At 65.4% G+C, this 56,338-nt stretch carries 54 protein-coding genes (1 of these 54 cut by a window edge); 21 read left to right on the top strand and 33 right to left on the bottom strand.

Annotated features, from left to right (window positions below; all coding sequences use genetic code 11):
* Positions 1-376: 376 nt before the first annotated feature.
* A complete protein-coding gene (locus AB4118_RS00530; protein ID WP_441487888.1) occupies positions 377-1,117 on the top strand; it encodes a bestrophin-like domain in 741 nt (246 codons plus the stop codon).
* A 27-nt stretch (positions 1,118-1,144) separates the two neighbouring features.
* Here the strand turns inward: AB4118_RS00530 and AB4118_RS00525 are convergent, their stop codons facing one another.
* Both AB4118_RS00525 and AB4118_RS00520 read right to left on the bottom strand, forming a co-directional pair.
* Positions 1,145-1,819 carry a Crp/Fnr family transcriptional regulator gene (locus AB4118_RS00525; protein WP_441487887.1) on the bottom strand — a complete coding sequence of 225 codons (675 nt, stop codon included), beginning with the start codon at positions 1,817-1,819 and terminating at the stop codon, positions 1,145-1,147.
* Positions 1,820-1,938: 119 nt separating this feature from the next.
* Positions 1,939-3,216 carry an MFS transporter gene (locus AB4118_RS00520; protein WP_441487886.1) on the bottom strand — a complete coding sequence of 426 codons (1,278 nt, stop codon included), beginning with the start codon at positions 3,214-3,216 and terminating at the stop codon, positions 1,939-1,941.
* A 105-nt stretch (positions 3,217-3,321) separates the two neighbouring features.
* On the opposite strand from AB4118_RS00520, the gene AB4118_RS00515 reads away from it, so the two are divergent.
* Complete coding sequence (locus AB4118_RS00515) at positions 3,322-3,798, top strand: winged helix-turn-helix transcriptional regulator (protein WP_441487885.1); 477 nt, start codon at positions 3,322-3,324, stop codon at positions 3,796-3,798.
* 39 nt (positions 3,799-3,837) lie between these two features.
* On the opposite strand, the gene AB4118_RS00510 is transcribed toward AB4118_RS00515, so the two are convergent.
* Positions 3,838-4,431 carry a LysE family translocator gene (locus AB4118_RS00510; protein ID WP_441487884.1) on the bottom strand — a complete coding sequence of 198 codons (594 nt, stop codon included), beginning with the start codon at positions 4,429-4,431 and terminating at the stop codon, positions 3,838-3,840.
* A gap of 126 nt (positions 4,432-4,557) precedes the next feature.
* Positions 4,558-8,115: an indolepyruvate ferredoxin oxidoreductase family protein gene (locus tag AB4118_RS00505; protein WP_441487883.1), complete on the bottom strand. Its 3,558-nt coding sequence runs from the start codon at positions 8,113-8,115 to the stop codon at positions 4,558-4,560.
* Positions 8,116-8,371: 256 nt separating this feature from the next.
* Between AB4118_RS00505 and AB4118_RS00500 the strand changes: the two genes are divergently transcribed.
* The gene (locus tag AB4118_RS00500; RefSeq protein ID WP_441487882.1) at positions 8,372-9,022 is read left to right on the top strand and encodes a DUF1007 family protein; all 651 of its coding nucleotides are present in this window, start codon (positions 8,372-8,374) and stop codon (positions 9,020-9,022) included.
* Entirely contained in the window at positions 9,013-10,032 is a 1,020-nt protein-coding gene (locus AB4118_RS00495) for a nickel/cobalt transporter (protein ID WP_441487881.1), read from the top strand. The genes AB4118_RS00500 and AB4118_RS00495 overlap by 10 nt, the downstream gene beginning before the upstream one ends.
* A gap of 44 nt (positions 10,033-10,076) precedes the next feature.
* Here the strand turns inward: AB4118_RS00495 and AB4118_RS00490 are convergent, their stop codons facing one another.
* The 6 genes from AB4118_RS00490 to AB4118_RS00465 form a co-directional block, all read right to left on the bottom strand.
* Positions 10,077-11,018, bottom strand: coding sequence for a DUF6454 family protein (locus AB4118_RS00490; RefSeq protein ID WP_441487880.1), 942 nt, complete (start codon positions 11,016-11,018; stop codon positions 10,077-10,079).
* A 130-nt stretch (positions 11,019-11,148) separates the two neighbouring features.
* Positions 11,149-11,538 carry a nitrile hydratase accessory protein gene (locus AB4118_RS00485; RefSeq protein ID WP_441487879.1) on the bottom strand — a complete coding sequence of 130 codons (390 nt, stop codon included), beginning with the start codon at positions 11,536-11,538 and terminating at the stop codon, positions 11,149-11,151.
* The gene (nthB, locus tag AB4118_RS00480; protein WP_441487878.1) at positions 11,525-12,184 is read right to left on the bottom strand and encodes a nitrile hydratase subunit beta; all 660 of its coding nucleotides are present in this window, start codon (positions 12,182-12,184) and stop codon (positions 11,525-11,527) included. The genes AB4118_RS00485 and nthB overlap by 14 nt, the downstream gene beginning before the upstream one ends.
* Positions 12,181-12,810 (bottom strand): nitrile hydratase subunit alpha, encoded by a 630-nt coding sequence (nthA, locus tag AB4118_RS00475; RefSeq protein ID WP_441487877.1) that lies wholly within the window; start codon positions 12,808-12,810, stop codon positions 12,181-12,183. The genes nthB and nthA overlap by 4 nt, the downstream gene beginning before the upstream one ends.
* Positions 12,811-12,820: 10 nt before the next feature.
* A complete protein-coding gene (locus tag AB4118_RS00470) occupies positions 12,821-14,017 on the bottom strand; it encodes an amidase (RefSeq protein WP_441487876.1) in 1,197 nt (398 codons plus the stop codon).
* Positions 14,018-14,022: 5 nt separating this feature from the next.
* On the bottom strand, positions 14,023-15,612 hold the full coding sequence (locus AB4118_RS00465) for a gamma-glutamyltransferase family protein (RefSeq protein WP_441487875.1): 1,590 nt from the start codon (positions 15,610-15,612) through the stop codon (positions 14,023-14,025).
* A 113-nt stretch (positions 15,613-15,725) separates the two neighbouring features.
* Between AB4118_RS00465 and AB4118_RS00460 the strand changes: the two genes are divergently transcribed.
* Positions 15,726-15,965 (top strand): hypothetical protein, encoded by a 240-nt coding sequence (locus AB4118_RS00460; RefSeq protein ID WP_441487874.1) that lies wholly within the window; start codon positions 15,726-15,728, stop codon positions 15,963-15,965.
* Between the two features lie 16 nt (positions 15,966-15,981).
* Here the strand turns inward: AB4118_RS00460 and AB4118_RS00455 are convergent, their stop codons facing one another.
* From AB4118_RS00455 to AB4118_RS00445, 3 genes are all read right to left on the bottom strand, one after another.
* Complete coding sequence (locus AB4118_RS00455; RefSeq protein ID WP_441487873.1) at positions 15,982-16,347, bottom strand: DUF1850 domain-containing protein; 366 nt, start codon at positions 16,345-16,347, stop codon at positions 15,982-15,984.
* Positions 16,344-18,482, bottom strand: a complete 2,139-nt coding sequence (locus AB4118_RS00450) for a TRAP transporter permease (protein ID WP_441487872.1) — start codon at positions 18,480-18,482, stop codon at positions 16,344-16,346. Before AB4118_RS00450 ends, AB4118_RS00455 begins: the two co-directional genes overlap by 4 nt.
* Before the next feature lie 86 nt (positions 18,483-18,568).
* A complete protein-coding gene (locus AB4118_RS00445) occupies positions 18,569-19,537 on the bottom strand; it encodes a TAXI family TRAP transporter solute-binding subunit (RefSeq protein ID WP_441487871.1) in 969 nt (322 codons plus the stop codon).
* A 240-nt stretch (positions 19,538-19,777) separates the two neighbouring features.
* Between AB4118_RS00445 and AB4118_RS00440 the strand changes: the two genes are divergently transcribed.
* Positions 19,778-21,397 (top strand): OpgD/OpgG family glucan biosynthesis protein, encoded by a 1,620-nt coding sequence (locus AB4118_RS00440; RefSeq protein ID WP_441487870.1) that lies wholly within the window; start codon positions 19,778-19,780, stop codon positions 21,395-21,397.
* 12 nt (positions 21,398-21,409) lie between these two features.
* Here AB4118_RS00440 and AB4118_RS00435 read toward each other — a convergent pair whose 3' ends face one another.
* Positions 21,410-21,673, bottom strand: coding sequence for a hypothetical protein (locus AB4118_RS00435; RefSeq protein WP_141740062.1), 264 nt, complete (start codon positions 21,671-21,673; stop codon positions 21,410-21,412).
* A gap of 115 nt (positions 21,674-21,788) precedes the next feature.
* Between AB4118_RS00435 and AB4118_RS00430 the strand changes: the two genes are divergently transcribed.
* The 8 genes from AB4118_RS00430 to AB4118_RS00395 all read left to right on the top strand — a co-directional run bounded on the left by AB4118_RS00430 (position 21,789) and on the right by AB4118_RS00395 (position 27,395).
* The gene (locus AB4118_RS00430) at positions 21,789-21,938 is read left to right on the top strand and encodes a hypothetical protein (RefSeq protein ID WP_176733310.1); all 150 of its coding nucleotides are present in this window, start codon (positions 21,789-21,791) and stop codon (positions 21,936-21,938) included.
* 15 nt (positions 21,939-21,953) lie between these two features.
* Positions 21,954-22,688, top strand: coding sequence for a zinc ABC transporter ATP-binding protein AztA (aztA, locus tag AB4118_RS00425; protein ID WP_441487869.1), 735 nt, complete (start codon positions 21,954-21,956; stop codon positions 22,686-22,688).
* A gap of 24 nt (positions 22,689-22,712) precedes the next feature.
* Entirely contained in the window at positions 22,713-23,588 is an 876-nt protein-coding gene (locus AB4118_RS00420; RefSeq protein ID WP_441487868.1) for a metal ABC transporter permease, read from the top strand.
* 37 nt (positions 23,589-23,625) lie between these two features.
* The gene (locus AB4118_RS00415; RefSeq protein WP_441487867.1) at positions 23,626-24,567 is read left to right on the top strand and encodes a metal ABC transporter substrate-binding protein; all 942 of its coding nucleotides are present in this window, start codon (positions 23,626-23,628) and stop codon (positions 24,565-24,567) included.
* Between the two features lie 42 nt (positions 24,568-24,609).
* Positions 24,610-25,572, top strand: a complete 963-nt coding sequence (locus tag AB4118_RS00410) for a CobW family GTP-binding protein (RefSeq protein ID WP_069879062.1) — start codon at positions 24,610-24,612, stop codon at positions 25,570-25,572.
* A gap of 14 nt (positions 25,573-25,586) precedes the next feature.
* Complete coding sequence (locus AB4118_RS00405; protein ID WP_441487866.1) at positions 25,587-26,594, top strand: WD40 repeat domain-containing protein; 1,008 nt, start codon at positions 25,587-25,589, stop codon at positions 26,592-26,594.
* 3 nt (positions 26,595-26,597) lie between these two features.
* The gene (locus AB4118_RS00400) at positions 26,598-26,882 is read left to right on the top strand and encodes a hypothetical protein (protein ID WP_441487865.1); all 285 of its coding nucleotides are present in this window, start codon (positions 26,598-26,600) and stop codon (positions 26,880-26,882) included.
* Positions 26,883-26,966: 84 nt separating this feature from the next.
* The gene (locus AB4118_RS00395) at positions 26,967-27,395 is read left to right on the top strand and encodes a GNAT family acetyltransferase (protein WP_441487864.1); all 429 of its coding nucleotides are present in this window, start codon (positions 26,967-26,969) and stop codon (positions 27,393-27,395) included.
* Positions 27,396-27,414: 19 nt separating this feature from the next.
* Here the strand turns inward: AB4118_RS00395 and mutT are convergent, their stop codons facing one another.
* The 4 genes from mutT to AB4118_RS00375 all read right to left on the bottom strand — a co-directional run bounded on the left by mutT (position 27,415) and on the right by AB4118_RS00375 (position 31,180).
* Positions 27,415-27,819, bottom strand: coding sequence for an 8-oxo-dGTP diphosphatase MutT (gene mutT, locus AB4118_RS00390; RefSeq protein WP_069879059.1), 405 nt, complete (start codon positions 27,817-27,819; stop codon positions 27,415-27,417).
* Positions 27,820-27,991: 172 nt separating this feature from the next.
* Positions 27,992-28,918, bottom strand: coding sequence for a DMT family transporter (locus AB4118_RS00385; protein WP_441487863.1), 927 nt, complete (start codon positions 28,916-28,918; stop codon positions 27,992-27,994).
* Positions 28,899-30,149, bottom strand: coding sequence for a bifunctional glutamate N-acetyltransferase/amino-acid acetyltransferase ArgJ (argJ, locus tag AB4118_RS00380; protein ID WP_441487862.1), 1,251 nt, complete (start codon positions 30,147-30,149; stop codon positions 28,899-28,901). Before argJ ends, AB4118_RS00385 begins: the two co-directional genes overlap by 20 nt.
* Before the next feature lie 170 nt (positions 30,150-30,319).
* The gene (locus AB4118_RS00375; RefSeq protein WP_441487861.1) at positions 30,320-31,180 is read right to left on the bottom strand and encodes a peptidylprolyl isomerase; all 861 of its coding nucleotides are present in this window, start codon (positions 31,178-31,180) and stop codon (positions 30,320-30,322) included.
* A gap of 350 nt (positions 31,181-31,530) precedes the next feature.
* Between AB4118_RS00375 and secA the strand changes: the two genes are divergently transcribed.
* Positions 31,531-34,308: a preprotein translocase subunit SecA gene (gene secA / locus AB4118_RS00370; RefSeq protein ID WP_441487860.1), complete on the top strand. Its 2,778-nt coding sequence runs from the start codon at positions 31,531-31,533 to the stop codon at positions 34,306-34,308.
* Between the two features lie 87 nt (positions 34,309-34,395).
* Here secA and AB4118_RS00365 read toward each other — a convergent pair whose 3' ends face one another.
* The 4 genes from AB4118_RS00365 to AB4118_RS00350 all read right to left on the bottom strand — a co-directional run bounded on the left by AB4118_RS00365 (position 34,396) and on the right by AB4118_RS00350 (position 38,964).
* On the bottom strand, positions 34,396-35,319 hold the full coding sequence (locus tag AB4118_RS00365) for a TorF family putative porin (RefSeq protein WP_441487859.1): 924 nt from the start codon (positions 35,317-35,319) through the stop codon (positions 34,396-34,398).
* Positions 35,320-35,545: 226 nt separating this feature from the next.
* Positions 35,546-36,976, bottom strand: a complete 1,431-nt coding sequence (locus AB4118_RS00360; RefSeq protein WP_441487858.1) for a L,D-transpeptidase family protein — start codon at positions 36,974-36,976, stop codon at positions 35,546-35,548.
* Between the two features lie 168 nt (positions 36,977-37,144).
* Complete coding sequence (locus tag AB4118_RS00355) at positions 37,145-38,098, bottom strand: acetyl-CoA carboxylase carboxyltransferase subunit alpha (protein ID WP_441487857.1); 954 nt, start codon at positions 38,096-38,098, stop codon at positions 37,145-37,147.
* Between the two features lie 98 nt (positions 38,099-38,196).
* Positions 38,197-38,964 (bottom strand): class I SAM-dependent methyltransferase, encoded by a 768-nt coding sequence (locus AB4118_RS00350; RefSeq protein ID WP_441488330.1) that lies wholly within the window; start codon positions 38,962-38,964, stop codon positions 38,197-38,199.
* A 159-nt stretch (positions 38,965-39,123) separates the two neighbouring features.
* On the opposite strand from AB4118_RS00350, the gene gloB reads away from it, so the two are divergent.
* Genes gloB through AB4118_RS00335 form a run of 3 tightly spaced genes read left to right on the top strand, consistent with a single transcriptional unit; the run spans position 39,124 to position 41,117 of the window.
* Positions 39,124-39,888 carry a hydroxyacylglutathione hydrolase gene (gloB, locus tag AB4118_RS00345; RefSeq protein ID WP_441487856.1) on the top strand — a complete coding sequence of 255 codons (765 nt, stop codon included), beginning with the start codon at positions 39,124-39,126 and terminating at the stop codon, positions 39,886-39,888.
* 9 nt (positions 39,889-39,897) lie between these two features.
* Entirely contained in the window at positions 39,898-40,356 is a 459-nt protein-coding gene (locus tag AB4118_RS00340) for a cupin domain-containing protein (protein WP_441488329.1), read from the top strand.
* The gene (locus tag AB4118_RS00335) at positions 40,356-41,117 is read left to right on the top strand and encodes a GNAT family N-acetyltransferase (RefSeq protein WP_441487855.1); all 762 of its coding nucleotides are present in this window, start codon (positions 40,356-40,358) and stop codon (positions 41,115-41,117) included. The genes AB4118_RS00340 and AB4118_RS00335 overlap by 1 nt, the downstream gene beginning before the upstream one ends.
* Before the next feature lie 117 nt (positions 41,118-41,234).
* On the opposite strand, the gene AB4118_RS00330 is transcribed toward AB4118_RS00335, so the two are convergent.
* The 3 genes from AB4118_RS00330 to AB4118_RS00320 all read right to left on the bottom strand — a co-directional run bounded on the left by AB4118_RS00330 (position 41,235) and on the right by AB4118_RS00320 (position 45,112).
* Complete coding sequence (locus AB4118_RS00330; protein ID WP_441487854.1) at positions 41,235-43,214, bottom strand: potassium transporter Kup; 1,980 nt, start codon at positions 43,212-43,214, stop codon at positions 41,235-41,237.
* 106 nt (positions 43,215-43,320) lie between these two features.
* The gene (gene ispG / locus AB4118_RS00325) at positions 43,321-44,595 is read right to left on the bottom strand and encodes a flavodoxin-dependent (E)-4-hydroxy-3-methylbut-2-enyl-diphosphate synthase (protein ID WP_441487853.1); all 1,275 of its coding nucleotides are present in this window, start codon (positions 44,593-44,595) and stop codon (positions 43,321-43,323) included.
* Positions 44,588-45,112 carry a transcriptional repressor gene (locus tag AB4118_RS00320; RefSeq protein WP_441487852.1) on the bottom strand — a complete coding sequence of 175 codons (525 nt, stop codon included), beginning with the start codon at positions 45,110-45,112 and terminating at the stop codon, positions 44,588-44,590. Before AB4118_RS00320 ends, ispG begins: the two co-directional genes overlap by 8 nt.
* Positions 45,113-45,242: 130 nt before the next feature.
* Between AB4118_RS00320 and AB4118_RS00315 the strand changes: the two genes are divergently transcribed.
* Both AB4118_RS00315 and AB4118_RS00310 read left to right on the top strand, forming a co-directional pair.
* Positions 45,243-46,028 carry a 3-hydroxybutyrate dehydrogenase gene (locus tag AB4118_RS00315; RefSeq protein WP_441487851.1) on the top strand — a complete coding sequence of 262 codons (786 nt, stop codon included), beginning with the start codon at positions 45,243-45,245 and terminating at the stop codon, positions 46,026-46,028.
* A complete protein-coding gene (locus tag AB4118_RS00310) occupies positions 46,025-47,095 on the top strand; it encodes a patatin-like phospholipase family protein (RefSeq protein WP_441487850.1) in 1,071 nt (356 codons plus the stop codon). Before AB4118_RS00315 ends, AB4118_RS00310 begins: the two co-directional genes overlap by 4 nt.
* A 106-nt stretch (positions 47,096-47,201) precedes the next feature.
* Here AB4118_RS00310 and AB4118_RS00305 read toward each other — a convergent pair whose 3' ends face one another.
* From AB4118_RS00305 to AB4118_RS00275, 7 genes are all read right to left on the bottom strand, one after another.
* Positions 47,202-47,807 carry a class I SAM-dependent methyltransferase gene (locus AB4118_RS00305; protein ID WP_441488328.1) on the bottom strand — a complete coding sequence of 202 codons (606 nt, stop codon included), beginning with the start codon at positions 47,805-47,807 and terminating at the stop codon, positions 47,202-47,204.
* A 56-nt stretch (positions 47,808-47,863) separates the two neighbouring features.
* Positions 47,864-49,018, bottom strand: a complete 1,155-nt coding sequence (locus AB4118_RS00300; RefSeq protein ID WP_441487849.1) for a glycosyltransferase — start codon at positions 49,016-49,018, stop codon at positions 47,864-47,866.
* A gap of 112 nt (positions 49,019-49,130) precedes the next feature.
* Positions 49,131-50,345: an MFS transporter gene (locus AB4118_RS00295; RefSeq protein WP_441487848.1), complete on the bottom strand. Its 1,215-nt coding sequence runs from the start codon at positions 50,343-50,345 to the stop codon at positions 49,131-49,133.
* Between the two features lie 209 nt (positions 50,346-50,554).
* Positions 50,555-50,854, bottom strand: a complete 300-nt coding sequence (locus AB4118_RS00290) for a hypothetical protein (protein WP_441487847.1) — start codon at positions 50,852-50,854, stop codon at positions 50,555-50,557.
* A gap of 100 nt (positions 50,855-50,954) precedes the next feature.
* A complete protein-coding gene (locus AB4118_RS00285) occupies positions 50,955-52,211 on the bottom strand; it encodes a S8 family serine peptidase (RefSeq protein WP_441487846.1) in 1,257 nt (418 codons plus the stop codon).
* A gap of 562 nt (positions 52,212-52,773) precedes the next feature.
* The gene (locus AB4118_RS00280) at positions 52,774-53,457 is read right to left on the bottom strand and encodes an anti-sigma factor family protein (protein WP_441487845.1); all 684 of its coding nucleotides are present in this window, start codon (positions 53,455-53,457) and stop codon (positions 52,774-52,776) included.
* 45 nt (positions 53,458-53,502) lie between these two features.
* Positions 53,503-54,063 carry a sigma-70 family RNA polymerase sigma factor gene (locus tag AB4118_RS00275; RefSeq protein WP_441487844.1) on the bottom strand — a complete coding sequence of 187 codons (561 nt, stop codon included), beginning with the start codon at positions 54,061-54,063 and terminating at the stop codon, positions 53,503-53,505.
* 253 nt (positions 54,064-54,316) lie between these two features.
* Here AB4118_RS00275 and AB4118_RS00270 point away from each other — a divergent pair, with 253 nt between their 5' ends.
* A complete protein-coding gene (locus tag AB4118_RS00270) occupies positions 54,317-55,930 on the top strand; it encodes a gamma-glutamyltransferase (RefSeq protein ID WP_441487843.1) in 1,614 nt (537 codons plus the stop codon).
* Between the two features lie 21 nt (positions 55,931-55,951).
* Here the strand turns inward: AB4118_RS00270 and AB4118_RS00265 are convergent, their stop codons facing one another.
* Positions 55,952-56,338, bottom strand: partial view of an ABC transporter substrate-binding protein gene (locus tag AB4118_RS00265; RefSeq protein WP_441487842.1) — the end only. 1,143 nt of this gene lie beyond the right edge of the window; only the last 387 of its 1,530 coding nucleotides appear in the window; its start codon lies beyond the right edge, outside the window; its stop codon occupies positions 55,952-55,954.

Below are 56,338 nucleotides of genomic sequence, written 5' to 3'. Positions count from 1 at the left end.
ATTTCGGAAAGGTATCCGCCTGGCCGGCGGTTGCGCTTGGCACGGTTGCGTTCTCCCTGTCCGGCCGCCGTACATTGCAGCAGCCTTCTTTCCGGGCCGGTTCCGACCTCTTTGTTCATGCAAGCCTTGCAGGCCCGACACATCTTCGCAAGGAGGCACTTGACAGACAACTTGTTATTTGGTCGCTATTGTCCCGCCGAAGTGTGCGAGAGCGTGAATCCTTGCCGTTCTGGAGACTTCGGCAAGCCTGAATTCGGGACCTGCCAGATCCAGCCGGCCACTCCTATCCCTAGGAGTTGCGCGAATTGACTGAGCTGTCTTCTTCGATGTTCTGAAAAACGACACCGCAAGGCAGCCACCAACCAGGCGCCGCTCCATGGATCCTTACGTCATCGGCTGCATAGCCTTTTTGTGCGTGTTCGGCGCGGCCTTGATCGGGATGTTTTTGCGCGCACGCCTGCCGGAACATCACCTGAGTCCGGAGTCCCGGGACGCCATCAAGCTTGCGACGGCAGTCGTTGGAACGCTCTCGGCGCTCGCGCTTGGCCTCTTGATCGCCTCAGCGAAACGATCATTCGACGAGGCCGGGACGGGCTTGAGAACAACGGCGGCGCGCGTACTCCTGCTCGACCGCGTCATGGCGCAGTACGGCCAGGAGACGAGGGAAACGCGGGAAACGCTCCACAAGCTTCTCGAGATCAGGTTGAGCGATGCCGGCAGCGAACGGTCGCTCGACGACGGTCTGGATATCGAAACGGTCCAGGGGGCGCTGCGAAACCTGTCGCCGCAAACCGACTCCCAGCGCTGGCTCCAGGCGCGCGCCCTTCAACTCAGCGGACAGATTGCGGAGGCGCGATGGATGCGCGCCGAAACGGAAGTGGGAGGATTTCCCGGCGCATTCCTGGCCATCCTCGTGTTCTGGCTCGCCTTGCTCTTCGCCTCGTTCGGTCTGTTGGCCCCGGGCAATGGAACGGTTATGGCGACTTTGTTCGTCTGCGCCTTGTCGGTGACCGGAGCGCTGGTGCTGATCATCGACATGGACCATCCCTATCTCGGCTTCATCCGGATCTCGGACGCTCCCTTGAAACAGGCATTCGAACGCCTCGGCCGAGAGTGATCAGGCACACTGGAGTGTCTGCGTTCCCTAGCCGTCGTAACGCGCGAGCCGATCCAGATCGAGGACAGTCACCGCTCCGTGGCCGACCTCGAGCAGACCTAGGTCTGCAAGCTTAGCAAGCCCCTGATTGGCCATCTGCCGCGACATGCCGGCGAGCAGGCCGAGCTCTTCCTGCGAAATCGCGAGTGTCAGGCTCTGGCCGGGATACAGGATCGGGTTGAACAGCCAGGCAAGATTGCGGGCGAGACGGGCGGTCGAGTCCAGCATCCGCTCGGTCTCCGCCAGTGCGATGAACTGGCCGAGCCGCTCATTGAACTGATGGACGAGGAAGCGATTGAACGCCGCGCTGTGTTCGAACAGCCAGAGGAAGGTCGAGCGCCGCATCAGCGCGAGCTGGGTGTCGCGTAGCGCCACCAGATCATAGCGGCGCAGCTCAGCCTTGATCACCGTGCCCTCTCCGAACCAGGCCCCCGCACGCAGGCCGGCCAGTGTCGCGGATTTACCTTCCTTCGAGGTGGTGCTCATCTTCACCAGCCCCTCGGCGACACCGGTCCAGGACTCGAGCCGGTCGCCGACATGACAGATGTAGTTGCCCTTCCCGTAGGATTTCAGGCTGATTCCGCGTCGCGCTTCCTCAAATTCTTCCGGCTTCAGGTCGCGCGACCAGGCAGCGATGCGGCGCAGGTCTTCGGGAGAGATCAAGGCATGTTCACCGCGCGTTAGAACGGGCACGAGCCCGCAATGCCGACTCAGTATGCGGCGTCATGGACGGCCAACTCAAGCCCGGCGCACCAAGCGGGGTTTGGCACGGGCTCTTCGGGTCATTCGGCCCGGATCTCTGCGGGCTGGTGCCGGCGGGTCGCCGCCCAGAACAGCAGCGCCAACAGGCTGATCGAGGCTCCCAGCACGCAGACGCCAGTCCAGCCTGCGCGGGCATGGACCATGGTTGAGGCGATCGAGCCTAGCGCGCTGCCAATCGAATAGAACACCATATAGCCGCCGACGAGCCGGCTTCGGGCATCGGGCCGCACCGCGAAGATCATGGTCTGGTTGGTGATATGCACGGCCTGGATCGCGAGATCGAGCAGGACAACGCCGATAATCAGGTTCCAGAGCGATGCGCTCATCGAGGCGATCGGGACCCAGGACAGCACCAGCAGGCCCAGCGAAAGACCGGTGACGCGCTGACCGAATCCTCGGTCCGCGAGCGATCCGGCACGGGCGGCAGCAAGTGCCCCCGCCAGCCCGACGAGACCGAACATCCCGATCTCGGTATGGGACAGGGAGAAAGGTGCGGCGCTGAGCGGCAGGACCAGCGACGTCCAGAACACGCTGAAACTGGCAAAGATCAACAAGGCGAGCACGGCGCGTACTCGCAGGATCGGCTCCCCAACGAACAGGCCCACCACAGACGCGAGTAACTCCGGATAGGAGATCCTCGCCGCGGCGCGCTCATGCTTCGGCAGCACCCGGAACAGCAGGAAGGCCATCAGCACGGAGAGCACCGCCGACGCCAGATAGACCAGGCGCCAGCCCCCGATATCGGCGAGCACTCCCGAAGCGAACCGCGCCAGGAGAATGCCGATCACGATCCCGCTCGTGATCCTGCCCACGGTCCGCCCGCGCTCCTCGTCTGCCGCCATGCTGGCCGCAAAGGCAACGAGCACCTGCACGACGACTGCGAGCAGGCCAACTGCCACCATCCCCGCCAGCAGGACGGCTGCGCTCGGCGCCAAGCCGACGACAAGCAGTGCCAGGCCTGAGAGCAGCGCTTGCGTGCCGATCAACCGCCGACGATCGAGCAGATCGCCAAGCGGCACGATGAAGACCAGCCCGAGCGCGTAGCCGACTTGCGTCACCGTCACCACGCCGCCGATCGCGGCCGGACTGATCGCGAGATCGCGCGCCATCACATCGAGCAGCGGCTGGGCATAATAAATGTTTGCCACGCTGAGGCCGCAGGCGACGGCGAAGAGCAGCGTTACCGCGTGGGAGAGGCCCTGGCGCGCGCTGGCTCCGTCTTCCTGTCCCGGGGCATTGCGGCCGCTGGGAGGCTCGACCCGGGATATGGCGGGGGTGGCTGAGTTCAGAGGCTTCATTAGGTTATCCCATGCAACATGGTTCTATAATGGAACCATGTTGCATGTAGCTGAATCCAGTCCTATTTTGGAACCGGACATCACGGGGAAGTGAGACGGAAACCGATGGTCAAACGCACCAGCCTCAGGGATGCGGATTGCCCCGTCGCCCGCGCCCTGGACGCGATCGGCGACTGGTGGTCTCTCCTGATCATTCGCGATGCGTTCAGCGACGTGCGGCGCTTCGGTGAATTCCAGAAGAGCCTCGGCGTCGCCAAGGGCATCCTCGCCGCACGGCTGCGCAATCTTGTCGAACTCGGCATTCTTGAGATCGCGCCCGCTTCGGATGGCAGCGCCTATCAGGAATATGTGCTGACGCAGAAGGGCCGCGGCCTGTTCGTCGTCGTTGCTGGATTGCGGCAATGGGGGGAGGACCAGTGCTACGAGCCGGGCGAGCCCCATTCCGCACTCATCGACAACGAAACCGGACTGCCTGTCGGGCGCCTCGAACTGCATTCCGCCGACGGGCGGGTCCTTGGCCCGCTCAACACGACCGTGCGCTTGGCCGCACCACCGTCCACACGGCCCCATGGCGGGGCCTAAACCTGCAGTCGACCGGCCGCATTTGCCTACGGGCGAGCCTCAACGCACCAGCGCAAATGCGACCGACGCAATCAGCAGGACCGCGAAGACGATATTGATGGCCCGATTCAGCCGCGGCCGACGAAAACAGCGGGTCAGCGCCGCTCCCGTGGCGAGCCAGAGCAGATTGACCGCGGCGATGATCGCCATCAGCACAGCCGCCTTCGCCAGCGCATCGGCGGCAACCCGCTCGCGCAACAGGACGAAACCGGAGAACAGCGCAGCCATCGCCGCATAGCCCTTCGGGTTGACGAGCGACAGCAGGGCACCTGCTGCGAAGGACGGTCGCTCACCGCGTTCGCTCGCCTCGCTCAAGGGTGGTGCAGTGGCGATGCGATAGGCCAGATAGAGAAAATACCCGGCCGCAGCGACCGTCACCACCGGCGCTACGCCAGGCAGCGCCATCAGCACCCCGACCATGCCGCTGGCGGTGATCGCGATGACCGCGGCCATGCCGCTGGTGATGCCGGCAGCATAGACGAGCCCCTCGCGGGCCCCGAAGGCAGCACCGGTTGCAGCCAGGCTCAAAGTGGCAGGTCCGGGACTGCCCGCGAGTGCGAGCCCGGCAAGGACGAAACCGAACAACCCCTCCATGCTGCGCCTCCACTGGTGGATGAGCAGCATGTTGTCAGGCCCGGGCGGCTGAATGTCTTGAACGATCGTGCGGACCAAACCGGACGGCGGAGGTCATCCCCCTGGGACGACCCCGGTCAGGTCCGTCTACTCGGCCGCTCTCGGCATGGCCAATGCCGCAGCCGAGCCGTCACGCAGCCGGGCCAGGAGATCGGTCTCCTCGGCCTTAGCCTGCTTGAGGTGGCGTTCCTTGACATGGCCAAAACCACGGATCTTCTCCGGAATTGCCGTCAGTGCCACGCAGAGCGCATGGTTCTCCGGTGTCAGCCGGTTCACCAGCTCGCCGATCAGCGCGTCGTATTCAGCGATCAGCCGGCGCTCCGTTCTGCGCTCCTCGGTACGGCCGAAGATGTCGAAGGCCGTGCCGCGCAGGCCCTTCAGTTTCGCCAGCAGGCCGAAGGCCTTCATCATCCAGGGGCCGAAGCTCATCTTCCGCGGCAGGCCGGTATGGGGATCGACCTTGGCGAGCAGAGGCGGCGCGAGATGAAACTCGTAGCGCAGCCTCTCACCCGAAGCGCTGTCCTTCTCGAAGGTGGCGGCCACCTGCTTCTGGAACGAGCCATCCGCATAGAGCCGCGCAACCTCATACTCGTCCTTGTAGGCCATCAGCTTGAAGAGATAGCGCGCCACGCTTTCGGCAAGCGCGCTCTGCCCCGGCATGACCTGCACTTCCTTGACCTGGATGCGCGCGACAAGATGGCGATAGCGCGCCGCATAGGCCGCATTCTGGTAGGCAGTGAGATAATCGACGCGACGCGCGATGATCTCTTCCAGCGTCTCGGAGAGATGCCGCGCCCGTGTCGGCGCCTTGGCCTCCGCAAGGGCACAGATCAGAGCGTCCGGATCATGCGCCGCACGCCGGCCGAGCTCGAAGGCCTGCTTGTTCATGGCGACCGCTTCGCCGTTGAGCTCGATCGCTCGGAGCAGCGAGGCGCGCGACAGCGGCACGCCGCCGAACTGCCACGCATAACCGAGCATGAACATGTTGGCAGCAATGGCGTTGCCGAGGAAAGCGTTCGCAGCCGCCGTCGCATCGACGAGATGCGTCCGCTCACGCCCTGATGCCGAGATGATCGCCCGTTTCAGCCGCTCGATGGGCAGCGAGAAATCGGCATTGCGAGTGAAATCCCCCGGCATGCTCTCGGCTGTATTGACCACGACGATCGCGCCGTCCGGTCGTATCGCGCCAAGGACCTTCTTCGAGCCAGTGACGGTGAGATCGCAACCGAGCACCAGATCCGCCTGACCGGCGGCGACGCGAATGGCGTGAATGTCTTCGGGCCGCGGCGCGAGCTTGACATGGCTGAAGACCGCCCCGCCCTTCTGGGCAAGACCGGCCATGTCGATCATGCCGCAGCCCTTGCCCTCGAGATGCGCCGCCATGCCGAGAATGGCGCCGATCGTCACCACGCCGGTGCCGCCGACACCGGTGACGACGACCGCGAAACTGCGATCGAGGGCCGGAACCTGCGGCTCTGGAAGCTCGCCTGCGCTGAGCGCGCCGGCATCGAGCCGGCGCGGCGCCGCCTTCTTCGGCCGAGCGCCATGCACAGTAACGAAGGAGGGGCAGAAGCCCTTCACGCAGGAAAAGTCCTTGTTGCAGTTCGACTGGTCGATCTGGCGCTTGCGGCCGAACTCGGTCTCCAGCGGCTGCACGGAGACGCAGTTCGACTGCACGCCGCAATCGCCGCAGCCTTCGCAGACGAGTTCGTTGACGATCACCCGCTTGTCGGGATCGGGATAGGCACCACGCTTGCGCCGGCGGCGCTTCTCGGTGGCACAGGTCTGGTCGTAAAGCAGCAACGACACGCCCGGAACCTGCGCAAGCTCGCGCTGCACGGCATCGAGGTCATCGCGATGATGGATCGTCGTGCCGGCAGGCCATTGCGTGCCCGGCGGGTATTTGTCCGGTTCATCACTGACCACCGCAACGCGATGCACGCCTTCGGCTGCAATCTGGCGAGCCATCTGGTCGGGGGTCAGATGCCCTTCCGCCTGCTGGCCGCCGGTCATGGCGACCGCATCGTTATAGAGCAGCTTGTAGGTGACGTTGACGCCAGCAGCGACCGCCCAGCGGATCGCGAGCGAGCCGGAATGGGTATAGGTGCCGTCGCCGAGATTCTGGAAAACGTGCTGGCGCGTCGAGAACGGCGCTTCGCCGATCCAGTTCGCGCCTTCTCCGCCCATCTGGGTGAAGCCTGCAGTGCTCCGGTCCATCCACTGCACCATGTAATGGCAGCCGATGCCGGCATAGGCGCGCGAGCCTTCGGGCACCACGGTGGAGCTGTTATGCGGGCAGCCCGAGCAATAGTACGGCGTTCGCTTGGCGATATCCTGCGCCTCGGCGAGGCGCCCCTGCGCCTGGGCGATCTCCTCAAGCCGGCCCCGTAGCGCCGGGTCGTCCTTGTATTGCAGCAGCCGCGCGCCAAGCGCGATCGCGACGTCGTTGGGATCGAGCGCGCCATGGACCGGGAAGAGCCATTCGCCCTTCTCGTCCTTCTTGCCGATTACCATCGGCTGGTGCTTGGAGCCGTAGAGCTCCTCGCGGACCTGCACCTCGATCAGCGAACGCTTTTCCTCGACCACCATGACGAGATCGAGCTTTGAGGCAAAATCCTTCAGCTCGCCCGGATCGATCGGCCAGGGGCAGGCGACCTTGAACAGGCGGATGCCGAGATCATTGGCGCGAACCTCGTCGATGCCGAGATCCTCCATCGCCTGGCGGACATCGAGATAGGATTTTCCGACCGTGATGATGCCGATGCGCGGCTTCTTGCCCCCGGAGGTGATGGTCTGGTTGAGCTTGTTGGCGCGCAGATAGGCCAGCATCGCGGCGCGCTTGTGGATATGCAGCCGCTTCTCCTGATCGACGAAATCCAGCTCGCGGCGGATGCTCAACCCGCCCGGCGGCATGACGAAATCGTCCGGCGTCACGATCTTGACCCGGTCGACCGAGCCATCGACGGAGGCCGTCGACTCGATATTGTCCTTCACGCATTTGATGCCGACCCAGACCGAGGCAAAACGCGAGAGCGCGATGCCGTGCAGGGAATAATCCATGATCTCCTGAACGCCGGCCGGGTTCAGGATCGGCATCATCCGGTCGACGAAGACAAACTCGGTCTGATGCGCATTGGTGGACGATTCAGCGGTGTGGTCGTCGCCCATCAGGCAGATGACGCCGCCATGGGGCGAGGTGCCCGCCATGTTGCCGTGGCGGAAGACGTCGCCGCTGCGGTCTACACCCGGGCCCTTGCCGTACCAGAGCGCGAAGACGCCGTCATGCTTGCCTTCGCCCTGCAGCTCGGCCTGCTGAGTGCCCCAGACCGCGGTCGCGGCCAGATCCTCGTTCAGCCCCGGCTGGAAGACGATATCGGAGGCCTTGAGCTGTTTGCCGGCCCGTAGCAATTGCTGGTCGAGCCCTCCCAGCGGCGAGCCGCGATAGCCCGAAACGAAGCCCGCCGTGTTCAGGCCGGCGCGGCGGTCGCGCTCGCGCTGGACCATCAGCATGCGCGCGATCGCCTGCGTCCCGGTCAGGAATATCTGCTGTTTCGAGAGGTCGTATTTGTCGTCCAGCGCGACCTCGCGCAACGCACCGGCCTCGGCCAGGTCTGCGGTGCCGGACTTCTGTTCCATCTCGGCCATGGCCGACCTCCCCGATCGTCCCGTTACGGCAGAATGGGGCCAGTTGGTCCGGCCTCCAACTTGATATTATGTCAGTAATGCTGACATATCGTCTCGTTACGGTCAATCACCCTGGGATCGTTCCAGAATGCGCCGCGATTTGGCCCCCTTTGCGAGTGATGGGTGGGCTTGGAACCGGCCTTGGCATCGGCCGCCGTTTACGGTTGGTTAACCATGTCGGGCCAGCTTCGCCGCTGAAATCGAGGGATTCCCTGTCGTGACCCGATGCCGCCGCGGCCTTCTCATTCTCGCCGGACTTGCGGCCTGGTTCGGGTTCACCGGCCTCGCGGCCGCGCATCCCCATGTCTTCGTCAGTGCGCGCACCGAGATCATCTACGCTCCCGACGGCAGCGTGAAGGCGCTGAAGCATATCTGGAGTTTTGACGAGGCTTATTCCGCCTTCATTACGCAGGGGCTCGACAAGAATGGCGACGGCAAGCTGACGCCCGACGAGCTGGCGGAACTCGCCAAGGTCAACATGGAATCCCTGCCCGATGTCGGCTTCTTCACCATCGCCAAGGCGAACGGCAAGGTGCAGGCCTTCGGCGAGCCCAGCGAGGCTGCGCTCGCCTTCGAGAACAAGATCCTGACCTTGACCTATGTCCTGCCCCTCAAGCAGCCAGCCACCGCCAATCGGTCCTTCGGCATCGAGATCGGTGACCCGACCTATTTCGTCGCCTTCGACATCGCCGAGGCCGCTGACGCGGTGATCGCGCGCGATGCACCCAAGGGGTGCGTCGTCCGCATCGCTCGTCCGCCCAAACTCGACGCAGCCGTCCAGCAGAAGCTCGCGCAGGAGGACATCACAGCCCAGCCCGACATGAGCGGATACCAGGTCACGACGCGCGCGCTGGTCGCATGTCCCTGAGTCTCGCGCGTTCGACATCGCTACGCCTGCCGATCGTCTCGCGTCGGCTCGCCCTGATGGCCCTCGCGCTTCTGGCCGTTGCCGGCACCCTTGCCATGCTGGCCTATGTGATTGCCAGCGTAAGCCCACCACCGCCCCCGCCACCGCGCAACCCCTTCGGGACTGCCCTGCCCCGCGAGGCCCTGCCTTCGACGACGGGCATCGGCGCGCTGCTCCTGTCCTGGCAATCGGCCTTCTATCGCGAACTCACCGCGACGCTGAAGGCGATCCACGCCAGCAGTGCGGCCCTGCCCGGCCTGCTTGCTCTCGCCTTCGGCTATGGCGTCTTTCATGCAGCCGGCCCCGGCCACGGCAAGGCGGTCATCTCCGGCTATATCGTCGCCGATAATCGCAGCCTCAGGCGTGGCCTCGCCTTGAGCTTTGCCGCCGCGATCCTCCAGGCACTGGTCGCCATTGCATTGGTCCTGACCCTGACGATCGCCCTTCGAGCGACGGCTGCTACCATGAGCGCGACGACGACGCTGATCGAGCAGGCGAGTTTCGCGCTGGTCGGGCTGGTCGGACTATGGGTGCTTTGGCGCAAGGCCGGGGCGCTGCTCGCCCTGTCGGGCGATGCCGCCGCCCATGATCCGGCCTGCGACCATGTTCACATGCCCGGTCCCGACGAGATCGCCCGATTGCGCGGCTGGCGTGAGATGGCCGGCGTGGTTTTCGCGGCGGGCCTGCGTCCTTGCGCCGGCGCTCTCATTATTCTCGTCTTCGCCTTCTCGCAGGGGCTGCTCTGGGCCGGCATCGCCGCGACCTTCGCCATGGCGCTCGGCACGGCCCTGACCACGGGAGCGCTTGCTGCGCTCGCGGTCTTCTTCAAGTTCGCAGCCCTGAAACTGGCCGGAGGCAGCAGCCTGCGCGGAGCAAGAGCGATCGCAGGGCTCGAACTGCTCGCCGCCGCTTTCGTCGCCGTGCTCGGAACGGCCCTGTTCCTCGGCCTCTGGGCCGCCCAGGGGAACTGAGCTCCCGGCGCCGCCGCGCTTGCGTCCGTTTTGCTTCGTCGCCCTTACTTGGCCGTCGCCTCGTAGGTGAAGAGCACCGACTTGTCGTCATCCGGGATGAAATGGGCCCGCACGCCGTCAACAGTCGGCTCGACCCAGAACGGATTCTGCGTCATCGGCAATCCAGACGGCGACCAGAGCTCGATCGGTACCTGATAGACGGGCCGATTATCCCTGAGGTCGACGATCTCGAACCCGCCGAGGCGAAAGATCGGCCCGTCCTTCGTCGCGCGATAGGCGTTGAAGCCGGAGCAGAGCATCCGGCTCATGCCGATATAGTGGCAGTCCTGATAGTCGATATAGAGCGCGGGATTGATGACCCGCAGTTGTTCAGGCGCCACGTCTGGATTGGTCACCCGGCCCTCGCCGTCCAGGGTCCATTTGTAGAAGCGGCGCGAACCCCAGCTTACCCCATGCAGCGATTTGTCGTCTGTATTGTGGACGATGCCGCCGATATGGTCCTTGAAACGCAGCACCTCGGTCGCCTTCAGCGTCTCCGGATCGACCTTGTAGACGATCGACTGACTGTTCGGTCGATACTCGGCAACCGTCACCCAGATATGCTTGCCATCGAAGTCGATCCCGCCCGGGTGGTACATCGAGCCCTCGCCGAGCGTGATGCTGGCCAGGAGCTTCCCCTCGGCATCGACCTTGAAGAGATGGCCGACGCCCTCGCCGGTATCACGATCATAGCCATCCCGGGGTTCGGAGAAGCGGGTCGTCGGCTTCGTGATCTCGACCGAGGAGACGAAGAAGGCATCGCCGATCTTCAGCATGCCTTGCGGGTGATGTGTCGGGAATTGCAGCGGAACGGCAGCTTTCTGCGTCCATTGCGTGTTGCGGGTGAGCTTTTCGATACGCCCGTTGAGGGCCGGATCGGCCGCATGGGCAGGCGCGGACAGCAACAAGCCGGCAAGGCCGACCAGGCAAGTCATCGTCCTTTTCATCAGGGCCTCCCAGACGGCATGTTTCTCCGAAAGCAGAGCCGATGCCGATCGCGATGTCGTCCCCTATCCAGCGCCCGACAAACTCATGTGACAAGTCCACGCCGCAGTGATGCCGAAGCGTTGCGCGCCCTCAGCTCACGCGCTGCGGGTCGTTCTCCAGCAGGATCGGCTTGCCATGCGGCGTCGCCTCGGCCGCGCGCTCCCAGGACGCCGCGAGCGCGTCGACGCCCTCATGCGAGGCCAGCCCCTTGGCGATCAGGAGATGCTCCAGCGCCTCGCACCAGCGTTCGTAATAATCGGAACCGTCGCGGCAGCCGCCGGCCGCGACCGCCTCCCGGATTTCGGCCCCGAGGGCTTCCGCCCATTCCTGAGCGGAAAAGATGCCCCGGTTCTGCAGCGCAACGACCAGCGCGAAGGCCTGGGCCTGCCAGGGTTCCGCAAAGACCGGCCCTTCCGCATCGCGCGGGATCGGCGTGCCCGCTGCGAGCGCATCGGCAAGGGCTGCGTCAGGCCGGCTCAAGATAGCTCTCCCACGCCTCGACGCTGACGCTGGACGTCGGGTCCGCATCGCGGCCCCAGAGTTCGGGGCCACTGAAGACCACGGTATAGAGCCATTGCGCTGTTTCCGGTGCACCATGGGCGCCGGTATCGGGGAAGACGTGGTTGCCGCGGATGGCCTCGATCCGGCCGAGCTTGCCGCGGGCATAGCGTGGCAGGCGAGTATGGCCGGCCGGGTGCATCACGATGGTGCGCACACGATCGCCGACAGCAAACAGCGCAGGCGCCGAAGCCTCGCGCTCATAGGGAAAGCCGCGTTGCAAGACAGCCGGGACATCCGCCCCGTTCAACACCCGCTTGGGTGTCGTCCCGGACCCGACCGACGCGCCGCTGTCCATCTCCGCCGGCGTCGCAAAGCCGTGCCGCTGCAGCACCGTCCGCAACCCTTCGTACCAGATCTCGTAATAGGAGAAGGAAAGGTAATCTGCCGGCGGGATGCTCTCGCGCGCATGCCGGATCTCGTCGATGGTCCAGTGCCCCATGGCGCCTGCCGCGACGTTCAGCGCGAGCATGCGGCTCTCCCATCCGCCATGGAAGACCGGCTCGTTCGGCTCCGGCATAACGGGCCCGAAGCCCATCTGGCCGCCGAGATCCTGCCCGCCATTCATGCTGACGCTCCCGCCTTCGGCAACCCGACGCCGATCATCGAATCCCGCGTGACGATGCCGGCAAGCCTCTCCTCGTCCCAGCCCTCGGTACCGGCAGGGCGCTGCGGGATGACGAGGAAGCGCGTCTCGGCGGTTGAATCCCAAACCCGGATGCGCTGGCCCGCGGGCAGCGTCACGCCAAAATCGGCCAGCACGCCGCGCGGATCGATGACGGCGCGCGAGCGATAGGGCGGCGACTTGTACCAGACCGGCGGCAGGCCGAGCACCGGCCACGGATAGCAGGAGCACAGCGTGCAGACGATCAGATTGTGCTCGTCGGGAGTGTTGAACACCGCAACGATATGCTCCCCGCCACGGCCGCCATAGCCGAGCTCGGCGACGGCCGCCGTGCCGTCCTGCCTGAGCCGTTCTGCGAAAGCGGGGTCCGTCCAGGCCTTCGCCACGACCAGCGCGCCATTGCGCGGGCCGACCTTGGTCTCGTAGGTCTCGACAATGGCATCGAGCGCCGCCGGGTCGACATAGCCCTTGGCGACGAGGAGCGTTTCCAGCGCCTTCACCCGCGCCTCGATCGGCGTGAAGTGATTGTCATGGTCGTGATGATGGTGGTGGTGATCGTGCCCGCTCATGGCAGCCTCCTCACGCAATCCTGATCCGTGCCGCCCGCTCGAACTTGACGGCGAAATGCACAAGCGACTTGTCCGAGCCCTTCGGCCCGATCAGAGACAGGCCGAGCGGCGCCGCGTCGCGCTGGGCCGCCGGAATCGTCACCTGCGGAAAGCCGGAGAGCCCGGACAGGCAGAGTAGCCGCAGTGCCCGGTTGCGGAAATCCTCCAGCTCGCCTTCGGTCGCGCTGACCAGCGGCGCGATATCCGGCACCGTCGGCAGGATCAAGACACCGTCCGAGCCCAGCAGCCGCGCAAGCTTGGCCCGGAAGGCCTTGCGCAGACTTTCGCCCTTGGCGTAGTCCTCGTCACTCACTGATTTCGCAAAGGCGAAGCGCTCGGCGACGCCCGGTCCGAGCGGCGGATGGAACCGCTCGATCATCACGCCGTCGGCGTTCCAGGCATCGCGCCCTTGCACCCAGCGGAACGCCCAATAGAGCGCATCGATATCGCGGGCGACCTTGACGGTCTCGGGCTGACCCATCAGCGGCATCGCGCGCTGCACGACATTGCGCAGCACATTCTCGGCATCCGGCGTCGCTTGCGCAAACATGTCCTGTGCCAGCAGGAGACGCGGGATCTCCGGTAGGACCGACCGATCCTTGCCGAGCACGACATCGGCGACGCGGGCAAAGGTCTTGCCGTCGCGCGCGAACCAGCCCGGTGTATCCAGGCTCTCGGCCAGCGGCCAGGTCCGCTTCAGTGAAAGTCGGCCATGTGTCGGCCTGATGCCGAACAGCCCACCATAGCTCGCCGGCGCGCGGACAGAGCCGCCCGTGTCGGAGCCAAGCGCGATATCGGCAAGCTTGCCGGCAACGGCCGCCATCGAGCCCGAGGACGAGCCGCCGGTGATGCGGTCGGGCGCAGCCGGATTGATCGGCGCGCCGAAATGCGCGTTCTTGCCATTCATCGAAAAGGCGAGTTCGTCGGTGATCGTCTTGCCGACGAAGCGAGCCCCGGCATCCAGCAGCGCCTTCACGATCGGCGCCGTCTTGGTCTTGATCCCCGACTGCGCCAGCACCGTCGGCGAACCCGCCCCCGTGGGGTAGCCCTTAACGTCGAACAGGTCCTTGACCGCGAGCGTCAGTCCGGCGAGCGGGCCATCCGGCGCGTTCTTAACCGGCGCGTCCGGATAGGGCATGAAACAGCGGAAGGGATCGTCCTTGACCATCAAGCTCAAACTCCCCTCGCATCGCCATCGGAGCGCGGATCATGCGTCGCTTCGACATGGCCCTTCTGATGTTTCACCAGCATGCCGGCATGGCCGAAGCTGTCGGCATAGGCTTCGCTGTACTCCTCGACCGGGTGGCCGGCGGCAGTGAGCCTCGCGAGCAGCATCGGATCGAACCGGCTTTCCAGCTTGAGCGAAAGCGAACCGGCACCCCAGGTCTTGCCGAAGAGCCAGCGCGGCGCATCGACTGCGGTCGCGGGATTCTGGCCGAACCGATAGCGCGTCAGGATCTGCGCCTGGAACTGCGGCTGGCCGTCGCCGCCCATCGCGCCATAGGATACCACGCGCCCGTCATCGAAGCGGGCGAGCGGCGGATTCAACGTGTGGAAGGGCTTGCGGCCCGGCGCCAGCGGATTCAGCGCGGCCTTGTCGAGCGAGAAGGAGACGCCGCGATTCTGCCAGTGGATGCCGGTCTTGGGCAGGACGCATCCCGAGCCATATTCCCAATAGATCGATTGGATATAGGAGACGGCGAGCCCGTTGCCGTCGATCGCGCCCATCCAGACCGTGTCGCCCTCGCGCGGCGCGAAGGGCCAGCTCGCGGCCCGCTTGCGATCGATCGCCGCCGCCTCGCGGGCGAGGACCGGATCCGTGAGGAAGCTCGCAGGATCCGCCTTCATGTGGGCCGGATCGGTGATCTGCCGATCGCGGATGGCAAAGGCTCGCTTGGTCGCTTCGACCAGCCCGTGATGATGGTCAAAACCCTCCGCCCGCGTCACGCCGAGCTTCTCGAAGATGCCGAGGATCAACAGCGAGGCGAGCCCCTGGGTCGGAGGCGGGAAGTTATAGACGGTCAGACCCGGCAGCTTCAGCGACAGCGGCTGCACCATGCGCGCCTTGAAGCCCGCGAGATCCGCCCGCGTAACCGGCGCGCCGATCGCATCGAGATCGGCGCCGATCTCCCTACCGATATCGCCGCGGTAGAAATCATCGAGCCCGGCATCGGCAAGCTGCTTGAAGGTCCCGCCGAGCGCGTCCGGCTTCCGGCGCGCACCGGCTGTCGGCCGTTCGCCGCCCGGCCAGAAGAAACTCGAGAAACCCGGTGCAAGCTTGGTGGCCTCGGCCTCCTGCGGCCAGGTCCGCAACTCCGAATCCGAGACGGCATAACCGGCGTCGCAATGAGTGATCGCATCGGCGAGCAGATCGCGCACCGGCATTTTCCCGCCGAGTGCCTTCGCCAGCTCCAGAGCGGCCTGCCAACCGCCGACCGCACCGGCAACCGTCACCGCCGCATCGGCGCCGCGCGAGGGGATGCTGTCATGTCCCTTCTCGCGATAGCGTTCGATTGTCGCCAATGCGCCCGCCGGGCCGCAGGCCTCGATCGCATGCACCTTGCCGCCAGGCTCGTGCACCAGCCAGAATCCGTCGCCGCCGATGGCGTTCATATGCGGGTAGACCACGGCAATGGTCGCCGCCATCGCCACCATGGCCTCGATCGCATTGCCCCCCTCGGCGAGAACAGCGCGTCCGGCTTCCGAAGCAAGACGATGCGGCGCAGCAGCGGCCCCGGTCGAGAAAACAGGCGTATCGATCATCGAGGGGTTTTCAATCCAGCGGGGAGCAACCATTTGCCGAGTGGCGCGATTTTGTTGCATGCCGGCAGCGCGTCGGCTAGGTCGTAGCGCGCATGAATTCTCAAGGAACGAACATGGCTGAAGAGCGTGGCACCTGGCGTACCCTGATCATGGTGATCTCGCTGGGCATCCTGATCGCTGTCGAACTCTTCGGCGTCGCGCTGGCATCGGGCTGGGCCCTCGCCGGGCTTTTCGAGCTCGGCCATATCGTCGGCTATATTCTGATGGCTCTGTTCTCGGGCTTCGCGGCCTACGGGATGCTCGCCTTCATGCGTCGCGTGTTCAAGTTCGAGCATATCGGCGAGCGCCACTGAACTCAGCCACACGGCCTCAGCCGCAGGGTTTGAGAACGACCGGATCGGCCTCTTCGGGCAGATAGCTGCCCATTGGCCGGCAAGCTGCCCCGACACAGATCGTCCAGTCCGCCGTCGCGCCCGAGCGCCGCATCACGACCTCGGGGAGTGCCGGCAAGGCCGGTGTCCAGCGCCAGAAGCCGTCGCGCAATCTCGCGCCGTCGGGCGGGTCCATGCCGGCTCCTGATCCTTCGATGCGGGCCTCGACGAGCCGCAGACCGTCTGGCGTCTCCCTCCAGACCTCTTCCCACAGCGTCTTCTGTACCGAATGCCGCCAGCCGAGCGTGATCTCGTCGGCGCCGAGCGCGACGACGAGTGCGCCGGCCGCCAGGCACAGGCTCACGCTGTGCTGCTCGCCCGCTGGCCGCGCGTCTCCCTCCAGTGGCGTGCAACCAACGCGGCAGCGAGCAGATAGCCGAGCGCGTCGCTATAGGCGAACTCTCCGAACAGGAACACCGCAGCCACGAAGGCGAGGATGCGTTCCGTCACGTTGAGACGGTCGAACAGATAGCCGATGGCAACGATCCCGAAGAGACCGATGGCGACGCTGGCCTTGAAAACGGCGTAGATCACCGAAGGCCAGAAGCCGATCACGGCCGACATCGGATCGCCCTGTTGCAGCATCAGTGCCGGCGAATAGACCGCGATGAAGGGGATGACGTAGCCCGCAAGCGCCACCCGCATCGCCTCCCAGCCAATCTTGTCCGGATTTTCCTTCGCAATCGGCGCTGCCGCGAGCGCCGCCAGGGCCACGGGCGGCGAGAGATCGGCCATGATGCCGTAATAGAACGCGAACATGTGGCTCACGATCAGCGGTACGCCGAGTTGCTCCAGCGCAGGGGCCGCCAAGGCTGCCACGATGATGTAGGTCGGGATCGTCGGGATCCCGGTGCCGAGCAGGATCGACAGGATCATCGTCAGGACCAATGCCAGGAACAGGCTGGTCTTGCCGAGCCCGATGACCCAGGCGCCGAAGGTCGTGCCGATGCCCGTCTGCGTCATCAGGCCGATGATGGTTCCAACGATCGCGCACGCGATGCCAACAGGCAGCGCGGTCTTGGCCGCATCGGCCAGCGCATTGCGGCAGATCACCAGCGTGGCGCGACCGCCGATGGTGAGGGCGTTCAGGGCGATCAAACCGGCGATCAGCCCTGCGACAACCCTGACGTCCATCCCGTTGCGCAGCAGCGCACCCGCAATCAGGCCGAGGCCCACCCAGAAGATCACCCGCAGCGTCATCGTCTTGAACCCGAGCGCGACACCGGTGCCCAGCAGCAGGCCAACGGTCAGCGCTAGACCGATCGTGCCGGCGAAGAGCGGGGTGAAGCCGTGGAACAGCATGAAGACCAGCACGGCGAGCGGCAGCGCCAGATACCAGCGCTCGCGCAGGGCCTTGAGCGGGCTGGGCAGCAAGCGCCGCTCGATGCCTTTGAGGCCGTGTTTGCCTGCCTCGAGATGCACCATCCAGAACGCCGAGGCGAAATAGAGCACTGCCGGGATTGCTGCGGCCTTGACGATCTCCGAATAATCCACGCCCAGCGTCTCGGCCATGATGAAGGCGGCCGCCCCCATCACGGGCGGCATGATCTGCCCGCCCATCGAGGCAGTGGCTTCGACTCCGGCGGCGAAGGCGCGCCGATAGCCGAACTTGATCATGAGCGGAATCGTGAACTGCCCGACCGTGACGACATTCGCGACACCCGAGCCCGAGATCATGCCCATCAGGCCGGAGGAGAACACCGCGACCTTGGCGGGGCCCCCACGCGCGCTGCCGAAGAGCCCAAGCGAAACGTCATTGAAGAGGTGGATCATCCCGGCCTTCTCCAGGAAGGAGCCGAAGACGATGAAGAGGAAGATATAGGTCGCCGACACATAGGTCGGCACGCCGTAGAACCCCTCAGTGCCGAAGGACAGATGGCCGATGATCTGATCGAAACCGTAGCCGCGATGATTGAGCGGCGACGGCAGGTACTGGCCGAAGAACCAGTAAAGCAGGCACACACCGCACATGATCGGCAGGGCATTGCCCATCAGCCGCCGCGCGGCCTCGAAGATGAGAACGATCAGCAGCGTTCCAACCACGAGATCGGCGGTCGAGGGATCGCCATCGCGCAGGATCAGATCGGCGTAGAAGACGAGCTGATAGAGGCCGACACCGAAACCGATGACACCCAGCGCCCAGCCAGCCCAGCGCCCTGCATTGGTCTTCGCCTTGAAATTGGCGACGAGGCCGAAACTGAGCAGCAGAAGGAAGCCGACATGGACGCCGCGCACCGCCTGGCTCGGCAGCACATGCCAGGCTGAGATCGCGATCTGGAAACAGGCGAATGCGAGCGCGACGGCATAGGCTAGCAAGCCCCAGCGGCCGGGCCCGAAACCCGGCGGAAAGCCGTGCTCGAAATTGTCGAGCGCCGCATTCTCGACCGGCGTTTCGCTCGCGCCCGAAAGCGCGTGCAGTTGGTCCGTCTGACTCGTCATCGCGTCGCATATCCCCAATGGCGTGCGCATGCGCCGGCGCCGCCTGCCCGAAGGCCAGCGCCGGGAGAGTTAAATGCGAGAGCTGATCAGGACCCGACCTTGAGGCCCTTTTCCTTCAGATAGCGCGCCGCGCCCGGATGCAGCGGCACCGGCATGCCCTCGAGCGCGCTCTCGAGCTTGATCGCCTTGCCGGCCGAGTGCGCTGCGCCAAGTTCCCCGAGATTATCGAAGATATTCTTCGTCATCTGGTAGACGAGCTCCTCCTTCACCCCCTCATGAGTGACGAGGTAGTTCACCACTGCCGCCGTGTTCACCGCGGCCGCCTGGCCGCCATAGGTGTTGGCGGGAATGGTCGCGCTGACGAAAGGCGCTCCGGCCTTGTCGATGACCGCCTTCGGCACTTCGACGACGACGATCTCGACCGAGGATGCGAGATCGCGGATGGAGGCCACGCCGAGGCCCGCCGACTGAAGCGTCGCGTCGAGCTGGCGGTTCTTCATCAGCTCGACCGATTCGGCGAAGGGCAGATACTCGATCTTGCCAAGGTCCTTGTAGGCCAGGCCTGCCGCCGCGAGGATCGCGCGCGCATTCAGCTCGGTGCCGGATTTCGGGGCTCCCACCGAAAGCCGCTTGCCCTTGAGATCGGCGAGCGTCTTGATGCCGCTTTCCTTGGACGCGACGATCTGCACGAAATTCGGATAGATCGCGGTGATGCCGCGCAATTTCTTCAGAGGGCTCTTGAAGCCGGCATCTTCATCGCCCTTCCAGGCCGCATCGAGGGAATCGCCGAGCGTGAAGGCGAGTTCGCCACGCCCCTGCTGCAGGAGCACGAGGTTCTCGACTGATGCCTTGGTCGCCTGCACCGTCGGGCGGGTGCCCGGAATCTTCTCGCCGTAGATCTTCGAGAGGGCAACGCCCATCGGATAATAGACGCCGGAGGTGCCTCCGGTCAGCACGTTGACGAACTCTTGCGCGCGAGCGCCCGCAGGAGCAGCGGCGATCAGCAAGGCGGTAGCGATACCGGCCAGAGACCGGCCGCGAAACAGCGTCTTCATGGATCCTCCCAGAACCTTAGTTCCCAGCACGAGCGGCCGGGCTTTAACCCTTGTAGAACGGCCCGTTGAGACAAGGAAAGCCCAGGAAATGCATTGCCGGGGCAGCTCCGCCGCGCGCCCGTGACGCTTTCGCCATTTTTCCGGTGCATCCGGCAGGCTCCCGAGCCTGGTTGCCCTTGCCCTTTGGACAGGTTAGCCCGGACAATATTCCCTCAGAAGCGTTCCGAGATCCGTCCAACCATGCAAGCCCGCACGAAATCGCCTTCCCTGGACCGCCGCACGCTGCTCGCCGGCGCAAGCGCCACGGCGGCGCTCGCCGCGCTCGGCTTCGCACCGGCAGCCCTGGCGCAGCAGGGGCTGAAGCTCGGCGAGGCTGAGGCGTTCAGCTTCGAAGGGCTGAAGGCGCGCGCCCGCGACCTCGCGAACAAGCCTTATGCGCCGCCCCCGCCGCCGCGCGCCGATATCCTGGAGCGGATCGATTACGACGCCCATGGCAAGATCAAATTCAAGCCGGAGATGGCCTTGTGGGCGAACGGTCCCTCGCCCTGGCCGGTGACCTTCTTCCATCTCGGCCGCTACTTCCAGAAGCCGGTGCGCATGCATGTCCTGGACAGCGGCAAGGCGCGCGAAATCGTCTATGACGAGAGCTATTTCGAGATGCCGGCGGATTCACCGGCGCGCCAATTGCCGGCGGGAGCGGGTTTCGCGGGTTTCCGCTTCCAGGAGAGCCGCTCCGGACATCCCGGCCGCAAGGGCGAGAAGCTCGACTGGCAGAAGAATGACTGGGTCGCCTTCCTCGGCGCCTCCTATTTCCGCGCCATCGGCGAACTCTATCAATATGGCCTGTCTGCCCGCGGCCTTGCCATCGATCCGGCCGTCGGCGGCAAGCCTGAGGAGTTTCCGGATTTCACCCATATCTGGCTGGAGACGCCGCAGGCCTCGGCCGAGTACGTCGTTGTCTATGCCCTGCTCTCCGGCCCCAGCGTCGCCGGTGCCTATCGCTTCCGGATGCATCGCGGCAAGGGCGTCGACATGGAGATCGAGAAGGCGATCTTCCTGCGCAATGACGTCGCCCGGCTCGGCATCGCGCCCCTGACCTCGATGTACTGGTATTCGGAGACCGCGAAATCGACCGCCGTCGACTGGCGCCCCGAAGTGCATGATTCCGACGGCCTCGCGCTCTGGACCGGCTCCGGAGAGCGCGCCTGGCGCCCCCTCAACAACCCCAGCCGCACCACAGCCTCGTCCTTCGTCGACAACAATCCGCGCGGTTTCGGCCTGATGCAGCGCGACCGCGAGGTCGGTCACTATCTCGACGGCGTCTTCTACGAGCGCCGCCCCAGCCTCTGGATCGAGACGATCGGCCAATGGGGCAAAGGCGCCGTTCAGCTCATCGAGATCCCGACCGACGACGAGATCCACGACAATATCGTCGCGATGTGGGTGCCCGAGGGTCCCGCCAAGGCCGGGGCCGCCTACGAGTTCCACTACAAGCTGCATTGGCTCGCGGACGAGCCCTTCCCCTCGCCGCTCGGCCGCGTCGTCGCGACACGGCTCGGCAATGGCGGCCAGCCCGGGACCACCCGGCCGAAGGGCGTGCGCAAATTCATGGTCGAGTTCAAAGGCCCGGTGCTGGAGAACATTCCCTTCGGCGTGAAGCCCGAGGTCGTGCTCTCGGCCTCGCGCGGCTCGTTCTCCTATGTCTTCGCCGAGGCCGTGCCGAACGACGTGCCCGGCCATTGGCGCGCGCAATTCGACCTGACGGTCGAGGGAGCGGATCCGGTCGAGATGCGCTGCTTCCTGCGCGGCGGCGACACCGTCCTGACCGAAACCTGGCTGTACCAGTATCTGCCGTTCTGAGCGGGAACGGCTTCAGCCCTCCATCTGGCGTTTGCGCACCCGCTCCACTGACACAAACAGGGTATTGGCGGCGCCGGGCTCGACGTTGAACACGTCGAAACTCGGCGCATCCGGATGATCGGCCGGCATGTGCAGCGCCGCGGCCCCCTTGCGGCCAGCAAAGGCCATGATGCGGAAACTCAGCCCGTCAGGCAGGCCGATCTCGATCGCATCGGCGGGAATTTCCGTGACGACGCCGTCACGGACGGCTCTGAAGGTCACTCGGTCACCACTCACGCGCGCGCTCCGGTTCTGCTGCCATTGACCATGGTGGATAACGCCACGGCCGGAAGCCGACAACAATCGCGATCTCGCTTGCCCCGGAGATCGCGTAACATTATATCATTCACTCATGAGCCATTCTCATCGCCGCCCCGCAGCCGCTGCCCTCTCGGAAGATCCGGGCTGGTCGCTGCTGCGCCTTTCGGCGGCGGGTCGGCTCGGGCTCGCGCTCGGCATCATCGCCCTGCTCTGGCTTGCCACATTTGCAGTCATCTCCTGACGAAAGCTGCCCTTCGTGCCCGCCATTCGCCTCGATGACCTCACGCTCGGGTATGACCGTCACCCGGCGGTTCATCACCTCTCCGGCGAAATCGCCGCCGGAAGCCTAACCGCAATCGTCGGACCGAATGGCGCCGGAAAATCGACGCTGCTGAAGGCCATTGCCGGTGCCTTGACCCCGCTCGACGGGCACCTGACTCTCGCCCGCGGCAAGCGCCTCGCCTATCTCCCGCAATCGGCGGAGCTCGATCGTTCCTTCCCAATCCATGTCTACGATCTCGTTGCCATGGGGCTGTGGGGCAAGGCCGGCATCTTCGGCCGCATCGGCCTCGGAGCGAGGACCAGGATCGAGGAAGCGATCGCCGCCGTAGGCCTGACCGGCTTCGAGCGCCGACCCATCGGCAATCTCTCCGGCGGCCAGATGCAGCGCGCGCTCTTCGCCCGCCTGCTGCTGCAGGACGCCGATATCATTCTGCTCGACGAACCCTTCACCGCCATCGATGCTCGGACCACGGCCGATCTGCTCGCCTTGGTTCAACGCTGGCATGGCGAGGCGCGCACCGTGGTTGCCGTCCTCCACGATATCGAGACGGTGAAACGCGCCTTCCCCGAGACGCTGCTGCTGGCCCGCGAGGCTGTCGCCTGGGGCGCGACCAACGACGTCCTGACGCCTGAAAACCAGCTCAAGGCCCGGCGCATGGTCGAGGCTTTCGACAGCCATGCGCCCGCCTGCGACCGCGACGCGGCCTGAACCTTCCGCAAACCTGGCACGCCGATGCTCCACGATATTTTCATCGGCCCCTTCGCCGAATTCGACTTCATGCGCCGGGCCCTTGTCGGCGTCTTCGCGCTCGCCGTCTCCGGCGCGCCGATCGGCGTCTTCCTGATGCTGCGACGCATGAGCCTGACCGGCGACGCCATGGCACATGCGATCCTGCCCGGCGCTGCCATCGGCTATCTCGTCGCCGGGTTCTCGCTGCCAGCCATGACGATTGGCGGCCTCGTCGCCGGCTTTGCCGTCGCGCTGGCGGCCGGCGCGGTCGCCCGGCTGACCGTGATGAAGGAGGATGCCTCGCTTGCCGCCTTCTACCTGATCTCACTGGCGCTCGGCGTCACCATCGTCTCGCTGCGCGGCTCGGCGGTCGACCTTTTCCATGTCCTGTTCGGCAATGTGCTGGCGCTGGATGACGATGTGCTGGTGCTGCTTTCGAGTGTCGCGACACTGACCCTGGTCACGCTGGCCTTGGCCTATCGCCCTCTCGTGCTCGAATGCGTCGATCCGGGCTTCCTGCGCTCGGTCAGCCGCTCCGGCGGTGTCGTGCATCTCACCTTCCTTGGCCTCGTCGTGCTCAATCTGGTCGCCGGTTTCCATGCGCTCGGCACCCTGCTTGCGGTCGGCCTGATGATGCTGCCCGCTGCCGCAGCGCGCTTCTGGACAGCCGACATCACGCGCCTGATCCTGCTCGCCTCCGGTTTCGGTATCCTGTCCGGCTATGCCGGGCTGGTTGTCTCATACTCGGCCGGCAGCAATCTTCCCGCGGGCCCAGCCGTCATCCTGTCCGCCGGCGCACTCTATCTCGGCTCACTCCTGTTCGGCACGCAGGGCGGGCTCGCACGCCGGCTCTTGCCTCGGTCCCATCTCCAGCGTTAGTTATGTTATAGTGTTTCATTATTCGCTGGAGAGCCGCATGTTGAATCGTCGTTGCCTCATCGCCGGGCTCACCGCGGGACTGGCCCTCTCGGCCGCGCCGCTGATCGCGCGTGCCCAGGAGAAACTGCCGGTCGTTGCGAGCTTCTCGATCCTTGGCGACTTCGCCAGGGAGATCGGCGGCGAACGTGTCGCGGTGACGATTCTCGTCGGCCCTGATGGCGATGCGCATGTCTATTCGCCGACGCCGGCCGATGCGAAGAGCGTGGCGGCGGCGAAGCTGGTCCTGATCAACGGGCTCAAATTCGAAGGCTGGTTGTCCCGGCTGATCAAGTCCTCCGGCACGAGCGCAACCGTCGCGACGGCGACGCGGGGAATCTCTCCCCTGAAGCTGCAGGACGACGATCATGACCACGGCAAGTCGGGCGGCCATGATCATGCGGGCGGGGACGACCCTCATGCCTGGCAGAGCGTCGTCAACGCCAGGCTCTATGTCGCGAATATCCGCGATGCGCTGAGCGCGGCCGACCCTGCCGGCAAGGTGGCTTACGAGGCCAATGCCGCGGCCTATCTCGGCAAGCTCGATGGACTTCAAGGCGAGATCCAGGCTGCCGTAGCCCGCATCCCGGTCGACCGACGCAAGGCCATCACGTCGCACGATGCCTTTGGTTATTTCGTCAGGGCCTATGGCATTGAATTCGTGGCGCCACAGGGTGTTTCGACCGAGGCTGAAGCCTCGGCCAGGGACGTGGCGCGCATCATTCGCCAGGTTAAGGCGCAGAAAATTCCGGCGGTCTTCCTCGAGAATATCACCAATCCCCGGTTGATCGAGCAGATCGCGCGCGAAACCGGAGCCAAGATCGGCGGCCGGCTCTACTCCGATGCACTCTCGACCGCATCCGGCCCTGCCGGGACTTACATCGAGATGATGCGACACAATATAAGGCAGATCGAAAAGGCGCTCGGCACAGGCGCAGCGTAAGCTGCGCTGACGAGCGGCACTCGGCAGCAATCAGGTCGTCCCATGTCTGAAAAGATCCCCGTTACCGTGCTCACCGGCTATCTCGGAGCCGGCAAGACCACGCTCCTCAACCGCATCCTCACCGAAGACCACGGCAAGAAGTTCGCCGTGATCGTCAACGAGTTCGGCGAGGCCGGCATCGATGGCGACCTCGTCGTCGGCGCCGACGAGGAAGTCTTCGAGATGAACAACGGTTGCATCTGCTGCACCGTCCGCGGCGACCTGATCCGCATCCTCGACGGGCTGATGAAGCGCAAGGGCAAGTTCGACGCGATCATCGTCGAGACCACCGGCCTCGCCGACCCGGCTCCCGTCGCACAGACCTTCTTCGTCGACCAGGATGTCGGCGATGCGACCAAGCTCGACGCCGTCGTCACCGTGACCGACGCCAAATGGCTGAAGGACCGCCTGAAGGATGCTCCCGAGGCAAAGAACCAGATCGCCTTTGCCGACGTCATCATTCTCAACAAGACCGATCTGGTCACGGCCGAGGAACTGGCCGGGGTCGAGGCGGCGATCCGCGCGATCAACCCCTATGCCAAGCTGCACAAGGCGACCCGCTGCGACGTCGCGATCGACAAACTGCTCGACCGCAACGCCTTCGATCTCGATCGGATTCTCGACATCGAGCCCGACTTTCTCGAGTCCGGCCATCACCATCATCATTCCGATGATGTGCGCTCGATGTCGTTCACGATCCCCGGCGATGTCGATCCCGACAAATTCATGCCGTGGATCAACGACATCTCTCAGGCGCAGGGTCCGAACATCCTGCGCTCCAAGGGCATCCTGTCCTTCAAGAACGAGCCGCGCCGCTTCGTTTTCCAGGGCGTGCACATGATTCTCGACGGCGATCTGCAGCGTGACTGGAAGGCAGACGAGAAGCGTGAATCGCGTCTCGTCTTCATCGGCCGCGATCTCGACGAGAACGAGTTGCGCAAGGGGTTTATGGCCTGCGCGGCGTGAGCTAAAGCCACGCCATGGACACGCAGACAAAACCCGTTTCGCTCCGCGAGCATGTCGTCCCGGTCACGGCCGGCGAGCATGTCGTCTCGGCTTCATGGCTCAAGCAGACGCTGGTGTTCGCGCTCGCCGACGGGCGCGTGCTGCGCTGGCGTGACGGTGAGGCCGAGAGCATTGACGCCCATGCTGGCGGTATCCTCTCCGCCTGCTCCGATGGCGAGCGCCTGATCAGCGGCGGCGATGACGGACGTGTCGTCGCCACGGCGGCCGAGGGTGAGCCGGTCGAGATCGACCGTGATCCCAAGCGGCGCTGGATCGATGCCGTGACGTTCTCAGGCTCGGGTGCCATCGCCTGGAACACCGGAAAGACCGTCCATGCCCGCGACGACAAGGGCAAGCTCCGGTCCTTCGACTTCGCCTCGACACCGCAGGGCCTCGTCTTTGCACCTAAGGGGTACAGGCTCGCCGTCGCGCAGATGAACGGCGTCTCGCTCTGGTATCCGAACACCGAAGCAAAGCCTGAATTCCTGGAATGGAAGGGGTCGCATCTCGACGTGACCTGGTCCGCCGACGGCCGCTTCGTCGTCTCGTCGATGCAGGAGAACGCGCTGCATGGCTGGCGCCTCGGCGACAAGCCGACGCATATGCGCATGACAGGCTATCCGGCAAAGCCACGCTCGCTGTCCTGGTCGCATGATGGGCTCTGGCTCGCCTCCAGCGGCGCGGATGCGGCCATCATCTGGCCCTTCCAGGGCGAAGGCCCGACGGGCAAGGCCCCGCGCGAGTGCGGCGCGCGCCATGCCAAGGTCACCCGCGTCGCCTTCCACCCCAAGGCGCTCGTGCTGGCCGTCGGCTATGACGATGGCTGCATCCTGCTGGTCCGGCTGACCGATGCCTCCGAGCTGCTGGTGCGCCCTCCGCTCAAGGCCAGCGGTATCACGGCCTTCGCCTGGGACAAGCTTGGCAAGCGCCTCGCTTTCGGCGCCGAGGATGGTGCGGCCGGCATCCTGACCCTGCCGACCTGAGCGATGCGCTTCGGCCTCTTCGGCAAGGACCCTGCGGGCAAGGCCGTCGCTTCGGAAGCGGCCACCCGGATCAAGGCCGAGACCCGGGACCTCCTCGGCCTGCCGGAGCGGGCCGCGATCGCCGTCAACGAGATCCTCTGTGCAGACCCCGCCTGCCCCGGCACCGAGACGGTGATCCTGGTGATGAACCCCGGTGAGAAGACCAGGGCCTACAAGGCGCAGATGCCAATGGCGGAGCTGACGCGGGAGGCCTTGATCGTGACGTTGGAATTGGTCGCGGATCGCTAAAGCATCGGCCCGAAAGGTCGATTGCGGTTTTCCGGAAAGCCGATGCAGACACGAGAGCCAAGTGCCTGAACCGAGGGGTAGCGCGTGACGGACTCACTCTTGATCCGCGATATCGGCGATGATGACGTCGAACAGGTCAGCGCTCTCTGGCGCGCCGCCGGCGTCGCGCGCCCCTGGAACGACCCTGAAACCGATATCGCCTTTGCTCGCCGTGATTCGCACTCGACCGTCCTGGTCGCAGTGCTGGACGGCACGATCGTCGCAACGGTGATGGTCGGCGAGGATGGACATCGCGGCTGGGTCTACTACGTCGCGGCTGATCCGGAGCATCAGGGCCAGGGCCTTGGCCGCCGCATCATGGACGCGGCCGAGCACTGGCTCGCCGAACGTGGGGTGTGGAAGCTGAACCTGCTCGTCCGCGGCGACAACGCCAGGGTCAAGCAGTTCTACGAGCACCTCGGCTATACCGACACGCAGTCGACCTGTTTCCAGAAGGTCCTCTCCCGGGCCTGAAGCGGCCTCGAACAGCCCGTCACGCCCCCAAGAGATCAATCAGGTGCGGGATCAGCGGCTCGTCGGCCGGCGGCATGGCGAGATCCCGCAGCTTGCCGGGCCGCACCCATTTCAGCGCCTGACCTTCTGCCGAGACGACCGCACCTTCCCAACGCCGGCAGATATAGAGCGGCATCAGCAGGTGGAATTCCGGATAGGCGTAGCTCGCGAAGGTCAGGGGCGCCAGGCAGTCCTCTTTCACGCTGATTCCGAGTTCCTCAGACAGCTCGCGGATCAGCGCCGGCTCCGGCCGCTCCCCCGCTTCGAGCTTGCCGCCGGGGAATTCCCACAGTCCGGCAAGCGACTTGCCCTCCGGACGCTGCGTGACGAGAACGCGGTTGTCGGTATCGATCAGTGCACAGGCAACAACGAGAAGCAGTTTCACGAAGGCTCAGGTCCTGGAGAGGAGGTGATGGCTCACGCTCCTTACCGTCAACGGTGGCCGCGTCATAGGCCGAACCGTCTGTTCCGGTGAGCGCATCCGCCTCGCGGCCGGATCTCCTTCGCGAGGACGCTCGGCCCCGAGGAGCAAGGCAAGCGCCGCCCCCGGGTGCGGCTCAGGCCTCCCTCACCCGTCGTGCCGTCGAGACCAGAAACACCCCGACGAGGATGATGCAGCCCCCGACGAGCTGCCGCAGCTCCAGTGCTTCACCAAGGATGAGCACACCCATGACGGTCGCGACGGTGGGAACGAGATAGCCGGTCATCGCCGCCCGCGTCGGCCCCGCCGCACGGATCAGCTTCATGAAGATCGCCATCGGGACCGCCGTCGAGGCGACTCCGAGCGCTAGCATGACAGGCAGGTGATTCTGGATCGGAAGCAGTCCGGCGGGCCCGATGAAGACGAGTGTCAGCCCAAGCGCGACAATCCCGGAGACGACCTGCTGGCCGAGCGCGAGGCGCGCGGGATTTCCGGCCGGGGCAGGCACGGCACGGACATAGAGATTCCCGGCAGCATAGGCCAGCATCACACCGACCATGGCGGCGACGCCATAGGCAGTCGCGCCGCCTGCGACCAGGCGGGGGCCGATCAGGATCGCGACGCCGACCATCCCGAGCAGGACGCCAAGGACACGGCGGCCGGAAAGCCGCTCCTCCGCAAAGAGAAAATGCGCGAAGATCGCGGTCACCAGCGGACCGGCGGCCTGGATCATCGCCGCAGGCCCGCTGGCGAGTTGCGTCAGCGCATAGGCGACGAGCACATTTGGCACCCAGCCATTGGTGGTGCCGAGCACGAGCCAGTGCCGGAGTTCATGCCGCCGGGGCAATGGGCTCTGCCCGAGAAAGCTCACCCAAAGGGCCAGCGCTGTCGCCCCGAGCAGACCGCGCCCCGCCGCGACGGCCAGCGGCGGCACCTCGCCGCTCATCAGCTTGATGAACAGGAAGCTGCAGCCCCAGAAGAACGAGCAGAGGAACAGATTGCCGACGATGAAGCTCCGGCTGGGTTCAGCCGGAGCGGTCGCCTCAGGAGCGATAATCGCCATTGATCTCGACATAGGCCTTGGTGAGATCGCAGGTCCAGACGGTGGACTTGCCCCGGCCCAGCCCGAGATCGGCCGTGATGACGATGTCGTCGCCCTTCATGTAGTCGGAGACGGCGGTCTCGTCATAGGACGGCGCACGGGCGCCCTGCTTCGCGACCGTGATGTCGCCGAAGGAGATGTCGAGCCTGTCGCGATCGGCCGGCTCGCCGGCCTTGCCGACGGCCATGACGACGCGGCCCCAATTGGCGTCCTCGCCGGCGATCGCCGTCTTGACCAGCGGCGAATTCGCGATCGAGAGCGCAACGCGCTTGGCAGAGCGCGCGGAGGTGGCACCGGTGACCCGCACCTCGACGAATTTCCGCGCACCTTCGCCGTCCTTGCAGACGAGATGGGACAGCTCGAGAAGCAATGCATTGAGCGCACGCTTGAAGCCGGAGAGGCGTGCATCATTGACCTCGGTGATCTCCGGCACGCCGCGCGCCGCCGCCTTCCCCGTGGCGAACAGCATCAGCGTGTCGGAGGTCGAGGTGTCGCTGTCGACCGTGACGGCATTGAATGAACCCTTGACGCCCTTGGAAAGCAGCGCCTGCAACACCGGCGCGGCAATCGGCGCGTCGGTGAAGACGAAGGAGAGCATCGTCGCCATGTCGGGCGCGATCATGCCGGCGCCCTTGGCAATGCCGGCGATGACCACCTCATGCCCGTCGATCTTCGCCTTACGCGAGAGCGCCTTGGGGAAGGTGTCGGTGGTCATGATCGCCTTGGCCGCATCGATCCACGGGCCGTCCGCCGCGCGGGAGGCGCAGTCCTTCAGGACGCCCTCGAACTTCGTCGCATCCAGCGGCTCGCCGATCACGCCTGTGGAGGCGATGAAAACCTCCTGCGGCTTGCAGCCGGCCGCCTTGGCGGCGATCTCGGCGGTCAGCTTGACGGAATCGCGGCCCTTGAGGCCGGTAAAGGCATTGGCGTTGCCGGAATTGACGACGATCGCCCGCGCCTTGCCTTGCGCCAGGTTCTCACGGCACCAGTCGACCGGCGCGGAGGGGCATTTCGAGCGGGTGAAGACACCGGCGGCCTGCGTACCCTCGTCGAGCAGCATGAAGACCACATCTGTCCGCCCCTTGTAGCGAATGCCCGCTTCGGCGGTGGCAAAACGCACGCCCGGCACGGCCGGGACCTTGGGCTGGCGTTTCGGCGCGAGCGGGGAAACGGGAACATCCTTGCCAGCCATCGAAGCATCTCCTGAAACGAGGCGTCCGATGTGCCGCAGCAGCGGACGGAAGACAAGAGTTGGAAATGCAGAGCCCAAACGCATGATGCCCGGGTTTGCCCCGGGCATCATGTCGCAATTCTCCCTGAAATTCCCGGGCCAGGCCCGGGAACGGAGCAACGATCAGCCGCTCAGGGCTTCTTCGGCTCGGCCGGCTTGTCCGCGGGCTTCTCGGCTGGCTTGTCCAGCCGCTCGACCTTGGCCTTCTCGCGCATCGCCAGCACGATGTCCTGCTGGGCCTTGCGCTCGAGATACTGGTCGATCTGCGGCTTGACATCCTCGAACTTGGGCAGCGGCTTGGAGCGCTTGTCCTCGACCTTGATGACATGCCACCCAAACTGGCTCTGCACCGGCTCCGAGATCTGTCCCTTCTCGAGCTTGAAGGCAGCCTCCGAGAACTGCGGAACCATGCGCTCCTTCGTGAACCAGCCGAGATCGCCGCCTTCCTTGCCCGAACCAGGATCCTTGGAGAGCTCGGCTGCGACCTTGGCGAAATCCTCGCCCTTCTTCACCCGTGCCGCAGCGTCCTTGGCCTTGGCTTCATCCTCGACCAGGATGTGGCGCGCATGCACCTCTTCCTCGGGCGCCATGGCCTTGACGGTATCTTCGAAGAGCTTCTTCGCCGCTTCCGGCGTCGCAGCCTTCTTGGCCTCGCGCGTCAGATACTCGTCGAGCAGCACCTTCTCGCGGTAATAGGCGAGGCGCGACGCGAAATCCGGCCCTTCCGCGATCTTGGCTGCTACGGCAGCCTTGGCCCCAAGCTTGAGGTCGACGAGGTAGTTGATCACCTCGTCGCGCTTGCGGTCTTCGGGGAGCTGCGCGAGGCGTTCGCCCAGATCTTCGCTGGCAAGCGTCATGTCGCGCTCGGTGATCGCGATTCCGTCGACCTTGGCCACGACCTTGTCCGCCTGAGCGAAGGCCGGCAGGGCAAGCATCGGTGCGCCGGCCAATGCAAGCCCAAGCGGCAGCATGGCGAAACGGGACAATTTCATCGGGACGGCCTTTCGCTGATGTCCAGAATAATGCTGGCGCTCCACTGCCAGTTGAACACGGCGAAGGCAAGGCGATTGAGCCACTTAGAGGTTGCCTGAAGGTTGCTTTTCGGTAATCCGCAGGCGCTTTTTACATCCCCGCCACCGATCCCCTTGGCACCTGCGGTGCAAAACCCCACATCCCGGCGAGCGATGCCTCACGATCAGCGCGCCGGCTCCGGCAAAAGCGACGCTGGACCCCGCACCCGCACGCGTCTAAACACGCGGTCGAATTGAGATAATCCGGCTTCCGTCGGCGCAGGATGATGACCATGCGCCGCCGCGAGCCAGGCACTGAAAGAAGGCCAGACATGCTTGGCGCGCTCGCAAAGAAACTCTTCGGCTCGTCGAATGACCGGCGCGTCAAGGGCTATGCCCCTCGCGTCGCCGCGATCAATGCCCTCGAACAGGAAGTCGCCGCCCTCAGCGATGAGGCGCTCCAGGCCCGTACTCAGGAATTCCGCCAGCAATTGGCGAACGGCGCCAAGCTCGACGATCTGCTCGTGCCGGCCTTCGCAACCGTGCGCGAGGCTGCCAAGCGCGTGCTCGGCCAGCGGCCCTACGATGTCCAGCTCATCGGCGGTATCGTGCTGCACGAGGGTGCGATCTCGGAAATGAAGACCGGCGAAGGCAAGACGCTGGTCGCGACGCTGCCGACCTATCTCAACGCGCTTGAAGGCAAGGGCGTCCATGTCGTCACGGTCAACGACTACCTAGCCCGCCGCGACGCCGAATGGATGGGCAAGCTCTACAACTTCCTCGGCCTGACCACCGGCATCATCGTCCACGGCATCGATGACGACGAGCGCCAGCGCGCCTATGCCAGCGACATCACCTACGGCACCAACAACGAATTCGGCTTCGACTATCTACGCGACAACATGAAATACGACGTCGCGCAGATGTCGCAGCGCGGCCACCATTTCGCGATCGTCGACGAGGTCGATTCGATCCTGGTCGACGAAGCCCGCACGCCGCTGATCATTTCCGGCCCGCTCGACGACAAGTCCGATCTTTATGTCATGATCGACAAGCTCATCCCCTCGCTGGTCAAGACCGATTTCGAAGTCGATGAGAAGCAGCGCGCCGTCTCCCTGACCGAGGCCGGCAACGAGCATATCGAGGAGCTGCTGCGCCAGGCCGATCTGCTCAAGGAAGGCGATCTCTACGACGCGGCCAACGTCACATTGGTCCATCACGTCAACCAGGCCCTGCGCGCCCACTCGCTGTTCACCCGCGACAAGGATTATATCGTCCGCAACGACGAAGTCGTGATCATCGATGAGTTCACCGGCCGCATGATGCCCGGCCGGCGCTACTCCGAGGGCCTGCACCAGGCCCTGGAGGCCAAGGAGCGCGTCACGGTCCAGCCCGAGAACGCGACGCTCGCCTCCATCACCTTCCAGAACTATTTCCGGCTCTATTCGAAGCTCGCCGGCATGACCGGTACGGCCTCGACGGAAGCTGACGAGTTCTTCCAGATCTACAAGCTGGAAGTGCTCGAGATCCCGACCAACGTCCCCGTCGCGCGCCTCGACGAGGATGACGAGGTCTATCGCACCTTCGAGGAAAAGGTCCGTGGCGTTATCCGCGAAATCAAGGCCTCGCAGGACAATGGCCAGCCCATGCTGGTCGGCACCACGTCGATCGAGCGCTCCGAGCTCGTCGCCGAAATGCTGAGCAAGGAAGGCTTCAAGCAGATCGATTTCAGCGCTCCGAACGCTTTGGAGCCGATCTATGAGGCCGCCCGCCAAGGCAAGCCGTCCAAGTATTTCGCCGTGCTGAACGCCCGCTTCCACGAGCAGGAAGCCTATATCGTCGCCCAGGCCGGCGCCCCAGGGGCGATCACCATCGCCACCAACATGGCCGGCCGTGGCACTGACATCCAGCTCGGCGGCAATGCCGAGATGCGGATCCAGCACGATCTGCGCGACATGCCCGAAGGGCCCGAGCGTGACGAGAAGGCCAAGGCGATCCGCGCCGAGGTCGCCGACTTCAAGCAGCGCGTGCTCAAGGCCGGCGGACTCTACATCGTCGGCACCGAGCGCCATGAAAGCCGGCGCATCGACAACCAGCTCCGTGGCCGTGCCGGCCGCCAGGGTGACCCGGGCCGCTCGAAATTCTTCCTGTCGCTGCAGGACGATCTGATGCGGATCTTCGGCTCCGACCGCATGGACGGAATGCTGCAGAAGCTCGGCCTCAAGGAGGACGAGGCCATCGTCCATCCCTGGATCAACAAGGCCGTCGAGAAGGCGCAGGGCAAGGTCGAGGCGCGCAACTTCGACATCCGCAAGAACATCCTGAAATACGACGACGTCATGAACGACCAACGCAAGGTCGTCTTCGAGCAGCGCCGCGATTTCATGCGCCAGGCGAGCGTGCGCGAGACCATCGACGACATGCGCCACGGCGTCGTCGAGGACGTCGTAACCCGCCGCATCCCCGAAGAGGCCTATGCAGAGCAGTGGGATGCTGCTGGCCTGCGCGAAGACGTCCATAACTTCCTCAATCTCGATTTGCCGATCGAGGACTGGGCCAAGGAGGAAGGCATCGCCGACGCGGAACTCCGCGAACGCATCCGCACCCAGGCCGACCTGGCCTATGCCGAGCGCATCGCCCGCAATACCGAAGAGGTCATGACCTATGTCGAGAAGCAGGTGCTGCTGCAGACGCTCGACCATCTCTGGCGCGAGCATCTCGTCACGCTCGACCATCTCCGCCAGGTTGTCGGCTGGCGCGGCTATGCCCAGCGCGACCCGCTGAACGAGTACAAGCAGGAAGCCTTCGAGCTCTTCGACGGGTTGATCGGCCATCTGCGCGAGCAGGTCACCGGCAACCTGATGCGCATCGAGGTCCGCTTCGATCAGCCGGAGGATGGCATCCTGCCACCCCAGGATACCCTGCCTGCTCCCGCCTTCGGCGATTACGGCGGCAGCGGCCTGCAATATGCCGCAGTCGAAGAGGGCGAGGTCGCGGTTGTGGACCGTGACCCGACCGATCCATCGAGCTGGGGCAAGGTCGGCCGCAACGAGCCCTGCCCGTGCGGCTCCGGCAAGAAGTTCAAGCACTGCCACGGGCAGTTCGCCTGACACCCCGGTGGCCTCAAGCTTCGGAATATGAAAAAGGGCCGCTCTCACGAGCGGCCCTCTTCGTTTGTCCTGCATGATCGCGCGGCGTCACTTCGGCGCGAAGACCCCGACGCTGCTGGCCGTGATGTCGAAGGAGAGCGTCCCGACTACGGTCGGGTTGCACCAGTTCGAGCTATAGCCGCCTCCCGCGTTGCCTCGGGTGATCCCGCGCGGATCGGAGGTCAGCAGGAAGCAGTTGGCCTTGGACAGGTTGGTGTCGTGATAGCGCAGATCGGCGGTCAGGTTCTTGTAGGTGTAGGACAGGCCGGCATTCCAGTAATTGTAGTCGGGCAGCCGGATCGGCGTCGGGAACGCGATGTTGGTGCTGGTGGTGCCGAGCCAGTAGCGGCCGAACTCTCCAGAGACCGAGAGACCCTCGAGGAAGGGCAGATTGTACTTGGCCGTCAGCGAAGCGTAGGTGCCCGTTGCGCCCGTGCCGAGCCAGTCCCAAGCATAGAAGACATTGGCGCCGAGCGTGGCCTTGTCCTCCCAGTTATAGGAGACCTTGCCGGCAAGCTCGGTGAAATCGGTATTGCGCGGCGTCCAGATCACGCCGAGCCCGTCGATGAAGCGCTTCTCATTCGGATAATAATATTGGATCACGCCCAGGTCGAAGGTGACCGGGCCGAATTTCGGACGGATTCCGCCATAGAAGTCGATCTCGGCGGGCGGGCTGGTCGCGAGATCGACATTGGCACCGAAGACGCCGAGATAGAACAGGTTGTCATAGAACTGCAGCTCCACCGAGCCTTGGGCGCCGGGCTTGCGGTCCGTCTGCGAGATGCCGCGGAAAACGTAGTCGGTCACGCCCTTGATGCTGACCGCAGCATCGATCCAGGTGATGCTCGGCGGAACCGGTGCCGGCGGCGGACCCTTCTTGCTTGGCAGGTCGGATGCCTGGGCCGCACCAGCAAACATGGCGAGCGACAGCGCCGCGCCAGTCGCCGGAAGACGTATCAGATCGAGAACCATCAGTAGCTCCGTCAAAAGACAGAAACCGCGCGCGAATTGCCGCGTTTCTGCCCCAATCAGGCCGATGGAACCGGATTCTCAGCAAGACGAGCTTTTTGGCATCCTGCACAGGAAAATCGCAGAAGCCGCCTGTCGGGCGGCATCTGCGCTGTCAAATTGAGCTTCTGCGAGGAAGTCAGGATCTGGTGATATTTTTGTCACGCATCGAATGCGTGACAAAGGAGACTCAACGGGTCGCGGACTGGCTCGAATAGGCAGCGTTCGACTGGTCGAGTTGCGTCGTGCGCAGCGTGTCTGCCCGACGCGGCGGCAGCGGCGTGCGCACATTGGTCGGCTTCGCCGGGACCACGGAAGCGACTGGCGCGGCCACAGGCGCCTCCACAGGCTGCGCCGAGCCTCCGATCAAGGGCACGAAGCTCAGCGCACGCTGATAGAAGGGGCGGTTATCAGCGACGGTGCCCACGGCAGGGGCCGCCGGCACCGCGCTGGCAACGACTGGCACCTGCTGGGCAGCACCCGGCAGGACCTTGGCCACCTGGGTCGCGGCGACGGCCGCGGCCGGCGCAGCGGCGGGCTTGACCACCACAGCGGGAGCAGCAGCCGGCGTCGCCGCCACTTCGGCCGGCGCGGAGGCGACAGCCGCAAGCACGGCCTCATTGTCCGCCGAAGCCGCACGCACGGTCGCCTTGGTCCGTCCCTTGTCGTCCAGCACGACGACGCGCGGGCCAACGGTCAGCGCGTCCGGGCGGCTGATGCCGACATCCCGCGAAGCCCAGGATGCCGACCTGTTCAGCGAATCGGAACCGCCCGCGACGAGAGCCTGCTTGAAGGAGTTATGCTGGTCGCCGTCATCATAGATCAGCTTCACCGCCGGTGTGCCCTTGGCCACCAGCGCCGCAACCTGGACGTCATCCTGCTGGCGCTTCTGCGCCACGGCCGCGCCGAGATTGCCACCGTTGAAGACATAGCGGCCGCCGCTGACGCCGACGCTCGGCTCATCCTTGGCGACCTCGAAATAGTCCGAGCCTTCCTTCAGGTTCTTCCAGAAGGCGATATTGGGGTCGAGCCGGTGCTTGGCGAGGTTTTCCGGCGTCATCCGGAAGGGGAAGGCCTGCATCTGCACAGCCTTCTGGCCGGCGCCCTGTGCTTCGCGCACCAGCGCATAGATCTCGCCGATCTGATCGTCGGTCATCGAATAGCAGCCCGCCGAGGAGCAGGCGCCATGAACCATCAAATGCGCGCCGGTACGCCCATGGGACCGGTCATAGGCATTGGGATAGCCCATGTTGAACGAGACATAATAGGACGAATTCGGGTTCATCTGCCCCGGGGAGATGGCATAGAAGCCCTCCGGCGCCATGCGATCGCCTTCGCGGACCTTCGGACCGAGCTGGCCGGACCAGCGGCACATCGGGAAGGTCTTCAGCAACTCGTAGCGGCCATCGCCCTTGCGCTTCCAGACCTCGAGCTCCGACTCCTTCTTGTAGGAGCGGATCAGGATCGGCTGATCCTTGCTCATGCCCTTCTCGGACATCAGCGCATAGGTCGCCGATGGGATCGGGATGTTATGGCGCGCAGAGCCGCGATACCGCTCCTCTTCGCAGGCGCCCAGGGTCAAAGCAACGAGCGCCACGAGGGCGATGTGTCTTGCTGCCACGTCGTCGATCCCATTGATCAAGCGGTCGTCGCCGACCTTCTATGCTCAAGACGGCAAAATCGTGCCGCTCATCATGGTTGTGAAGCGTTAGGCTTGACCGTTCCTTACCACAAGGGGGTCAGATCTGGCCATACGGTAAAGGAAGCGTAAACAGCGGGATTGCGAAGCTCAAAGGCTGCGGCCGATCGCGAGGAATTTCTCCTCGCGCTGGGCGACGACCTGCTCGGCCGAGAGCCCCGCGAGATCGGACAGGGCAGATGCGATCGCATCGCCAGCGCGCGAAATCGCCATCTCGGGATCGCGATGCGCCCCTCCGGTGGGCTCGCTGACGATCCGGTCGATGATGCCGAATTTCAGCAGATCCTGCGCCGTGATCTTCATGCCGGTCGCGGCGTCCTGGGCGCGCGCCGTATCGCGCCAGAGAATCGAGGCCGCGCCCTCCGGCGAGATCACCGAATAGATCGCATGTTCCATCATCATCACGCGGCTCGCGGCAGCGATTGCGATGGCACCACCTGATCCGCCCTCGCCGATCACCAGCGCGACGCTCGGGCTGCGCAGACCGAGCCATGCCTCGGTCGAGCGCGCAATCGCTTCCGCCTGCCCGCGCTCCTCGGCCTCGATCCCCGGATAGGCACCGGCGGTGTCGACGAAGCTCAGAACCGGCAGGCCGAAACGATCGGCAAGCTCGGCCAGACGGACAGCCTTGCGATAGCCCTCAGGCTTCGGCATGCCGAAATTGTGCCGGATGCGGGTCTCGGTGCTGTTGCCCTTCTCCTGCCCCATCACGCAGACCGGCTGGCCGCGGAAGCGCCCGAAACCGCCGACGATCGCCTCGTCCTCGCCGAAGGCGCGGTCGCCCGCAAGCGGCGTGAATTCGGTGATCAGCGCCGCACAGTAATCGATGAAATGCGGCCGCTGCGGATGCCGGGCGACCAGCGTCTTCTGCCAGGGCGTCAGGGCGCCATAGAGGTCCTTGAGCGCCTGGTTTGCCTTGGCATCGAGCTTTCCGATTTCCTCGGACAGAGAATAGCCGTCCCCCTTTGCATCCAGGGCACGCAATTCATCCGCCTTCGCCTCAAGCTCGGCGACCGGTTTCTCGAAATCAAGATAGCTACGCATTGTGATCCAGTTCTGGGGCGGGGCCGTCGATCCGCAGGGGGAGACGGAAGACCGGGGCCCGAAAAGCGGCGGACCTTGGCCGTGCCACGCTGTGATTGTCAACCCGCCGGGCGCTTGTCCGGCGTTTCGCCCAATCGTGGCGTCGGGGTGGGCTGGGGCAGCAGGACGGGACGAAAGGCAAAACTGCGCCGCGTCGCACGCAGCGGCGCCCGGCGATAGAACTGCTTGGTCGCATCGATGACATGGACGCCAGCGAAGGGCAGCGACAGCCCCGAGCCAACCCGCTCCCAGGCTGGGGCGGAGCGCATGAACAGCTTGCGTTTGAGCGGGGGCACATAGAGCGCCTCGGCCCAGTTCTCCGGAGCGAAAGTCGCGCCGCGCATCAGCGATTCGAGCTGTGAGCGGCTGAACGGGCGGCCGTGACCGAAGGGCGTTCCGTCCATCCGGGCCCAGAGCCCACGGCGATTGGGCGCGACGACGAGCATGCGGCCACCGGGACTGAGCACGCGCGCCACCTCGTCGAGCAGGTCGTCGGGGCTCTCTGTCTCCTCAAGAGCATGAACCAGCACGACCCTGTCGACCGAGGCTGTCGGCAAGGGCAGCAGCGTCGGCTCGACCAAGGCCGAGGCCGAGAGACCTTCCGACGGCCAGTTCACCACGCCTTGCGCCGCCGGCATGAACGCGAGCACGCGCTCGGCATTGGCGCCAAGCACCGTCAGGTAGGGGGTGCAGAAACCCAGGCCGAGCAGGCGCTGGCGTCCGCAATCCGGCCAGAAACGCAGCATCGCCCGGCCGATGAAGCGCCGGGCGACATGGCCGAGGGGACTGGCATAGAAGGCGCGAAGGTCGACGACGTCGAGAGCCATGAACATGAAATGGACCGGCGGTGGCGCCGACGCAAGGGCACCGGGTTCTGCTCGGGCAGCACACGGCCATGCTTGATCGCGTGCCGGTCATGCCCCAATTCATGATGCGCTGATCGCCTCCCGGCGGTTATCCTTCGCTTCCCGCGCCAGGAGCCTTCCATGTCCCTCGACATCCATATCTTCCGCACGCTGAGCGACAATGCCGGCGCCTTGATTCGCGATCCCGCGACCCATGCCTGCGCGGCGGTCGACGTCCCCGACGCAAAGGAGGTGCTGGCCGCAGCCGAGGAGAAGGGCTGGGCCATCTCCGACATCTTCATCACCCATTCCCATTTCGACCATGTCCAGGGCGTCGCCGCGCTCAAGCAAGCCACGGGCGCGACAGTCTACGGCCCCGCGGACGCCCGGGACGCTGCCCCCGTCGACACCGTCGTCGGCGAAGGCGATCGGGTTCCACTCGGAGGCTTCGTCTTCGACGTCTGGCACACGCCCGGCCACGCCGATGGGCATCTGACCTTTGTCGGCGAGCAGACCCGGCTCGCGCTCGTAGGCGATGTTGTCTTCGTCATGGGTTGCGGACGCGTTCAGCCCGGGCAGTTGCCCGCCATGTGGACGTCGCTGTCGCGGATCATGACCCTGCCCGACGACACCCAGCTGATCACGGGGCACGACTACACCCTCGCCAACGCCCGTTTCGCGGTGTCCGTGGATCCCGCCAATGCCGTGCTGAAGACCAGGCTCGCCGAGGCCGAAGCGGCCAAGGCGGCCGGGCGGTTCTGGGCGCTGACCACGATCGGCGAGGAAAAGGCCACCAACCCCTTCTTCCGCGCCGGACAAGCCGCGCTCGCAACCTCTGCCGGCCTTGCCGGGGGTGAACCCGGCAAGGTCTTCGCCGCCCTTCGTGAAGCCAAGAACAGGTTCTGAGCGATGACGATGAACCGGCTCGACGGGTTGAGCGCGGCAGAGATCATTCGCCTGCTCGAGCTCAAGCCGCATCCGGAAGGCGGGCATTATCGCGAGACCTTTCGCGACGGGGCAGGACCGGAGGGGCGCGGCTTTTCGACGGCGATCTATTATCTGCTCGACACCGGCGAGACATCGGAATGGCACCGCGTCGATGCAGCCGAGATCTGGCATCACTATGCCGGTGCGCCGTTGGTGATCAGCGTGTCCCCAAACGGCCATGACGCCTCGGCGCATCATCTCGGCGGCGATCTCCTCGCCGGACAGCGCCCGCAATTCGTGGTGCCGACCCGCTGGTGGCAAAGTGCGACGTCGCTCGGTGCCTGGACGCTGGTCGGCTGCACGGTCGCGCCCGGTTTCGACTTCTCCGGCTTCGAGATGGCGCCACCGGGCTGGCGGCCTCAACCCCGCGCGGCACGAGGCGCCTGATGATCTCTGATGTTCCGTACGATCCGGCATGCATCGCCGAATGCGAAAGGCGCATCGTCAACGCCTGGCCGGCTCCCTCGACGCTGCTGATCGGCGACTGGGTCGTGCGCTTCGCCAACGGCTATTCCGGCCGGGCGAATTCCGCCTCGCCCTTGAAGCCGGAGGCCGAACTCGACGATGCGACCCTCGAACTGATCGAGGAATTCTACAAGGCCGACGGCCTCCCGCCCTGTGTCAGGCTGACCCCGCTGATCTCGGCAGCAACGCGCGAGCGCATCCTCGCCCGCGGCTACCGGCTGAAGGATGCATCCTTTGGGCTGATCGCCGATCTCGACGGCAAGCCGCCGGAGGTCGAACCCGCGCTTCAGATCGAGGCCCGTCCGAGCCGGGACTGGATTGCGGGAGTGACGTCGCACCAGACCGGCTCGAGACGCAGCGAGACCAAGCTGGCGGCGATCGTCGAGAAGGTGCGCCTGCCTGCGGCTTTCGCCACGCTGTTCCATGGCGGCGAGCCGGTAGCCTATGGCATGTGCGTCGCCGAGCGCGGCATGGCCGAGATCGGCTCGATCGTCGTCGATCCCGGTCACCGCGGACAGGGACTTGGCCGGCGCATGGTTTCCGGGCTCATGTCCTGGGCGCAGCTGCTCGATTGCGACCGTGCCTATCTCCAGGTCGACCAGACGAATGCGGTCGCGATCAGCCTCTATGCGAGCCTCGGCTTTCGCCGGCTCTATGCCTACGAGACGCGCATCCTGGAATGACACCGCGCCTTGGCCGCCTTCACCGGCGACCCAGGAAAGACCCGCGATCCAGGCCCGAACATCGACAGGCTGCAATCAGGGACGGGGTCGGCTCGCCGCCGTCCTCATCATCCTGCGCTACACCGTCACTTGCGTCCCGACCTCGACCACGCGTCCCGTCGGGATCTGGAAGAAGCTGGTCGCGTCCGTCGCGCTCTTGGTCAGGGTGATATAGAGCTTGTCCTGCCAGATCGGCATGCCCGATTGCGGTGAGGCCTTGATCGAGCGCCGCGACAGGAAGAACGAGGTCGACATGATGTCGAACTTGAAGCCCTGCTTGCGCAGCATGGCGAGCCCTTTGGGCACGTTCGGGCTCTCCATGTAGCCATAGACCAGTTCGACACGCCAGAAATCGTCGGTGATGCGCGAGAGGCGAACGCGCTCTTCGTCGGCGACGCGTGGCGTATCGGCCGAGCGCACGGTCAGGATGACGTTGCGATCATGCAGCACCTTGTTATGCTTCAGGTTGTGCAGCAGCGAAGCCGGGGCCGTCTGCGGGTCGCTGGTCAGGAACACCGCCATGCCCTTGACCCGGACAGGCGGGCTCTTGGAGAGCATCGCGACCAGCTCGAGCAGCGGGACATCGGTCTTGCGGGTCTTGTCGAACAGGATCCGGGTGCCGCGCACCCAGGTCGCCATCAGGACAACCAGGGCGATGGCCAGCAGCACCGGCATATAGCCGCCACTGAAGAGCTTCAGCAGGTTCGCGGTAAAGAATGCGACGTCGATCACGAGGAACGGCAGGATCAACGCCGCGGCGGCCGGGCGGCTCCAGCCCCAGCTCTTCTCGATGACGATGAAGGCCAGCAGCGAACTGACGACCATCGTGCCGAAAACCGCGATACCATAGGCATGCGAGAGGCTCGACGACGTCTTGAAGCTCCAGACCAGCAGCAGCACCACGAGCAGCAGCAGCATGTTGATGCGCGGAATATAGATCTGCCCGGAGGTGTGCTCGGAGGTATGGCGGATTTCGAGGCGCGGCATCAGGCCGAGCTGGATCGCCTGTCGGGTCAGCGAGAAGGCTCCGGTGATCACGGCCTGACTGGCAATGATCGTTGCAACCGTCGCCATGATCACGAGGGGCAGGATGAAGCCTTCCGGCGCCAGCTTGTAGAACGGGTTGTCGATCGCGGTCGGGTCGGACAGAACCAGCGCGCCCTGGCCGAGATAGTTCAGCACGAGAGCCGGGAAGACGAGGTAGATCCAGGCGCTACGGATCGGTCCACGGCCGAAATGGCCCATGTCGGCATAGAGCGCTTCTGCGCCCGTCACGGCCAGGCAGACCGAGCCGAGCACGGCCAGCGACACGTTCGGATGATCGACGAAGAAGCGCAGGCCATAATAGGGATTGATCGCTGCGAGCACGCCGACATCGTCCGCGATGTGGAGAATGCCGAGCCCCGCCAGGGTCGCGAACCAGATCAGCATGATCGGCCCGAAGAAGGTCGCCACCTTGGCGGTGCCATGGCTTTGCACCATGAACAGGCCGACGAGGATCACGGACGCGATCGTGACGACGTAGTCGTCGAGAGCCGGCGTCACGAGCTTGATGCCTTCGACCGCGGAGAGCACCGAGATCGCGGGTGTAATCACCGCATCGCCATAGAACAGAGCAGCGCCGGCCATGCCGAGGAAGAGCACCACTCCTCCCCGCATGCGGCCAAGCGCGCGCTGCGCCAGCGCCACCAATGTCAGGATGCCGCCTTCGCCATTATTGTCGGCTCGCATCAGCAGCACGACATATTTCAGCGTGACGACAATGACGAGCGACCACAGGATCAGCGAAAGCACGCCAATGACGATGTCGCGCGGCACCGCCGCCATTTCACTCCCGCCGCCGCTATGCACCGCCGCGGCCGTAACGATGGTCTCGCGCAGGGCGTAAAGCGGGCTCGTACCGATATCGCCATAGACGACGCCAAGCGCCCCAAGTGCGAGAGCCGTGTAGCTTGCGGTCGAATGCCCGACTGTCGCAGAAGAGCCGTGCCCGTCTTCAAGGCCGAAACGTGTCTCGCCGACCTGTCCGGTCGGCGGAGTCGGCTGCTCATGCCCCATCAGGGTTCTCCGCGGGTGCTGCAATGCAGCGAAAGGCCGGGGCCTCTAACATAACGCCGCCACCGCGCAAAGGCGCGCGGCCGAACCGCGCACAAGGAGAGCCGGCTCATTCCGCCGCATCGGCGCGCATCCCGTAGCGTCGCTCGATATAGGCGTTGACCATGTCCTTGAATTCGGATGCGATTCCGGCGCCGCGCAATGTCGCGACCTTCTTGCCGTCGACGAAGACCGGAGCGGTCGGGACCTCGCCCGTTCCCGGCAGCGAGATGCCGATATCGGCATGCTTGGATTCGCCCGGCCCATTCACGATGCAACCCATCACCGCGACGTTCAGCATCTCGACGCCGGGATAGCGGGTCTTCCAGTCCGGCATCGAGGACGAAATCCAGTTCTGGATATCCCGCGCCAGTTCCTGGAACACCGTCGATGTCGTGCGGCCGCAGCCGGGACAGGCCGCGACCAGCGGCACGAAGGCGCGGAACCCCATGGTCTGCAGCAATTCCTGCGACGCCTTGACCTCCAGCGTCCGGTCGCCGCCGGGCTCCGGGGTGAGCGAGAAGCGGATCGTGTCGCCGATGCCTTCCTGCAGCAGGATACCGAGCGCAGCCGAGGACGCGACCAGCCCCTTCGACCCCATGCCCGCTTCGGTCAGGCCGAGATGAATGGCATAGTCGCCGCGCTCCGCAAGCGTCCGGTAGACCGCGATCAGATCCTGCACGCCCGAGACCTTGGCCGAAAGGATGATGCGGTCCTTGGCCAGACCGATCTCTTCGGCCCGTTGAGCCGAGAGCAGGGCCGACTGCACCATGGCCTCGCGCATCACTGCCCGCGCATCGAGCGGCTGCGGGGAGGAGGCATTCTCGTCCATCAGCGCGGTCAGCAGCTCCTGATCGAGCGAGCCCCAGTTGGCGCCGATACGGACTGCCTTGCCATGCTTGATCGCGAGCTCGACGATCTGGCCGAATTGCCTGTCCTTCTTGTCCTTGAAGCCGACATTGCCGGGATTGATCCGGTATTTTGCCAGTGCCTCCGCGCAGGCCGGGTGATCCGTCAGCAGCTTGTGACCGATATAGTGGAAATCGCCGACCAGCGGCACGTCGATGCCGAGGATATCGAGGCGCTCGCGGATATGCGGCACGGCAGCCGCAGCCTCGTCACGATCGACGGTGATGCGAACGAGCTCGGACCCCGCACGCGCAAGCGCGGCGACCTGCCCGACGGTGGCCGCGATATCGGCAGTATCGGTATTCGTCATCGACTGCACGACGATCGGCGCGCCGCCCCCAACCTCGACGGTTCCGACCTTAACCGGGACTGTGTAGCGGCGCGGCCGCGGCCCGGCGACATCGGCAAGCGCGGCCGTAAGAACCGTTTCATTCATGGGGATGTGCGCTCCGGCAATGGTCGCAGCGACCGACGATCTCGACGACCTGATGCGAGGGCACGAATTGTCGCCCATGTACGATCGCCGCCACCGCCTGACGCATGGCCGGCGAGGAATCCTCGTCGACGCCGCCACAGGTCTCGCAGATCAGGAAGGCGACAACGTCGCTGGCGCCGTGACCGTGCAGGCAGGCGACATAGGCATTGCGCGAGCTCAGGCGGTGCACGAACCCCTGCTCGACCAGGAAATCCAGGGCGCGATAGACCGAGATCGGCGCGAGACGCCGGCCACCGGGCGGCGAAATGCGATCGGCCAGATCATAGGCGCCGACCGGGCGATGGTCGGCATGCAGGGCCTCCAGGGCCTTGCGACGGATCGGCGTCAGTCTCAGGCCGCGCTCCCGGCAGAGCTTCTCGGCGCGCGCCAGCGCTTCCGCGGCATGACGCTGGTGATCCTGGGCATGGCGACAGGCCGCATGGTCATGGCCGTCATGCGCGTGGGCGTGTGGCTGCATTTTCATCATGTTGCGTTGCAATACTACATCGGGCAACGTGCCGCGACCGCCTTTGCGGGGACGGAAAGACTGCCCGTTCAAATATGCAACGTAAGCATTTTCTCAGCCCGTGTCAGGAGCCTCGACGCTCATGTTCCTTAAAGATCGTACCGCCCTCGTCACCGGATCGACCTCCGGCATCGGTCTCGCCTATGCGCGCGCACTCGCCAGGGAAGGCGCCCATCTTGTCATCAACGGCATCATGCCGGCCCCCGATGCCGAGGCGCTGCGCAGCGGACTCGAGAAGGAGTTCGGAATCAAGGCCCAGTTCTCGCCGGCCGACATGACCAAGCCAGCCGAGATCGCCGCCATGGTTGCGGAGGCGGAGAAGACATTCGGCGCCATCGACATCCTGGTGAACAATGCCGGGATCCAGCATGTCGCGCCGGTCGACGAGTTCCCGATCGAGAAATGGGACCAGATCATCGCGATCAACCTGTCCTCGGCCTTCCACACCACCCGCGCCGCGCTGCCCGGAATGAAGCGCAAGGGCTGGGGCCGGATCATCAACACTGCGTCGGCCCATGCCTTTGTCGCCTCGCCCTTCAAGTCGGCCTATGTCTCGGCCAAGCACGGCATTGCCGGCTTCACCAAGACGGTCGCGCTTGAAGTCGCAACCAAAGGCATCACGGTCAACGCCATCGCACCCGGCTACGTCTGGACCCCGCTGGTCGAGAAGCAGATCCCCGATACGATGAAGGCGCGCGGGTTGACCAAGGAGCAGGTCATCAATGACGTGCTGCTCGAGGCCCAGCCCACCAAGGAGTTCGTGACGGTCGAGCAGGTCGCGGCGCTCGCGATCTTCCTTTGCACGGATGCGGCGAAATCCATCACCGGTGCCACCTTGCCGATGGATGGCGGCTGGACCGCAGCGTGACCGGCAGGCGCAGGACCGGCGCGCGTCTGGTCGAGGGCCTCGCCGGTCCCAAGGCCGAGAAGAGCGTTTCCCTTGCTCTCCAGGGTGGTGGCGCCCATGGCGCCTTCACCTGGGGCGTGCTCGATGCGATCCTCGAGGACGGACGCCTCGCCATCGAGGCGCTGTCTGGCACCAGCGCCGGTGCGATGAACGCAGTCGTGCTTAGCGAGGGCTGGATCGACGGCGGCATCGACGGCGCCCGCACCCAGCTCGAGAATTTCTGGCGGCGCATCAGCGTCGACGGCAAATATGGCGGCTCCGAGCGTTCGCTGATCGACACCATGCTCGGCGCCTGGGGCAAGAACGGCACCCAGCCCGGACTGCTCTGGTTCGAGCTCTTTTCCAAGGTCGCGAGCCCCTATGACGTCAACCCGCTGAACATCAACCCGCTGCGCGGCGTGATCGCCGACCTGATCGACTTCGACAAGGTTCAGGCGTGCCGGGCGGTCAAGCTCTTCATTGCCGCAACCAATGTCCGCACAGGCAAGATCAAGGTCTTCAATGGCGACGAACTGACGGCCGACCACCTGATGGCCTCGGCGTGCCTGCCGATGCTGTTCCAGGCGGTCGAGATCAAGGGCGAGGCCTATTGGGACGGCGGCTATATGGGCAACCCCGCCCTGTTTCCCCTGTTCTATGAGGCTACCGGCGACGACATCCTGCTGGTGCAGATCAACCCTCTGCAGCGCAAGGAACTGCCGACCAATGCCCGCGCCATCCAGGACCGGCTGAACGAAATCACCTTCAACGCCTCGCTGCTGCGCGAGCTGCGCGCCATCGATTTCGTCAATCGCCTGGTCGATGCCGGCAAGCTGCCCAAGGACGAGTACAAGCGCGTGCTGATGCACCGCATCGATGGCGGGCCGCCTCTGGCCGAGTTGACCAGTTCCACGCGCATGAACGCGGAATGGGACTTTCTGCTGCGGCTGCGCGACATGGGCCGTGCTGCCGCGAAGCGCTGGCTGAAACGCAATTACGACGCCATCGGCGTCCAGGGAACGCTCGACCTGAAGGAGGCGATCTCCTAGGGCATCGGCCCGGAAAGTGGATTGCGGCTTTCGTGAAAGCCCATGCAACCGCAGACGTTAGATCATGGGATCGGATACGATATGCCCCATGATCGGGGCCATCGGGTCAGGCGATACTCAATCGCCAGACCGTGCTCTTCTTGATCTCGGCGTCTTCCAGCGAGCGCGTCACGGGGACTTCATAGGTCGCCAGTTCCTGCAAGCGCTGCCGCGGCAGATAGCTGCGCCCCGGATCGCCGATCAGCACTTCGGCGCCGCGGGCAACCAGCCCCGAAAGCCAGTCGACCACGCTCTCCGCCATGGCCCGTTCATAGCAGACATCGCCGGCGCAGATCAGCTCCCAGCCGTCATCGCGCCCGATCAGGTCTTCCAGAGCTGCAGTCACCGAGACACCGTTCGCCTCCGCGTTCAGCGTGATCGCCTCGGCCGCGAAAGCATCGATGTCGCAAGCCTGAACATGGGCCGCCCCTGCTTTTGCCGCCGCGATCGCGACGAGACCCGAGCCGCTGGCAAAATCGAGCACGCGCTTGCCGCGCACGATCTCGGGATGATCGAGAAGATGCCGTGCCAGCGCCTGTCCGCCTGCCCAGGCGAAGGCCCAGAACGGCGGCGGCAGCCCGATGACCGCAAGCTCGTCCTCTGTCTTCTGCCAGAGTTCGGTCGCCTCCTCGGCGACATGCAGGCTGATTTCGGACGCATGAGGCACCGGCATCAGCCGCGTATGCGCGAGGATGAAGCCGCGCCGATCAAGCGTGGCGAGCGGCGCGCTCACGCTGCGACATCCGTCTGGGGCCGGGCCAAGAGGCCACGATAGAGCGCCTTCACCGCATCCATGACATCGCGTTCGGTGTGGCCATCGAGCAGACGGTTGCGCGCGCTCGCGCCCATCCGCTCAACCAGCCCCGGCGCAGCTGCGAGCACGATCAGCGCCTTGGCGAGCGCAGCCGCATCGTCCGACGGCACCACCATGCCGTCCTGCCCGTCGCGCACGAAGCTGCGGCAGCCCGGCACATCGGTCGTCAGGATAGCCCGGCCGCAGGCCGCCGCCTCGAGGATCGTTCGCGGCAGCCCTTCGCCGCCGCGCGATGGCAGGCAGCAGAGATGGTGGTTCCGCCAGACACCCTCGATATCGCGCGTCGGACCGGCCCAATGGATGCCGGGACGCGCAGCCCATTCCTTGAGAGTCGTCTCCGGGATCGCCTTCGGATTGGACGCATCAGGCGCACCATGGATGGTGAGTTCGACGCGCGCCCCCTGCGCCCTGGCGAGCTTCACCGCCTCGACGGCGAGGTCGACGCCCTTCGACCAGAGCATGCGTGCGACCAGCGCGACCTTGAGCGGCGGCGCCGGCGGCATCGGCTCCGGCATCAGCACGAGCGGATCGACCCCCGCGCCGCCGACGATCGCGACCTTGCCCTTGTCTTGCGGATCGAACCCCAGCGTCACCGGATCATCGGGATTCTCGAACAGGAAGCGGACGCCGGGTCCGTCGATCGCCTCACGCAGCCAGGTCCGGGCGGCCAGCCGCGCCAGGGCGGCGAGCTGCCCCTGTCTGGCCCCGAGGAAGCCGAGCCCGGTCAGCGCATAGACGCGCCGGTCGATCCCGGCGAGCCTGCCGGCCAGCCCTGCCAGCGCGATCGGCTTCAGCGCGATGCAGTGCAGGATATCCGGCCGTTCGGCTGCGATCAGACGCTTCAGTGTCTGGACCTGGCGCACCAGTGCCAGCGGCGAGAGGCTGCCCCGTTCCGCTTCGAGCGCAATCAGCCGGGCGCCCGTCGCCTCGATGACGCGACGATGCTGGCGCTCACGCGCGATCACGACGACATCCAGATCCAACTCGCGCGCAGCGCGCGCCATCGGCAGGAAATGCGAGGCGAAGAACCAGTCTTCCGTGACGACGAAGAGGAGTTTGGGGCGGCGCATGATGGCCGGACATGAGGCTGAAGCGGACGAGAAGGTCAAGCGGCCCGCTTGTCAGGGGCCGTGCCGCAGACCTGTCAGGCCACGAGCCAGACAAGGCCAAACCCTCCATGGCTCAGCTATGGCGCGATTCCTTCAGGGTCGGCAGGAACCAGGCGAGCAGGCCTATCGCCGGCAGGAACGAGCAGATTCGATAGATCGTCTCGATGCCGAGCTGGTCGGCAAATTCGCCGAGCAGGGCTGCCGCAATGCCACCGAGTCCGAAGGACAGCCCGTAAAAGAAGCCCCCGACCAGTCCGATGCGGCCCGGCATCAGTTCCATAGCATAGATCAGGATGGCGGCGAAGGCGCTCGACATGATCAGGTTGATGATGATGGTCAGGACGCCCGTCCAGAAGAGGTCGGCATAGGGCAGCACGAGCGTGAAGGGCAGCGCACCCAGGATCGAGAACCAGATGATCTTGTTGCGCCCGATCCTGTCACCGAGCATGCCGCCGAACAGGGCACCTGCCGCCGAGGACCCCAGGAACAGGAACAGCATGACCTGGGAGGTCTGGACGGAAACGCCGAACTTCCCGATCAGGTAGAAGGTGTAGAACGAGCTGAAGCTCGCACTGTACGCGTTCTTCGAGAACAGCAGAATAATCAGGATTGCGACGGCCGGAGCAACACTCGCCAGGGGCGGTGCCGAGATGGCGACCGGGTCGGCTGCACCCGCGACCTTGCCGCGCACCTGCCGCGGACCGACGAGTGCGGACTGTCCTGCGGTCCAGACCATCAGTGCCATGGCGATCAGTGCCGCCGCCGAGAACCATGCCAGGCTGCCCTGGCCGTTCGGCACGATGATGAAGGCTGCCAGCAAGGGCCCCAGGGCGCCCCCGGTCTGACCGCCCACCTGGAAGATCCCCTGTGCCAAGCCATGCTGCCCGCCGGACGCATTGCGCGCCATCCGCGTCGCCTCGGGATGAAAGATCGATGAACCGATGCCGACGCAGGCTGCCGCCAGCAATAGCAGCGAATAGCTGCTGGCAAAGGCCAGGCCGACGAGGCCGAACAGGGAAAACCCCATGCCGACGACCATCGAATACGGCATCGGCTTCTTGTCGGTGTAGAGACCGACCAGCGGCTGCAGCAGCGAGGCCGAGACCTGAAATGTCAGGGTGATCAGCCCGATCTGTCCGAAATCGAGCGCATAGGCGGTCTTGATGATCGGATAGATAGCCGGAATCAGCGACTGAATCATGTCGTTGAGCAGGTGCGTGACGCTGAGGGCGATCAGCACGGGCATTGTTGCGCGACGGGCGATCCCGACCGGCGTAGTCACATTCATGAGCTATGACTTATGTTTCGGCTAACCAGTCAGTCGCTCACTAAAGCAAGCCGAGAGGCCGGACAATTTCATTGCCATGCTCTGCAAGCGATGCTGCGCGTCGCCCAGCGCGGACACTTCACGGCTGGACCAGTTGCGGCCGGACACTCAAACGGGTCCGGCCCTCCGGAGGTTGCGGAGAGCCGGACTGCAAGAGGCCACGCGCTGGCTCAGTAGAGGCTGCAGACCCGGCGGTGGCCGACGACGTCGCGGAAACGGTTGATGCGCTCGACCAGATCGCAGCGGCCGACGGGAGCATCCTCCTCATAGACCGGCTCGGCATAGGCACGGCCAGTTGAGGCAGCGAGCAATCCGCCGACGGCCAGCGCTCCGACGATGCCGGCACCGACACCCCAATACGGGCCGCGGTAGCGCGGGCGGGCTTCGGCGCCACCTACGCTGGCGAGGAGCGCGGTGCCGAGCGTGAAGGCGGCGAGAGTGGCGGCCATGCTCTTCCGGAAGGTGGTCATCGTCTGTCTCCTGCAGCTCGATCGGGAGCGAACCATTCGCCCTCCATGACCATTGGTCGCGGCAAGCGCGCAGAAGGTTCAAAGCAGCGCCGTTTTTTTTTCAGGGGCGAGCCGTCGACATTGGCAGGGCGCGCGACAGGGCCGCCGGTCCGTCGACCCGGCCCGCTCCGAAGACAGGGTCCTTGCCCCTGCCGCCGAGATCGACGGCGTTTTCGCTCAGGAGCCTGCGCACCTCATCGAGGCCGAGCTCCGGACGCTTCTCGAGCAGCAGTGCCACGAGTCCCGAGACATGGGCCGCTGCGATCGAGGTGCCTGACGAGAAGGCGTAGCGTCCTTGCGGCTCGGCCGCGAGCACATCGACTCCCGGTGCGGCAACCGCAATGTAATCACCGCGGTTGGCCCCGGAGAACGGCTTGTCGTCTGCATCGGTCGCAGTGACGGCAATGACATTCGGATCGGCACCCGGATAGAGCGGCGCCGCCTTGGCTCCGCCATTGCCCGCGGCCGCGACCGCGATCATGCCCTTGGTCTTGGCCCCTGCGAGCGAGCGTGACAGCAGCCGGTCCTGCGGGCCGGCGAAGCTCAAGTTGAGAATGCGGGCGCCCTCGCCTGCCGCCCAGTCGAGCGCCGCCAGGATATGGAAGGTCGTGCCATTGGCGGGTCCCGTCGTCGCCGCTCCCGAGAAGGCGCGCGCCGCCAAAAGCCGCGCGCCCGGAGCAATCCCCTGCAATTGCGCCTGCGCCAGGATCGCCGCCGCCATCGCAGTGCCATGCGCATCGGGTTGGCCTTCGCCGCCGAGCGCATTGAAGGAACCGGCAAGAACACCCTGCAGCTCCGGATGGCTGGTATCGGCACCGGAATCGATCACGGCCACGCGGATCGCCGCACCGCGCGCGATCTTGTGCAGATCGTCGAGATGCAGCTTCTCGACCACATATTGCGGCTGCAGCTCGCGCTTGGGCACAGTCGAGACAAGTGGCGGGATCGGAGGAAGATCCGGGATGACGATCGTTTTTTCGGCATCGTCAGGCCTGCCTGCTGGCGGTACCGGCACACCATCCGCGCCCGCTGGCTGGGCGGTGCCCTTCGGTTCGTCCTGCTGCAAGGTATAAAGATAGTTCGGCTGGGCACTGGCGACGCGCGGATCGCCCACCATCTCGGCCAGCACGCCCCTGGCGCTGCGGCCGCCCTCGAGACGCGCACGAATGATGGTCATGCCGGCAAGCGCGAAGCGCCGGCTGGCAATCTGCGTCGCGCGATAGCGGCGAAGCACCGCCTCGGCTTGCGCATTCGGCGCAAGCTCGAACAGGATCTCCTCATTGACCAACCGCCGTTCGGTGGCCGGCGGGACGATCACATTGGGCTGACGCGCGGCCGGCCGGGCGGCTCGGGTCGGCGGCGGTGAGACGGGAGGAGCGGCGCGCCGCGTCCGGGGCGGCGCAACCTCTCGAACCGACGGCGGCCGCCGCGGCCTGCGCAACACCGGCTCCTCCTCATAATCCTCGATGATGACCGGCCGGCGGCTCGCTTGATCCAGGATCAACCCGCCGATGATGCCGGCGCCGACACCGACGGCCGCGGGCCCCCAGCTACCTCCGCCCGGATATCGTCCAGGATAACGAGGCGGCCGCCCAGGCGCGCCACCGGGACGCTGGTCGGGATAGGGCCTGGTCGTCGGGACGCGATCGCTTCCTGTCTCCGACCTCTGGCTCAGTCCCTGGCCCTGGCCGAAGCGCTGACCGCCGGTCCTGAAATCTTGAGCGGAAGCTGGGAAAATCAGCCCGATGAGCCAGACCAGGGCGGCGCAACCGGCAAATCGCGCCCACTGTTGATGCGACCTCCCGCTGGTTTGACGGAGCACGGCACCCACTCCCCATTTCGGCCCCAAGGCCAGCATCCCAAAGCCCCCGTCGCGCCCGCTACGGGGCCGGCGCTACGAAGCTGATGATCGCAGCCTCGGCCTTCATCCGCGCCGCGATGGCGTCGACCTGCGCCGGCGTCAGCTTCGCGTCGCCGACGCGCACCTTGAAGAAGCCGTTGGCGCGCGGACCGTCGACCACCGACGCCTCGTAGCGCTTGAAGAAAGCGGCAATGTCGGCGGCCCTTGCATCCGGTACGAAGCTGAGCAGGACATAACGCTCCGAGGACGATGTTCCCGGCGCAGACGCAGTCCGGAACCCACCCCCGCCACCGCGCAGGGCAACGCCCGTCAGCGCAACGCCCTGAATCGCGATCAATGCCAGAGCCGCGGCGCTGGCATAGGCAAGCTTTCGCGGCGGCAGCGCCGCCAGCCATTGGCCGAGCCAGCTCAGGAAGCCGCCGCGGGCCCGTGCCAGAAGCGGCGCCTGCTGCGGTTCGGCTTCGATGCCGGCCATCAGACGGTCGAGCGCGCGTGGCGAAGGGGCGCCCAGGCTCTCGTTGAGCAGGATCGTCTCCGCCATATCCTCACGGATGATCTCGAGCCGTGCGGCGAGTTCAGGATCAGTCGCCAGCGCCGTCTCGACGCGCGCCTTGTCGGCAGCCGAAATGCGGTCATTGGCGTAGAAGGGCAGCAGCTCTTCGAGCTCACGTCGCCTCGGATCGGTCGCGATGCCCTCAGTCATGGCGCACCTCCCGATTGGGCGGATCGAACCGGCCTCCGAAAGCACTCATGGCCAGCCCCGATCGATCCCGGCCGCCTTGAGCAGCTCGCCCAGCTTCTTGCGGGCATGGAAGAGCCGCGTCTTGACGGTGTTCTCGGGGATGCTGACAATCCGCGCCACCTCCTCCACGGAGGTCTCGTGATAATAGACGAGATCGATGACCTCGCGGTGTTCGAGGCTGAGCTTCCCGAGGCAGGCCCTGATCGCGAGACCCTTGTCCTGCTTCTGCAGCACGATTTCAGGATCGTCCGCCTCGTCCTCGATGGATTCGGCGAATTCGTCGTCCAGGCCAGCCTCGCGCCGCTTGCGCAGCAGCGAGTAGGCCTTGTTGCGGGTGATGGCGAGGAGCCAGGTCGTGACGCTGGCGCGCGCCTCGAACCGGTCCGCCTGCCGCCAGAGGTCCATGAAGACGTCACTGATCACATCCTCCGCAACCGTCTCGTCGCGCACGAGCCGCAGCGCGAAACGATAGACATGCACCTGGTGCCGCGAGAACAGCACCTTCATCGCGAGCCGGTCGCCCGAGGCGATCCGCTTGACGAGGTCTTCGTCGGACTCGGTATGCATCGCGCGGGGCCCTGCATGCCGGCTCGCAGGTTTGTCGCTGCGAATGCGGCGGAGGTTCAATCCGTTCCAAGATTAATGGCTCGCACGCATTGCGCCAGCCATTTGCTGCGACATCCTCAACCTGGGGTCGCGAACCCTGCCGCCGCAGCAGAGCCGCCCCCGAGCCGATCGCAGGGCGGGCCTGCTTTGCCAGCCTTCCGCCGCGCCGCGGAATCGTGGAAGCATGCGCCCTCGAACAAGGGGAGTTGAATATATGGCCGTTGCCAAGAGCGCGCGTGAGACTGTCTACCGGACGCAGAACTGGAACCTGACCAAGCCCTCGGCGCGCGGAAAGAACGGCATTGTCGTCTCGCAGAACCGCGAGGCAGCCGCAGCCGGCGCAGCGATCCTGGACGCCGGCGGCAATGCCGCAGACGCCGCCGTCTCTGCCTGCTTCGCGCTCGCCGCGGTCGAACCCTGGAACAGCGGTCTCGGCGGCATCGGCTTCGCGGTCGTGCTGAAGGCCGGTGAGCAGCGGGCGCAGGTCATCGATTTCGGCCCCGTCGCGCCCCGTCGCGCCGATCCGGCGGACTACCCGCTGACCGGCGCGATGAAGAAGGACCTCTTCACCTGGCCGGAGGTGGTGGACGACCGCAATATCCACGGACCGCTCTCCTTCTGCATCCCTTCGTCGGTTGCGGGCTATGCGGCGCTGAAACAGCATTTCGGCAGCGGACTGCCGGTCTCCGACCTCCTCGCCCCTGCGATCGCGCTCGCCAGGCGCGGGCTGGCGCAGGACTGGTACACGACGCTGAAGATCGCCTCCTCGGCCTCGGTCTTGCGGCTCTATGAAGAAAGCGCCCGCATCTATCTGCCTGGCGGCCTGCCGCCGGTGCCGCCCTATCAAGGTGTCCCGGGCTTCATGAGGCTCGGCAATCTTGCAGCGACCCTGGAGCGCCTGGCCGAGGCCGGCCTGCGCGACTTCTACGAAGGCGAAACTGCAAGGCGCCTCGCAGCCGACATCGCGGCAGTGGGCGGCGTCGTCGATGCGACCGACCTCGCAGGCTGCGAAGCGACCGTCCGGCAGGCTCCCGTGATCGACTGGCGCGGAACGCATGTGCTGCACACGGCCGGCGGGCTGACGGCCGCCCCGACGCTCGCCGCAGTGGTCGAAGGCATGGCCGCAGTCGCTCCGCCGACAGGAGGCCCGGACGCCGCCTGGTTCGCAAAGCTCTCGACGGTGATGCGCGAGGCCTATGCCGAGCGCCTCGCCGGACTCGGCGCCGCACACGCTGCACCGGAACCGGCCGACACCTGCACCACGCATCTGACCGTGGTCGATGGCGAGGGCAATCTTGTCGCCATTACCACCACGCTGCTCTCGTCGATGGGCAGCCGCGTCGTGCTGCCCGAGACCGGCGTGCTGATGAACAACGGCATGATGTGGTTCGATCCGCGCCCCGGCAGCGCCAATGCGATCACCCCCGGCGCGCGACCGCTCTGCAACATGTGCCCGGTCGTGGTGGCGCCGAAGGACGGCAACTGGCCGCGGTTTGCCATGGGCGCCTCGGGCGGCCGGCGTATCCTCGCCAGCGTCTACCAGAGCCTGGCCTGGACGCTCGATTTCGGCATGGACGTCGGCGAGGCCGCCCATGCGCCGCGCATCGACGTCTCCGGGCCGGATTCGACCAGCGCCGATTGCCGCCTGCCTGACGATGTTCTCGATGCGCTGGAAGCGGCCGGACCGGTCTCGGTCGTCGAGCACGGGGTGCTGCCGATCAACTTCGCCTGCCCGAACCTGATCCGCGTCGACACCGACGGTGCGGAGGGTTGCAGCGATCTCGTATCGCCCTGGTCTGCCGCGGTCGCGGCAGGCCCTGCGGCCTGACGCGAAGCCGCCCTGCGCCGGTCAGGCCCGGCGCAGGCCCCAGGGATAGGGCGCGGAGCCCGGCAGCATGCCGGTCAGGCTCTTGCGATAGGCCGTGCGAATGACGAACTGGCCGAGCGGGATGGTCGCGACCTCTTCGAGCGCCAGCCGCGCCAGGGCAACGGCAGCCTTCTTCTGGCCAGCCGCATCGGCAGCGTAGAGCCACTCCTCGGCCAGCTTCTCGGCGGTCTCGTTCTCCCACCAGCCGAACCAGCCCTTGGCTCCCTGACCACGGACGAGCAGCGACAGCGCCGGGTTGCTCCAGCCCACCGCCGGGCCGGTGGTGTGAAAGATGCTCCAGCCGCCCTTCTCGACGCTTTCGCGATTGCCGCGACGCTGCACGACCGTACCCCAGTCGCTGTCGGCCAT

The organism is Allobosea sp. 2RAB26, from assembly GCF_052115465.1.
In the GTDB taxonomy this organism is placed as follows: domain Bacteria; phylum Pseudomonadota; class Alphaproteobacteria; order Rhizobiales; family Beijerinckiaceae; genus Allobosea.
The sequence above is the reverse complement of the archived record's forward strand: the minus strand, read 5'-3'. Positions and strand labels throughout refer to the sequence as shown.

Excerpts from the sequence above, each read along its gene's own strand:
- AB4118_RS00420 (WP_441487868.1), top strand. The coding sequence starts at position 22,713 with ATGCTCCACGATATTTTCATCGGCCCCTTCGCCGAATTCGACTTCATG.
- AB4118_RS00415 (WP_441487867.1), top strand. The coding sequence starts at position 23,626 with ATGTTGAATCGTCGTTGCCTCATCGCCGGGCTCACCGCGGGACTGGCC.
- AB4118_RS00315 (WP_441487851.1), top strand. The coding sequence starts at position 45,243 with ATGTTCCTTAAAGATCGTACCGCCCTCGTCACCGGATCGACCTCCGGC.
- AB4118_RS00490 (WP_441487880.1), bottom strand. The coding sequence starts at position 11,018 with ATGAAAAGGACGATGACTTGCCTGGTCGGCCTTGCCGGCTTGTTGCTG.
- AB4118_RS00465 (WP_441487875.1), bottom strand. The coding sequence starts at position 15,612 with ATGATCGATACGCCTGTTTTCTCGACCGGGGCCGCTGCTGCGCCGCAT.
- AB4118_RS00350 (WP_441488330.1), bottom strand. The coding sequence starts at position 38,964 with ATGGCTCTCGACGTCGTCGACCTTCGCGCCTTCTATGCCAGTCCCCTC.
- AB4118_RS00280 (WP_441487845.1), bottom strand. The coding sequence starts at position 53,457 with ATGACTGAGGGCATCGCGACCGATCCGAGGCGACGTGAGCTCGAAGAG.
- nthB (WP_441487878.1), bottom strand. The coding sequence starts at position 12,184 with ATGAATGGCGGGCAGGATCTCGGCGGCCAGATGGGCTTCGGGCCCGTT.
- AB4118_RS00375 (WP_441487861.1), bottom strand. The coding sequence starts at position 31,180 with ATGAAATTGTCCCGTTTCGCCATGCTGCCGCTTGGGCTTGCATTGGCC.
- AB4118_RS00430 (WP_176733310.1), top strand. The coding sequence starts at position 21,789 with ATGAGCCATTCTCATCGCCGCCCCGCAGCCGCTGCCCTCTCGGAAGAT.
- AB4118_RS00520 (WP_441487886.1), bottom strand. The coding sequence starts at position 3,216 with ATGAAGCCTCTGAACTCAGCCACCCCCGCCATATCCCGGGTCGAGCCT.
- AB4118_RS00515 (WP_441487885.1), top strand. The coding sequence starts at position 3,322 with ATGGTCAAACGCACCAGCCTCAGGGATGCGGATTGCCCCGTCGCCCGC.
- AB4118_RS00290 (WP_441487847.1), bottom strand. The coding sequence starts at position 50,854 with ATGACCACCTTCCGGAAGAGCATGGCCGCCACTCTCGCCGCCTTCACG.
- AB4118_RS00330 (WP_441487854.1), bottom strand. The coding sequence starts at position 43,214 with ATGGGGCATGAGCAGCCGACTCCGCCGACCGGACAGGTCGGCGAGACA.
- AB4118_RS00510 (WP_441487884.1), bottom strand. The coding sequence starts at position 4,431 with ATGGAGGGGTTGTTCGGTTTCGTCCTTGCCGGGCTCGCACTCGCGGGC.
- AB4118_RS00275 (WP_441487844.1), bottom strand. The coding sequence starts at position 54,063 with ATGCATACCGAGTCCGACGAAGACCTCGTCAAGCGGATCGCCTCGGGC.
- gloB (WP_441487856.1), top strand. The coding sequence starts at position 39,124 with ATGTCCCTCGACATCCATATCTTCCGCACGCTGAGCGACAATGCCGGC.
- AB4118_RS00445 (WP_441487871.1), bottom strand. The coding sequence starts at position 19,537 with ATGAAGACGCTGTTTCGCGGCCGGTCTCTGGCCGGTATCGCTACCGCC.
- AB4118_RS00385 (WP_441487863.1), bottom strand. The coding sequence starts at position 28,918 with ATGGCGATTATCGCTCCTGAGGCGACCGCTCCGGCTGAACCCAGCCGG.
- AB4118_RS00365 (WP_441487859.1), bottom strand. The coding sequence starts at position 35,319 with ATGGTTCTCGATCTGATACGTCTTCCGGCGACTGGCGCGGCGCTGTCG.
- secA (WP_441487860.1), top strand. The coding sequence starts at position 31,531 with ATGCTTGGCGCGCTCGCAAAGAAACTCTTCGGCTCGTCGAATGACCGG.
- AB4118_RS00270 (WP_441487843.1), top strand. The coding sequence starts at position 54,317 with ATGGCCGTTGCCAAGAGCGCGCGTGAGACTGTCTACCGGACGCAGAAC.
- AB4118_RS00305 (WP_441488328.1), bottom strand. The coding sequence starts at position 47,807 with ATGCCGGTGCCTCATGCGTCCGAAATCAGCCTGCATGTCGCCGAGGAG.
- AB4118_RS00460 (WP_441487874.1), top strand. The coding sequence starts at position 15,726 with ATGGCTGAAGAGCGTGGCACCTGGCGTACCCTGATCATGGTGATCTCG.
- AB4118_RS00400 (WP_441487865.1), top strand. The coding sequence starts at position 26,598 with ATGCGCTTCGGCCTCTTCGGCAAGGACCCTGCGGGCAAGGCCGTCGCT.
- AB4118_RS00355 (WP_441487857.1), bottom strand. The coding sequence starts at position 38,098 with ATGCGTAGCTATCTTGATTTCGAGAAACCGGTCGCCGAGCTTGAGGCG.
- AB4118_RS00470 (WP_441487876.1), bottom strand. The coding sequence starts at position 14,017 with ATGGTCAAGGACGATCCCTTCCGCTGTTTCATGCCCTATCCGGACGCG.
- AB4118_RS00530 (WP_441487888.1), top strand. The coding sequence starts at position 377 with ATGGATCCTTACGTCATCGGCTGCATAGCCTTTTTGTGCGTGTTCGGC.
- nthA (WP_441487877.1), bottom strand. The coding sequence starts at position 12,810 with ATGAGCGGGCACGATCACCACCACCATCATCACGACCATGACAATCAC.
- AB4118_RS00340 (WP_441488329.1), top strand. The coding sequence starts at position 39,898 with ATGAACCGGCTCGACGGGTTGAGCGCGGCAGAGATCATTCGCCTGCTC.
- ispG (WP_441487853.1), bottom strand. The coding sequence starts at position 44,595 with ATGAATGAAACGGTTCTTACGGCCGCGCTTGCCGATGTCGCCGGGCCG.
- AB4118_RS00405 (WP_441487866.1), top strand. The coding sequence starts at position 25,587 with ATGGACACGCAGACAAAACCCGTTTCGCTCCGCGAGCATGTCGTCCCG.
- AB4118_RS00320 (WP_441487852.1), bottom strand. The coding sequence starts at position 45,112 with ATGCAGCCACACGCCCACGCGCATGACGGCCATGACCATGCGGCCTGT.
- argJ (WP_441487862.1), bottom strand. The coding sequence starts at position 30,149 with ATGGCTGGCAAGGATGTTCCCGTTTCCCCGCTCGCGCCGAAACGCCAG.
- AB4118_RS00505 (WP_441487883.1), bottom strand. The coding sequence starts at position 8,115 with ATGGCCGAGATGGAACAGAAGTCCGGCACCGCAGACCTGGCCGAGGCC.
- AB4118_RS00495 (WP_441487881.1), top strand. The coding sequence starts at position 9,013 with ATGTCCCTGAGTCTCGCGCGTTCGACATCGCTACGCCTGCCGATCGTC.
- AB4118_RS00295 (WP_441487848.1), bottom strand. The coding sequence starts at position 50,345 with ATGAATGTGACTACGCCGGTCGGGATCGCCCGTCGCGCAACAATGCCC.
- AB4118_RS00440 (WP_441487870.1), top strand. The coding sequence starts at position 19,778 with ATGCAAGCCCGCACGAAATCGCCTTCCCTGGACCGCCGCACGCTGCTC.
- AB4118_RS00335 (WP_441487855.1), top strand. The coding sequence starts at position 40,356 with ATGATCTCTGATGTTCCGTACGATCCGGCATGCATCGCCGAATGCGAA.
- AB4118_RS00300 (WP_441487849.1), bottom strand. The coding sequence starts at position 49,018 with ATGCGCCGCCCCAAACTCCTCTTCGTCGTCACGGAAGACTGGTTCTTC.
- AB4118_RS00410 (WP_069879062.1), top strand. The coding sequence starts at position 24,610 with ATGTCTGAAAAGATCCCCGTTACCGTGCTCACCGGCTATCTCGGAGCC.
- AB4118_RS00450 (WP_441487872.1), bottom strand. The coding sequence starts at position 18,482 with ATGACGAGTCAGACGGACCAACTGCACGCGCTTTCGGGCGCGAGCGAA.